General features: G+C 69.6%; 36 protein-coding genes and 3 pseudogenes. 15 read left to right on the forward strand and 24 right to left on the reverse strand.

Annotation, left to right across the window (positions count from 1 at the left end):
* The first annotated feature begins 201 nt into the window (after window positions 1-201).
* On the forward strand, window positions 202-777 hold the full coding sequence (locus tag AB0B28_RS20095) for a DUF4245 family protein (protein WP_360123555.1): 576 nt from the start codon (window positions 202-204) through the stop codon (window positions 775-777).
* Window positions 778-880: 103 nt separating this feature from the next.
* On the opposite strand, the gene AB0B28_RS20100 is transcribed toward AB0B28_RS20095, so the two are convergent.
* Both AB0B28_RS20100 and xseA read right to left on the reverse strand, forming a co-directional pair.
* Window positions 881-1,084, reverse strand: a complete 204-nt coding sequence (locus tag AB0B28_RS20100) for an exodeoxyribonuclease VII small subunit (RefSeq protein ID WP_360123558.1) — start codon at window positions 1,082-1,084, stop codon at window positions 881-883.
* A complete protein-coding gene (xseA, locus tag AB0B28_RS20105) occupies window positions 1,081-2,286 on the reverse strand; it encodes an exodeoxyribonuclease VII large subunit (protein WP_360123658.1) in 1,206 nt (401 codons plus the stop codon). The genes AB0B28_RS20100 and xseA overlap by 4 nt, the downstream gene beginning before the upstream one ends.
* A 158-nt stretch (window positions 2,287-2,444) precedes the next feature.
* On the opposite strand from xseA, the gene AB0B28_RS20110 reads away from it, so the two are divergent.
* A complete protein-coding gene (locus tag AB0B28_RS20110; RefSeq protein WP_360123561.1) occupies window positions 2,445-3,407 on the forward strand; it encodes a 4-hydroxy-3-methylbut-2-enyl diphosphate reductase in 963 nt (320 codons plus the stop codon).
* 128 nt (window positions 3,408-3,535) lie between these two features.
* Here the strand turns inward: AB0B28_RS20110 and AB0B28_RS20115 are convergent, their stop codons facing one another.
* Window positions 3,536-4,675, reverse strand: a complete 1,140-nt coding sequence (locus AB0B28_RS20115; RefSeq protein ID WP_360123564.1) for a DNA recombination protein RmuC — start codon at window positions 4,673-4,675, stop codon at window positions 3,536-3,538.
* Between the two features lie 41 nt (window positions 4,676-4,716).
* Between AB0B28_RS20115 and AB0B28_RS20120 the strand changes: the two genes are divergently transcribed.
* Entirely contained in the window at window positions 4,717-5,475 is a 759-nt protein-coding gene (locus AB0B28_RS20120) for a hypothetical protein (RefSeq protein ID WP_360123567.1), read from the forward strand.
* Between the two features lie 503 nt (window positions 5,476-5,978).
* Complete coding sequence (locus AB0B28_RS20125; protein ID WP_360123570.1) at window positions 5,979-9,314, forward strand: S8 family serine peptidase; 3,336 nt, start codon at window positions 5,979-5,981, stop codon at window positions 9,312-9,314.
* 48 nt (window positions 9,315-9,362) lie between these two features.
* Here the strand turns inward: AB0B28_RS20125 and AB0B28_RS20130 are convergent, their stop codons facing one another.
* The gene (locus AB0B28_RS20130; RefSeq protein WP_360123573.1) at window positions 9,363-10,466 is read right to left on the reverse strand and encodes an alkene reductase; all 1,104 of its coding nucleotides are present in this window, start codon (window positions 10,464-10,466) and stop codon (window positions 9,363-9,365) included.
* A 56-nt stretch (window positions 10,467-10,522) separates the two neighbouring features.
* Here AB0B28_RS20130 and AB0B28_RS20135 point away from each other — a divergent pair, with 56 nt between their 5' ends.
* On the forward strand, window positions 10,523-10,891 hold the full coding sequence (locus tag AB0B28_RS20135) for a MerR family transcriptional regulator (RefSeq protein WP_360123576.1): 369 nt from the start codon (window positions 10,523-10,525) through the stop codon (window positions 10,889-10,891).
* Between the two features lie 5 nt (window positions 10,892-10,896).
* On the opposite strand, the gene dgoD is transcribed toward AB0B28_RS20135, so the two are convergent.
* The 4 genes from dgoD to AB0B28_RS20155 form a co-directional block, all read right to left on the reverse strand.
* Window positions 10,897-12,093 carry a galactonate dehydratase gene (dgoD, locus tag AB0B28_RS20140; RefSeq protein WP_360123661.1) on the reverse strand — a complete coding sequence of 399 codons (1,197 nt, stop codon included), beginning with the start codon at window positions 12,091-12,093 and terminating at the stop codon, window positions 10,897-10,899.
* A complete protein-coding gene (locus AB0B28_RS20145) occupies window positions 12,075-12,809 on the reverse strand; it encodes an SDR family oxidoreductase (protein ID WP_360123579.1) in 735 nt (244 codons plus the stop codon). The genes dgoD and AB0B28_RS20145 overlap by 19 nt, the downstream gene beginning before the upstream one ends.
* A gap of 207 nt (window positions 12,810-13,016) precedes the next feature.
* A complete protein-coding gene (locus AB0B28_RS20150; protein ID WP_360123664.1) occupies window positions 13,017-14,585 on the reverse strand; it encodes a D-aminoacylase in 1,569 nt (522 codons plus the stop codon).
* A gap of 36 nt (window positions 14,586-14,621) precedes the next feature.
* Window positions 14,622-15,056 carry a Rid family hydrolase gene (locus tag AB0B28_RS20155; protein WP_360123581.1) on the reverse strand — a complete coding sequence of 145 codons (435 nt, stop codon included), beginning with the start codon at window positions 15,054-15,056 and terminating at the stop codon, window positions 14,622-14,624.
* A gap of 37 nt (window positions 15,057-15,093) precedes the next feature.
* On the opposite strand from AB0B28_RS20155, the gene AB0B28_RS20160 reads away from it, so the two are divergent.
* A complete protein-coding gene (locus AB0B28_RS20160; RefSeq protein WP_360123584.1) occupies window positions 15,094-16,284 on the forward strand; it encodes an alanine racemase in 1,191 nt (396 codons plus the stop codon).
* Here AB0B28_RS20160 and AB0B28_RS20165 read toward each other — a convergent pair.
* Window positions 16,281-16,679 carry a (deoxy)nucleoside triphosphate pyrophosphohydrolase gene (locus AB0B28_RS20165; RefSeq protein ID WP_360123587.1) on the reverse strand — a complete coding sequence of 133 codons (399 nt, stop codon included), beginning with the start codon at window positions 16,677-16,679 and terminating at the stop codon, window positions 16,281-16,283. The two genes, AB0B28_RS20160 and AB0B28_RS20165, sit on opposite strands and share 4 nt — an antisense overlap.
* A gap of 420 nt (window positions 16,680-17,099) precedes the next feature.
* Here AB0B28_RS20165 and AB0B28_RS20170 point away from each other — a divergent pair, with 420 nt between their 5' ends.
* A complete protein-coding gene (locus AB0B28_RS20170) occupies window positions 17,100-17,456 on the forward strand; it encodes a pterin dehydratase (protein ID WP_360123590.1) in 357 nt (118 codons plus the stop codon).
* Between the two features lie 256 nt (window positions 17,457-17,712).
* Here AB0B28_RS20170 and AB0B28_RS20175 read toward each other — a convergent pair whose 3' ends face one another.
* On the reverse strand, window positions 17,713-18,405 hold the full coding sequence (locus AB0B28_RS20175; RefSeq protein WP_360123593.1) for a hypothetical protein: 693 nt from the start codon (window positions 18,403-18,405) through the stop codon (window positions 17,713-17,715).
* Window positions 18,406-18,504: 99 nt separating this feature from the next.
* Complete coding sequence (gene pip / locus AB0B28_RS20180) at window positions 18,505-19,443, reverse strand: prolyl aminopeptidase (protein WP_360123596.1); 939 nt, start codon at window positions 19,441-19,443, stop codon at window positions 18,505-18,507.
* 125 nt (window positions 19,444-19,568) lie between these two features.
* On the opposite strand from pip, the gene AB0B28_RS20185 reads away from it, so the two are divergent.
* A complete protein-coding gene (locus AB0B28_RS20185) occupies window positions 19,569-21,302 on the forward strand; it encodes an N-6 DNA methylase (protein ID WP_360123599.1) in 1,734 nt (577 codons plus the stop codon).
* On the opposite strand, the gene AB0B28_RS20190 is transcribed toward AB0B28_RS20185, so the two are convergent.
* The 3 genes from AB0B28_RS20190 to AB0B28_RS20200 all read right to left on the reverse strand — a co-directional run bounded on the left by AB0B28_RS20190 (window position 21,299) and on the right by AB0B28_RS20200 (window position 24,239).
* Window positions 21,299-22,345 carry a hypothetical protein gene (locus AB0B28_RS20190; protein WP_360123602.1) on the reverse strand — a complete coding sequence of 349 codons (1,047 nt, stop codon included), beginning with the start codon at window positions 22,343-22,345 and terminating at the stop codon, window positions 21,299-21,301. The genes AB0B28_RS20185 and AB0B28_RS20190 overlap by 4 nt on opposite strands.
* Complete coding sequence (gene ychF / locus AB0B28_RS20195; RefSeq protein WP_360123605.1) at window positions 22,342-23,439, reverse strand: redox-regulated ATPase YchF; 1,098 nt, start codon at window positions 23,437-23,439, stop codon at window positions 22,342-22,344. Before ychF ends, AB0B28_RS20190 begins: the two co-directional genes overlap by 4 nt.
* Before the next feature lie 377 nt (window positions 23,440-23,816).
* Complete coding sequence (locus tag AB0B28_RS20200; protein ID WP_360123608.1) at window positions 23,817-24,239, reverse strand: hypothetical protein; 423 nt, start codon at window positions 24,237-24,239, stop codon at window positions 23,817-23,819.
* Between the two features lie 104 nt (window positions 24,240-24,343).
* Between AB0B28_RS20200 and AB0B28_RS20205 the strand changes: the two are divergent.
* Window positions 24,344-24,901: pseudogene (locus AB0B28_RS20205) on the forward strand (TetR/AcrR family transcriptional regulator); the annotation flags it as partial.
* A 21-nt stretch (window positions 24,902-24,922) separates the two neighbouring features.
* Here the strand turns inward: AB0B28_RS20205 and AB0B28_RS20210 are convergent.
* Both AB0B28_RS20210 and AB0B28_RS20215 read right to left on the reverse strand, forming a co-directional pair.
* Window positions 24,923-25,492: a hypothetical protein gene (locus tag AB0B28_RS20210; protein WP_360123666.1), complete on the reverse strand. Its 570-nt coding sequence runs from the start codon at window positions 25,490-25,492 to the stop codon at window positions 24,923-24,925.
* Complete coding sequence (locus AB0B28_RS20215; RefSeq protein ID WP_360123611.1) at window positions 25,492-25,662, reverse strand: hypothetical protein; 171 nt, start codon at window positions 25,660-25,662, stop codon at window positions 25,492-25,494. The genes AB0B28_RS20210 and AB0B28_RS20215 overlap by 1 nt, the downstream gene beginning before the upstream one ends.
* Before the next feature lie 277 nt (window positions 25,663-25,939).
* Here AB0B28_RS20215 and AB0B28_RS20220 point away from each other — a divergent pair.
* Both AB0B28_RS20220 and AB0B28_RS20225 read left to right on the forward strand, forming a co-directional pair.
* Window positions 25,940-26,053: pseudogene (locus AB0B28_RS20220) on the forward strand (MarR family transcriptional regulator); the annotation flags it as partial.
* Between the two features lie 217 nt (window positions 26,054-26,270).
* Entirely contained in the window at window positions 26,271-26,699 is a 429-nt protein-coding gene (locus AB0B28_RS20225) for an organic hydroperoxide resistance protein (protein WP_360123614.1), read from the forward strand.
* Between the two features lie 248 nt (window positions 26,700-26,947).
* On the opposite strand, the pseudogene AB0B28_RS20230 reads toward AB0B28_RS20225, so the two are convergent.
* The 3 genes and pseudogenes from AB0B28_RS20230 to AB0B28_RS20240 form a co-directional block, all read right to left on the reverse strand.
* Window positions 26,948-27,697: pseudogene (locus AB0B28_RS20230) on the reverse strand (succinate dehydrogenase/fumarate reductase iron-sulfur subunit); the annotation flags it as partial.
* Window positions 27,694-29,601: a fumarate reductase/succinate dehydrogenase flavoprotein subunit gene (locus AB0B28_RS20235; protein ID WP_360123617.1), complete on the reverse strand. Its 1,908-nt coding sequence runs from the start codon at window positions 29,599-29,601 to the stop codon at window positions 27,694-27,696. The gene AB0B28_RS20235 and the pseudogene AB0B28_RS20230, both read right to left, overlap by 4 nt.
* A 25-nt stretch (window positions 29,602-29,626) precedes the next feature.
* Complete coding sequence (locus AB0B28_RS20240) at window positions 29,627-30,433, reverse strand: hypothetical protein (RefSeq protein ID WP_360123620.1); 807 nt, start codon at window positions 30,431-30,433, stop codon at window positions 29,627-29,629.
* A 167-nt stretch (window positions 30,434-30,600) separates the two neighbouring features.
* Here AB0B28_RS20240 and mshB point away from each other — a divergent pair, with 167 nt between their 5' ends.
* Window positions 30,601-31,476, forward strand: coding sequence for an N-acetyl-1-D-myo-inositol-2-amino-2-deoxy-alpha-D-glucopyranoside deacetylase (mshB, locus tag AB0B28_RS20245; protein WP_360123623.1), 876 nt, complete (start codon window positions 30,601-30,603; stop codon window positions 31,474-31,476).
* Between the two features lie 219 nt (window positions 31,477-31,695).
* Window positions 31,696-32,634 carry an endo-beta-N-acetylglucosaminidase H gene (locus tag AB0B28_RS20250; RefSeq protein ID WP_360123625.1) on the forward strand — a complete coding sequence of 313 codons (939 nt, stop codon included), beginning with the start codon at window positions 31,696-31,698 and terminating at the stop codon, window positions 32,632-32,634.
* A 39-nt stretch (window positions 32,635-32,673) separates the two neighbouring features.
* Here the strand turns inward: AB0B28_RS20250 and AB0B28_RS20255 are convergent, their stop codons facing one another.
* From AB0B28_RS20255 to AB0B28_RS20275, 5 genes are all read right to left on the reverse strand, one after another.
* On the reverse strand, window positions 32,674-35,799 hold the full coding sequence (locus AB0B28_RS20255) for a glycoside hydrolase domain-containing protein (protein ID WP_360123628.1): 3,126 nt from the start codon (window positions 35,797-35,799) through the stop codon (window positions 32,674-32,676).
* A complete protein-coding gene (locus tag AB0B28_RS20260) occupies window positions 35,796-36,707 on the reverse strand; it encodes a carbohydrate ABC transporter permease (protein ID WP_360123631.1) in 912 nt (303 codons plus the stop codon). Before AB0B28_RS20260 ends, AB0B28_RS20255 begins: the two co-directional genes overlap by 4 nt.
* A complete protein-coding gene (locus tag AB0B28_RS20265) occupies window positions 36,704-37,591 on the reverse strand; it encodes a sugar ABC transporter permease (RefSeq protein WP_360123634.1) in 888 nt (295 codons plus the stop codon). Before AB0B28_RS20265 ends, AB0B28_RS20260 begins: the two co-directional genes overlap by 4 nt.
* Window positions 37,592-37,668: 77 nt before the next feature.
* Window positions 37,669-38,970 (reverse strand): extracellular solute-binding protein, encoded by a 1,302-nt coding sequence (locus AB0B28_RS20270; protein ID WP_360123637.1) that lies wholly within the window; start codon window positions 38,968-38,970, stop codon window positions 37,669-37,671.
* Between the two features lie 115 nt (window positions 38,971-39,085).
* On the reverse strand, window positions 39,086-40,135 hold the full coding sequence (locus AB0B28_RS20275) for a LacI family DNA-binding transcriptional regulator (protein ID WP_360123640.1): 1,050 nt from the start codon (window positions 40,133-40,135) through the stop codon (window positions 39,086-39,088).
* Window positions 40,136-40,285: 150 nt separating this feature from the next.
* Between AB0B28_RS20275 and AB0B28_RS20280 the strand changes: the two genes are divergently transcribed.
* Window positions 40,286-41,500, forward strand: a complete 1,215-nt coding sequence (locus AB0B28_RS20280) for a glycosyl hydrolase (protein WP_360123643.1) — start codon at window positions 40,286-40,288, stop codon at window positions 41,498-41,500.
* Window positions 41,493-44,528, forward strand: coding sequence for a glycoside hydrolase family 38 C-terminal domain-containing protein (locus AB0B28_RS20285; protein ID WP_360123646.1), 3,036 nt, complete (start codon window positions 41,493-41,495; stop codon window positions 44,526-44,528). The genes AB0B28_RS20280 and AB0B28_RS20285 overlap by 8 nt, the downstream gene beginning before the upstream one ends.
* Window positions 44,529-44,920: the final 392 nt, after the last annotated feature.

A 44,920-nucleotide genomic window follows, 5' to 3' on the forward strand; every position in this document is an offset into this window, starting at 1 on the left:
CACCGCCACCGCCACCGCCACCGCCACCGCCACCGCCACCGCCACCGCCACCGCCACCGCCACCGCCACCGCCACCGCCACCGCCACCGCCACCGCCACCGCGAACCCTATATCATATATCCTATAGGATTTGCGGCCTGATGGGCCACGACCGGGCGGGGCGGTGGGGCCGGCCGGTTCGGGGTCGGCCACCATGAATGCATGTCCACCGATGAGGTCAAGGTCGAAGCCGCGGCGGATGCCGAATCGCAGGGCGAGGCCCCGGCGCCGACGCGTCCGAAGCCGCGGCGCATGCGCGACATGGCGCTGTCCATGGCGGTGCTGCTGGTGCCGATCGGGCTGTTCTACTGGGGCTGGAGCTGGATCGCCTCGGACCGCCAGGTCAGCGAGGTCGACACGACCGAAAACGCGGCCACGGCCGCGAGCCTGGGGCTGGAGGTGATCGAGCCGGAGCTCTCCGAGGACTGGAAGCCGATCTCGACCCACCTGGCCGTCGGCGAGGACACGGTGACCCTGCGGACCGGCTGGTACTCGCCCGACGGCGACGGCCTCCAACTGGTCCAGACCAACGGCCCGGCAGAGGACGCCAACGACGCGATCGACGGCCCCGGCGAACCGCTCGAAGCCGCCGGAATCTCCTGGGCCGCTTACGAATTCGCCGGAGGCGAAGCCTGGGTCGCCGACATCGGCACGACCACGGTCATCCTCACCGCCGACAACGACGGCCTGGACCAACTCGAAGGCCTGGCCGAGGGAGTCGCGGCAGCGACCGGTTGACGCCCGCAACCGCCACGGCGGCTCCGCCGCCACGCGGCGGACCCGCCCTCGCCGGGCCGGTCGTGCTCCGCGAGCGCGAGGCTCCCCGCCCGGCCGCCGAGCCCTACTCCTCGTCGTCCGGTTCGATCCTGGCCTGCAAGCGTTCCCGTGCGCCTTCGAGGTGGGCCTGGCACTTGTCGGCGAGCGCTTCTCCGCGCTCCCACAGCTTGAGGGACTCCTCCAAGGTCGCACCACCTGCTTCCAGGCGTTCGACCGTGGCCACCAGTTCGGCGCGGGCCTCTTCGTAGGTCAACTGCTCGTCGCTCACAGCTCTTCCTTCCTCGTGTGTACGACCGCCGCCCGCAGCGAGCCCGCTGCGAGCCGCACGTCGACGGCTTCCCCCGCATCGGCCGCGTCGCGCAGGACCGCTCCCGAGTCGACATCGGTGACGATCGCATACCCGCGGTCGAGCGTCGACTGCGGTGACAGCGCCCGCAGCCGGGCCCGCAGGTGCTCCAAGTCGTCCGTGGACCGCTCCAGGCGCGAGCCGACCCGCGCCCGCATCCGGTGCGTCAGGTGGTCCACCGCCTCGCTCCGGGCCTCCAGCATCGACTCGGGCCGAGCGAGCACCGGGCGCGCCCGCATCGCCGCCAGAGCGTCGGACTCTCTGGTGAGCATCGAATTCAGCGCCTGCCGCAGCCGGGTGCGGCTGATGTTGAGCCCGCGCTGCTCCTCGGCGAGGTCGGGGACGACCTTCTTCCCCGCCTCGGTGGGCGTCGAGGCCCGCCAGTCGGCCACGTAGTCGAGGATCGGCGTGTCCGGCTCGTGCCCGATCGCCGACACCACCGGCGTGACGGCCTCGGCGACGGCCCGGCACAGCGTCTCGTCGGAGAACGGCAGCAGGTCCTCCATCGAACCGCCGCCGCGGGCGATGACGATGACCTCGACGTCAGGGTCGCGGTCGAGCTCGGCGAGCGCCGCGCACACCTCGGTGACTGCGCGCGGCCCCTGCACCGCGACCTCGCGGACCTCGAAGTCCGCTGAAGGCAGGCGGGCCTTGGCGTTCTTGAGCACGTCGCGCATCGCGTCCGAGGCGCGGCCGGTGATGAGCCCGATCCGATACGGCAGGAACGGGAGCGGTTTCTTGCGCTCGGCCGCGAACAGCCCTTCGGCGGCGAGGAGCTTCTTGAGCCGTTCGAGGCGCGCGAGCAGCTCCCCGAGGCCGACCTGGCGGATCTCGCGCACATGCAGCGAGAGCGACCCGTTCTTGTCCCACCACTGGGCCTGCGCGCGGATCACGACCTGCGCGCCGTCCCGCAGTGGCGGCTCGCACGCGGCGACCGCGCCGGTGAAGTCCACGACCCGCATCGACACCTCGGCCGACGGGTCCCGCAGGGTCAGGTACACGGTGCGCCCGCGGTGCGAGATCTCGGTGATCTGCCCCTCGGTCCACACCTCGCCCAGGCGCGCGAGCCAGTCGCCGATCTTCTTCGACACCACCCGCAGCGGCCACGGATTCTCAGCGCTCATGGGCGCGCCCGGGCCGGTGGCGGGCGACTCGGCCGCGCGGCCTTCGCCGGGCCGTGCGGGGGGCCCGGTCCGGTCGGGGGCGCTGCGCGGTGCGTCGGTCATGTGGTCACACTAACTGTCGGGTGTGACGAAACCGGGCGGCCGGATACCATCGAGGCGTGGCAGACCCGAAGCGAGTGTTGTTGGCCAAGCCGCGCGGGTACTGCGCGGGCGTGGACCGAGCCGTGGAGACCGTCGAGAAGGCGCTGGAGCTCTACGGGGCTCCCGTCTACGTGCGCAAGGAGATCGTCCACAACCGGCACGTGGTGGACACCCTCGCCGAGAAGGGCGCGATCTTCGTCGAGGAGAACGAGGAGGTCCCGCCGGGCTCGGTGGTGGTCTTCTCCGCGCACGGCGTGGCGCCTGAGGTCCACGACCAGGCCGCCGAGCGCGGTCTCAAGGCGATCGACGCGACCTGCCCGCTGGTGACGAAGGTCCACAAGGAGGCCCGCCGGTTCGCCGAGGAGGACTACGACATCCTGCTCATCGGCCACGAGGGCCACGAGGAGGTCATCGGCACCTCCGGCGAGGCCCCGGCGCACATCCAGCTCGTGGACGGCCCCGACGCGGTCGACCAGGTCCAGATCCGCGACCCCGAGAAGGTCGTGTGGCTGTCGCAGACGACCCTGTCGGTGGACGAGACCATGACCACGGTCGACCGCCTCAAGAAGCGCCTCCCGATGCTCCAGAACCCGCCCAGCGACGACATCTGCTACGCCACCCAGAACCGCCAGCAGGTCGTCAAGGACATCGCCGCCGAATGCGACGTGATGCTCGTGGTCGGCTCCACGAACTCATCGAACTCGGTGCGCCTCGTGGAGGTCGCGATCCAGCACGGCGCGACCGCCGGTCACCTCATCGACTTCGCCCACGAGATCCAGGAGGACTGGCTCGCGGGCGCGTCCACGGTCGGCCTCTCCTCGGGAGCCTCGGTCCCCGACAACCTCGTCCAAGACGTCCTCGCCCACCTCGCCGAGCGCGGCTTCACCAGCGTCGAGGAATTCGAACCGGTCACCGAGAAGCTCACCTTCTCCCTGCCGCGCGAACTCGTCCAAGACCTCAAGGCCGCAGGCCGCGCCTGACACGTTCGGGTGACACCTGCGCGCTGAGGGCCGGTTTTTGTCGTACCCGAGCGGAATGATCGGTGCCGTAGTCCCCTCTGGGTGGGTGGGGGTTTGGGATGGCTATACGGGCTTGAGCACTCGTGCGCCTAAGGGCGCTCGGCTCGCTCGTCTTCCCAAGTCGGCCTGCGGGTCGGGGTGATCACCGGGGCCGGGGTCTCGGGGGTTTCCCCTGCGACTTCCAGTTCGGTGAAGCGGCGGGCCGTGACCAGGAGGCGGGATTCGACGCTGGCCACGGCCGCGTTGTAGGAGCCGACCGCCGCTTCCAGGGACGAGCCGAGGCGGGTGAAGTGGCCCGCTACCGAGCCGAGGCGTTCGTGGAGCTCTCTGCCGAGTTTGTGGACTTCCTTCGCGTGCTCCGCTAGGGCTTCCTGCCGCCACGTGTGCGCGACTGTCCGCAGGAGCGCCATCAGCGTCGCGGGCGAGGCGATCACCACCCCGCGCGCGAACGCGTCCTCCAACAGCGCAGGGTCCCCGCGCAGGGCCGCGTCCAGGAACGCGTCGGCCGGGACGAACAGCACCACCATCTCCGGGGTGTCCTCGAACGCCCGCCAGTACTCCTTGCCCGCCAACGCCTCCGCGTGCCGCCGCAGGTGCTTGGCGTGCTGGCGCAGCAACTGGTCGCGCCCGGCCTCGTCCTCGGATTCGAGCGCGTCGAGGTACGCCTGGAGCGGCGCCTTCGCGTCCACCACCAGAGTGCGCCCGCCCGAAAGGCGCACTACCAGGTCAGGGCGCACGCCGCGCCCGTCGACCGCACCCGTGAACTGCTCCGAGAAGTCGCAGTGCTCGACCATCCCCGCGACCTCGACGATCCGCCGCAACTGCACCTCGCCCCACTGCCCGCGCACCTGCGGCGACCGCAGCGCACCGAGCAAGCGCCCGGTCTGCTCGCGCAAATCCTCGGAGATGTCGGCGACCCCCGAGAGCTGGATCCGCAACTGCGCGTAGGCGTCCACCCGCGCCCGCTCAACGTCCCCCAGACGAGACTCGTAGCGCGCCAACGTGTCCGCGATCGGCGCGAGCACCTGCCCCACGGCCTCCCGCGAATGGTCCGTGGCCTCGTAGGCCACCGCCTTCAACGTGGCCTCCAGCCGGTGCTCGTTCTCCGCGGCCGCCTCCAGGCGGGCCGTGGCCGCCGCCAGCTCCGCCGACTGGCGCGACCGCCCCGCGTACCAACCGCCCACACCGCCCGCCGCCAGGCACACCAACGCCAATAGGACCAAGGTCATACGGGCCAGTCTAGGCTCGCCGACCCGGGTAGGCTCGGAACATGGAGCTGTGGTTGACCCTGCTGGTGGTCGCGATCGTGGTCATCGCGTTCGTGGTCCGGTCCAACAAGAAGCGCGCCGAACTCGAACTCGACGACGCGCAGGCCGAAGCCCGCCGTCTGCACGAGCGCCTCGGCGGCCAGACGATGAACCTCGTCGCCCCAGGCGACAACATCCCCGCAGGCCAGGCCCTCGCCGACGCGGGCGAGCGCTACACGGCCACCGGTTCCCAGATCGAACAGGCCGCCACGATCAACCAGTACCGGCTCGCCGCCGAGACCGCGATCGAAGGCCTGCACTACGTCCGGGCCGCCAGGACCGCCATGGACCTCGACCCCGGGCCCGAAGTGCCCCGCCTCCGCGGCCAGCGCCGCACCGGCGCGCTCACCGAACCGGTCAGCGCCGAGGTCGAGGGCCGCCGCTACACCGGCTCCCCGAACCCCAGCGACGACAACCGCCACTACTACCCCGGCGGCACTGTGGACGGACGTCCGGTGCCTTCGGGCTGGTACAACACGCCTTGGTGGCAGCCGGCGCTGGCGAGCGCGGGCGGGGTGTTCGTGGGCATGATGGTCTTCAACGCGATGCTGGCCCCGGCCTACGCCGGGGGCATGGTCGAGGGCGGCGACTACGGTTCGGGCGGCGACGCCGGGGGCGATGCCGGCGGCGACTACGGGGACTCCGGTGGAGACTTTGGCGGCGGCGATTCGGGCGGCGACTTCGGCGGCGGTGATTTCGGGGGCGGCGACTTCGGCTTCTGAACGCCGCGTAAGGGTCGCATTCGGACATTCGCAAAGGCCTCCGTCGCAAGGCGGGGGCCTTTCTCGTCGTGCTTCGCAAATGGGGTAATGCCGCCATTGCCGGTCTCGAATCCCAAGCGCCACAAAGGGTGCGTGCCGACTTCGTAGTGATCTTAGTCACACAATAACTTCTACGGACTGTTTCCGAACGGTTGACGAAGCGTTACATCACGCGCCGCCCGAGTCCGGTATCCGCGCCCTGCGCGGGAATCTCCCGAGTTCAGGGCATCCGCCGGACCCGTCCGAGGCGGCCCCTTTGTTCACTTTGGAGCCTTCGGGCCCCGTGCGAGTTTCGCGGGGCCTGCGCCCTATCCGTGCAAAGTGGGGTCTTGTGCGTTCGTTTGTGGACTGGCACCGTGGCTTGGTCGGCGCCCCGCGCATCCACGCGAGGCGACCGCGCGACAACAGATGATGCTCCGGCGACGGGAACCCCGCCCCTGGAGCCCAACAGAACAGGAGCCGTCGTGCACAAGCCGCAACGACGATTGGCGAGAGTCCTCGCGGCCTCGGCAGCGGGCATATTGGTATCGGCGCTGCCCGGTACCGCCGCGTTCGCCGAGGACGAGACCGACGCACTACTGGAGCAGAAGGTCGCCGCCGATCTGCTCGCCTCCATCGAGGCCGAAGGCGAGGCCGAACTCTGGGTGCGTTTCGAAGGAGCCCCCGACTACAGCCCCGCCTTCGCCGCAGACACCAAGACCGACAAGGGAGCCCAGGCCGTTGCAGCGGCCAAGGACTTCGCCGAGACCACCCAGCGGGAGGTGGTCGACTTCCTGGACGAGTCCGGTGCCGACTACGAATCCTACTGGGGCTCCAACACCGTCCGCGTCGTCGGCGACGAGGACCTCCTGGCCGACCTGGCCGCGCTCGACAGCGTCGACGCGATCGTCCAGGCCCCCGAGTACGCGCTGATCGCACCCGAACCGGCCGAGGTCGTCCCCGACGCCGCCGAATGGGGCCTCGACAACATCAACGCCCCCGACGTGTGGGACCTGGGCTACGACGGCACCGGCGTCGTGGTCGCCTCGATCGACACCGGCGTCGACTACCTCCACCCCGCCCTCAACGAGCAGTACCGCGGGAACAACGGCGACGGCACCTACACCCACGACTACAACTTCTTCGACGTGCAGAACGCCTGCCCCGGCGACGCGCCCTGCGACACCGACGACCACGGCACCCACACCATGGGCACCATGGTCGGCGACGACGGCGGGGACAACCAGATCGGCGTCGCCCCCGGCGCCGAGTGGATCGCCGTCAACGGCTGCTGCCCCAGCGCCGAGGCGCTCATCGAGTCCGGGCAGTGGATCGCCGCGCCGACCAAGGCCGACGGCTCCGACCCCGACCCCTCCAAGGCCCCCGACGTGGTCAACAACTCCTGGGGCACCACCGCCTCGGTCGACGACCCGTTCTACGAGGACGTGGTCGAGCTCTGGCACGCCTCCGGGATCATCCCGGTCACGTCCCTGGGCAACAACGGCCGCAACGGCTGCAACACCGCAGGCTCACCCGGCCTGTACCCCAACGTGATCGGCGTCGGCGCCTACTCCGTCACCAACACGATCGCCGACTTCTCCGCCCGCGGCCCCGGCCGCGACGGCCAGATCAAACCCGACCTCGCCGCCCCCGGCGTCGCGGTCCGCTCCTCGCTCCCCGGCGGCGGTTACGGCGCCTACAACGGCACCTCGATGGCCGCTCCGCACGTGGTCGGCGCGGTCGCGCTGATCCTCTCGGCCGCTCCGGCGCTCGACGGCGACTACGACGGCGTCTACGAGGCCCTGACCGGCTCGGCCGTCCCCACCGCCGACGATCAGTGCGGCGGCACCGACGACTTCAACAACGTCTGGGGCCACGGCCGACTCGACGCGCTGGCGGCCGTCCAGGCCTCCCCGATCGGCGACACCGGCGGCATCACCGGCACCGTCACCGACGACGCGGGGGACCCGATCCCCTCGGCGAAGGTGGTCTTCACCGGTGAGTTCAACCGCACCGCCACCACCGACGCCGAGGGCGTCTACTCGCTTCCGGTCGTGCCCGTAGGCGACTACGCGGTGACCATCACCAAGTTCGGGCACGAGACCCACGAGGGCGCGGTCACCGTCGCGGTCGACGAGACCACCACGTATGACGCCGTGCTCGCGGCCGTGGCCTCGGGCGACGTGGCGGGCACCGTGGTCGACGGCTCCGGTCACGGCTGGCCGCTCGCGGCCACCGTCTCCACCGCCGGCGGCGAGGTCTCGACCACCACCGATCCGCTCACCGGCGAGTTCTCCCTGACGCTGCCGGTCGGCGAATGGGAACTGGTCGTCTCGCCCGACGTCCCGGGCTACCAGGACGTCACCGTGGGCGTCGTGTCCACCAACGACCTCGTGATCGAGGTGCCGGTGGCCGAGAGCTGCACCGCGGCCGGGTACGGCTACGAGCCGCTGGGCTCGCGCTTCGAAGGCGGGCTCACCCCCGCGGGCTGGACCGTGGTCGACCGCGGCACCGACCCGTGGACGTTCGACGACCCGGGCGGGCGCGGCAACCAGACCCCCGGCTCCGGCGGGTTCGCGGTCGCCGACTCCGACGAGCAGGGCTCGGGCAACCAGCTCCTCGACTCCGACCTCGTCTCCCCGGTGTTCGACCTCTCCGCGGCCGACGCACCGGTCCTGAGCTTCGCCACCGACTACTACAAGGGCTCCTACAACACCAGCGCCGAGGTGCTGTTCAGCCCCGACGCGGGCGCGTCGTGGGAGACCCTGTGGGCACCGACCGCCAACGCGCGCAACCAGACCGTGGAACTCGACCTCTCCGAGTGGGCCGATTCGACTGCGGCGCAGGTCAAGTTCCGCTACAACGACAACCTGACCTGGGCCTGGTGGTGGCAGATCGACGACGTGTTCGTCGGCGACTCCCGCGACTGCAACCCGATCGAGGGCGGCCTGGTGCGCGGCACCGTCACCGACCTCGACACGGGCGAGGGCATCGAAGGCGCCGTGGTCACCCACACCGCCTCCGGCTACGCGGCCACCACGGACGCCGAGGGCTCGTACTGGACCTTCGCGCCCGGCTCGGGCCCGTCCGAGTTCCAGGCGGTCGTGGAAGGCCACGGTTCATCCACCAAGGACGTCACGATCGTTCCCGACCAGATCGTCTCGGCGGACTTCGCGATCGGCACCGCCGACATCAGCGTCGACAAGACCTCGCTGAACTCGGTGGTGCAGCAGGGCGGCACCTGGACGCACCGGCTGACGCTCACCAACTCCGGCAGCGGCGACGGCGAGGTCAGCTTCGACGTCTCCAACGGCGGCTTCACGATCCTCGGCTACGGTCAGCCCGGCGACACGTCCTGGCTCACCACCGAGACCGACACGGTCGTCGTCCCCGCGGGCGAGTCCGTGACCGTCACGGTCAAGACCAGCGCCACCGCCGCCGGAGGCGTCGACCAGCCCGGGACCTACACGGCCACACTGACGTTGTCGGTGGTCAGCCCCAACCCCTCGCCCACGGTCGAGGTGTCGATGCTGGTCGCCCCCACGCTCGCCCAAGGCAAGCTCACGGGCACCGTGGCCGCCGACACCTGCTCTGGCACGACCGCTCCGGTCGCCGACGTGCAGGTGCAGGTGCGCAAGTCCAATGGCGACGTGTTCCACTTCTGGACCGACGAGACCGGTGCTTACAGCTACTGGTTCGAAGAGGGCTCGTACACGATCATCGCCTCGAAGGACGGCTACGCGGCCGACTTCGCCACGGTGGACGTGGCGGCCGGCGACACCGCCGACCTGAGCTTCACCTTGGCCCAGTTGGGCTGCTAGTCAACAGATGACGAAGGCCCCCTGCCGCTTCGGCGGCAGGGGGCCTTTTCAGTCGAGCGCGGGGTAGTCGGTGTACGCCTCCCGGTCGCCGCCGTACAGCGGCCGGTCCGTGCGCACAGGGTTCAGCGCCGAGCCGGTGCGCAGCCGTCTGGGCAGATCCGGGTTGGCCAGGAACGCCCGCCCGAACGCGATGAGGTCCGCCCCCGCGTCGAGCAGCGCCAGGCCCTTCGACAGCCCACCGTCGGCCGGGACCGGCTGTTCTTCTCCCAGTGAGGGATTCGCGATGAGCGTCCCGGTCCACTGTGCCCGGATAGCCTTGAACAGTGCCGTCTCCGGATCGGCGTAGGCCACGTGCAGGTACGCCAGTCCCAAGGGCGCCAACGCCTCCAGGAACGCCGCGAACAGCTCCTGCGAGTCGGGCATGTCGACCCCGTTCTGCACCACACCGGGAGAGATCCGCAGGCCGGTGCGCTCGGCGCCGATCTCGGCCACGACCGCCTCCACGACCGCCACGGGGAAACGGACGCGGTTGGCGACCGACCCGCCGTACGCGTCCTCGCGCCGGTTCGCGGTCGTGGACAGGAACTGGTTGAGCAGATACCCGTTGGCCGCGTGGACCTCCACGCCGTGCGCCCCGGCGTCGACCGCGTTCCGCGCCGCCTTCACGAAGTCCTCTATAGTGGACTTCAGGTCCGCGTCGGTCATCTCCAGCGGCACCGGGGCCTCCTGATGCCCTGTGGGCGTGTGCAACCCGCCTGGCAGGCGCACCGCCGAAGGGGCGATCGGGACCAGTCCGTCAGGATTGTTGTCCGGGTGGCCGATCCGGCCGCCGTGCTCGATCTGGAGGAAGATCCGGCCTCCGGCCGCGGTGACGGCGTCGATCACATCGCGCCAACCCGCGACCTGCTCCGCGGCGTATAGACCGGGGATCTCCGGGTAGGTGAAGCCCACCGGGCTCGGCGTGCTCGCCTCGCCCACGATGAGCCCGGCCGAGGCCCGCTGCGCGTAGTACTCGGCCATGATGTCGCGCGGCACGCCGTCGAACGTGGCGCGGTTGCGGCTCATCGGGGCCATCACCAGGCGGTTGGGGAGGTCCGCGCCGCCCAGGCGGGCCGGGGCGAAGAGTTGCTCGAGTGTCGATTCGTGCGTCATGCGGGTAGCGTAGAACTTGACATTGATGTCAGATTCAACTGATTGTGAGGTACGTCATGCGAATCGGCGAACTGGCGCGCAGGACCGGGGTCAGTCCGCGCTCGCTGCGCTACTACGAGGAGCGCGGCCTCCTCGAACCCGAGCGCACGCTCGGCGGGCACCGCGAGTACCCCGAGCGCGCCGTCGACCGCGTGATCCGCATCCAGGTGCTCTTCGCGGCCGGGCTCGACAGCACGATGGTGGGCTCGGTCCTGCCGTGCATGCACGACCACGACGGCGGCCCCAACGAGCGCGCCACCAGCACCCTCGCCGAAGACCTCCTCGCCGAGCGGGACCGCATCGACCGCGCCATCGCCGACCTCAGGCGCACCAGGTCCATCCTGGATGAAGTGATCGAGACGGCCTCGCTCCCCGACTCCCTATGAGCGCCTTACCATTCGGCGAACGAGCCGTCCCGGTGCCGCCACACCTCGTTGCGCCAGCGGTGCGGGTCCTCGGCGGCCTTGCGCACGGCCGCCTCGTCGATCTCGATCCCCAGGCCCGGCCCGGTGGGGCGCTCGACGTACCCGTCGGTGAACGCGAACACCGAGGGGTCCACGAGATAGTCCAGCAGGTCGTTGCCCTGGTTGTAGTGGATGCCCAGGCTCTGCTCCTGGATCAGGAAGTTCGGGGTGGCGAAGTCGACCTGGAGGCTCGCGGCCAGCGCGATCGGCCCCAGTGGACAGTGCGGGGCGAGCGCCACGTCATGCGCTTCGGCCATCGCGGCGATGCGGCGGACCTCGGAGATCCCGCCCGCGTGGGAGAGGTCGGGCTGCGCCACGGCGATCCCGGCGGGCAGCACTTCCCTGAAGTCCCAACGGGAGTAGAGCCGTTCTCCGGTCGCGATCGGGATCGAGGTGCCCGCGGTGAGGGCCGCGAGGTCACGCGAGAACTCGGGGAGCACGGGCTCTTCCACGAACAGCGGGAGCAGCGGTTCGAGGAGCGGGAGCACCCTGCGGGACATGGCCGTCGAGAGCCTGCCGTGGAAGTCGATCGCGAAGTCGAAATCCTCGCCCACGGCCTCGCGCAGCTCGGTGAAGCGCTCGGCGATGCGGCGCACGGAGGCGGGGGAGTCGACGGGTGTGTGCTGGGCGCCGACGTTGCACTTGACGGCGTCGAACCCGTTCTCTTTGGCGCGCAACGCGCTCTCGGCGAGCGCTTCGACGCTGTCGCCGCCGATCCAGGTGTAGACGCGGGCCCGGTCGCGCACCGCGCCGCCGAGCAGTTCGTGCACGGGGACGCCGAGGGCCTTGCCCTTGAGGTCCCACAGGGCCTGGTCGACCCCGGCCACGGCGCTGGAGAGGACCGGGCCGCCGCGGTAGAACCCGCCCTTGGTCATGGTCTGCCAGTGGTCCTCGATGCGGGAGGCGTCGGCCCCGATGAGTCGCTCGGCGAGCGCGTCGACGACCGAGGCGACCGCTTCGGCGCGGCCCTCCACGATCGGCTCGCCCCACCCGACGAGGCCGTCCTCGGTCTCGATGCGCAGGAACAGCCAGCGGGGCGTGACGGTGAAAGTCTCGATTCTGGCGATCTTCAAGGGAACCTCATTCTCTTGTGGACTTCCGGTTGTCAGCGCGCGACGAGCCAGCCGCCGTCGACGCGCAGCTCCGCGCCGGTGACGAACGAGGCCTCGTCGGAGGCCAGGAACGCGACGGCGGCGGCCACTTCGTCGGGGCGGCCGGTGCGACCCAGGGCGGTGCGGGCGATCTCGCCCGCGACCTCCTCGGGGGACGTGTCCCTCCATGCGGGCGTGACGATCGGCCCGGGGGCGATGGCGTTGACGCGCACTCGGGGCGCGTACTCGACCGCGAGCTGGCGCACGAGGGCGCTGAGTCCGCCTTTGGCGGCGGTGTAGGCGGCGTACCCGGGGTAGGTCGCGTGGGCGTGGACCGAGGAGATGGCGACCACGGAACCGTTTGCGGCCCTGAGGGGTTCGACCAGTGCGGCCACGCCGAGGTAGGTGGCCTTGAGGGTCACGTCCATGACGCGGTCCCAGTCGGGCTCGGCGAGCTCGTGGGCGGCGGCGGGCGCGGTGGCGAAGGCGTTGGAGACGAGGGTGTCGACGCGGCCGTGCTCGTCGAGGGCTCGTTCTGTGAGGGAGCGCCACCCGGCCGAGTCGGCCACGTCGAGGTGGACGAAGTGGACGGTTCCCTCGGTGTCGGCGGCGTGGCTTTGGCCCGCTTCGCGATCGAGGTCGGCGAGGTACACGACCGCGCCCTCACTCGCGAGCCGGGTGACGGCGGCGGCCCCGATTCCCATCGCCCCGCCGGTGACGACGGCGACTTTGCCTTCGAAACGGTTCATGCGGCGACACTATCCGCCGCGCTCCGCTCGCGCCAGGGTCGACGGACGACGAATCGGAATCCGCTTGCCGAGCCCGAGGCCAGCGGGCGGAGTGGGAGCGAGGGTAGCGGGGCGAAGGCCGGGAGGCGGGTCGTTGCGGGGAGCGAGCGCCCGAACAACGCGAGTGACTCGGTGTGGCGGGGGAGCGGGTCCGCCGGTTCGCGGCGCTCAGCCGGTGCGGCGGACCGACCTTCCCGTTCTCGCTTCCGTCCGGCGCCCCTCTTCGATCGCCAAGGCCCCGTTGACGAACACGTACGGCACGCCCGCCGCCTGCCGTCTCGGCTCCTCGAACGTCGAGCGGGCGTCGACCGTCTCGGGGTCGAACAGCACCAGGTCGGCAGCGTAGCCGTCGCGCACCAGGCCTCGATCGCTCAACCCCAGCACGGCCGCCGGGCGGCCGCTCAGGTGCGCCACGCATTCCTCCACAGTGAACAGACCGAGTTCCCGCGTGTAGTGCCCGAGGTAGCGCGCGAACGAACCCCATGCGCGCGGGTGGATCTTCTCCCCGGTGAGCACTCCGTCCGTGGACCCGGTGTGCACGCCGTGGCCCATGATCGCGCGCACGTTCTCTTCGTTGCCCACGTGCATGAGGCACCCGGTGGCGAACCCGTCGCGGACCAGCAGATCCAGGTAGAACTCCGAAGCGCCTTGCGCCCCAGCGGCTTCCGAGATCCGCTTGCCGACCAGTCCCCGCAGCTCGGGGTTCGCGACCCCGGCGATCTCGATCTGCGACCAGTCCATCGGGACGCCGTTCGCGCCGTCGGTCCCGACCTCGTCGAGCTCGTGCACGATCCGGGCCCGAGTCCCGCTGTCGCGCAACCGCTCCGCGAGCGCGCCGTACCCGCCCTCGACCGACCAGCTCGGCAGCAGTGCCGCGAGCATCGTCATCCCCGGCAGGTACGGGTACGTGTCGAGGCTGACCGGCAGGCCCTCGTCGAGCGCCTCGTCCACGAGCCCCAGCAGCTCACCGGCGCGGCCCCGGTTGACCCCGTAGTTCATGGTGGCGTGCGTCAGGTGCACCGCGCACCAGGACTCGCGCCCGATCGCGACCATCTCCGCGTAGCCCTCGATCGCGCCCGCGCCGTAGCTGCGCTGGTGCGGCCCGAAATACCCGCCGTACCGGGCCACCACCCGGCACAGCTCCACGAGCTCGGCGGTGTCCGCGTACATCCCCGGCGGGTAGGAGAGTCCGGCCGAGAGCCCGAACGCGCCCTCCTCCATCCCCTGTGCCACAGCCGCCTTCATGATGTCCATTTCGGACTTGGTGGGCTGCCGGTTCTCCCAGCCCATCGCCAGCATCCGCACGGTGCCGTGCGGCACCAGGTACGCCACGTTGGTGGGCGTGCCCCGGTCGACGCGGTCGAGGTAGCCGCCCACCGAGCGCCAGTCGTACTCGACCTCGGGCGATCCGTTCCACCCGGCGATGGCCTCCAGCATCCGCGGCGCGGTCGCCTCGTCGACCGGCGCGTACGAGAGGCCGTCCTGGCCGAGCACTTCGAGCGTGCAGCCCTGCCCGAGCTTGGCGAGGTGGTCGTGGTCGGCGAGGACGGCGAGCTCGGAATGCGCGTGCATGTCGATGAACCCGGGCGCGAGGACCAGGCCGTCCGCGTCGATCGCGCGGGCGCCGTCGAGGTCGTCGGCGAGGACGATGCGGCCGTCCTTGATCCCCACGTCGGCCCGACGCAGCGGCGCGCCGGTCCCGTCGGCGACCCGGGCCCCGCGGACCACGAAGTCCAATGCGGTCACGGCCGCCTCCTCACCTGGAACGTCGCGTCAGTCTACGTACGCGATGGCGTCGACCTCGACCAGCATCTCGGCCCGAGGGAGGGTGCAGATGACGGTGGTGCGGGTCGGGAACGGCACGCCCGCGGGGACCTTCTCGTTGAGGAACTCCTCGTAGACCTCGTTCATCGCGCCGAAGTCGGCGCGGTCGGCGAGGAACACGCGCAGCGTCATCACGTCGGCGACGCCCGCGCCGCCCGCTTCGAGGATCGCGGCCACGTTGTCGAGCGTGCGCCGCGTCTGGGCCTTGACGTCACCGAGGTAGAGGTACTCGCCGGTGGCGGGGTCGACCGGGCCCTGCCCGGAGACGGTCAGGAGCGGGCCCTTGCGCACTCCCTGCGGGAACGCGTGCGCGGGGGCGGGGGCGTTCTCGGTGCGGATCGCGGTCTTGGCGGAGGGCGCTGCGGCGGCTGGTGACTCAGTCATATAGTAAAGATACATTCCTATTGGTGGCGGTGAAGCGATGGACGAGACGCGGCTGACGGCCCTCTACGACGACGTCCTGGACTGGCGGAACAAGTCCCTCCCGGCCGCCTCGCGCGGACGCAGCCTCGCCTCCTGGCTCGCCACGCGCCCCGCCGCGGCCGACCTGGAGACCCCGGCGGTCATCATCGACGCGGCCGCTCTGGCGCACAACACGACCGCGATGGCCCGGTGGTGCTCCGATCGCGGCCTGGCCCTCGCGCCCCACGGCAAGGCCACGATGGCCCCGCAGCTGTGGCGCCGCCAGCTCGACGCCGGAGCCGTGGGCATCACCGTCGCCAACGCGTTCCAGGCGGGCGTGGCCCGCGACTTCGGGGTCCCGCGCATCATCGTCGCCAACGAGGTCGCCGACCCCGCCGCGATCGCGCGCCTGAGTGAATGGCCCGGCAGGCCCGTGGCGGTCTTCGCCGACTCGGTCGCCGCGGTCGACCTCCTCGCCGCCGCCGCCCGCGGCCCCCTCGACGTGCTCGTCGAACTCGGGGCCCCCGGCGGCCGCGCCGGAGCCCGCACGGTCGCCGAGGCCGCCGACGTGGCCGAACGCGTCGGCCTCGCGCCGAACCTGCGCCTCGCGGGCGTGGCCGGTTACGAAGGGGCCGTGGCCTCCGGGACCGACGCCGAGTCGATAGCCACTGTGGACGACTACCTCGGCTCCCTCGCGAAGCTCTACGCGGCCTTGGACTTCGAGACCGACCGGCCCGTGGTCACCGCGGGCGGCAGCGCCTACTTCGACCGCGTCGCCGCCGTCCTCGGGCACCTCGCTGCCGACGCCGAGGTGGTCCTGCGCTCGGGTTCCTACCTCGTGCACGACCACGGCGCGTACGCCCGCTGGACCCCGCCCGCGCGCGGCGGCGACGGCCCCGAGCTGCGCCCGGTGCTCACCGCGCACGCCCGCGTCCTCTCCCGGCCCGAACCGGGACTGGCGATCCTCGACGCAGGCCGCCGCGACGTGCCCTTCGACCAGGACCTCCCGATCCCGCTCGCTCTCGAAGGCGCCGCCTGCACCCAGATCAGCGACCAGCACCTGTACCTGACCGGCGCGCCCGAGTCCCTGAAGGTCGGCGACGTGGTCGAACTGGGCCTGTCGCACCCGTGCACGAGCTTCGACAAGTGGCGCCTGATCCCGGTGGTGGAGAACGGCATCGTGGTCGACGCGATCCGCACCTTCTTCTAGCGCAGGACCTCTCGCAAGGCCTCGACCGCCGGGCGGTTGCCCGGGAGCCACGGCACCGAGTCCAGCGCGTCCGCCTCCAGCCAGCGCAGCTCGGCGTGCTCGGTCGGCTTCGGCTCGCCGCTGACGATGCTCGCGAGGTAGACCCGCAGCAGGTACCGGCCGTTCATCGTGGGCAGGTCCCCGCCGACGCGCTCGCCGACCTCGATCTCGACGCCCAGCTCCTCGCGGCATTCGCGGCGCAGGGCCACTTCCTCGGTCTCGTCGGGCTCGACCTTGCCGCCGGGGAACTCCCACAGGCCCGCCAGCTCGGGCGGATAGGCGCGGGTGGCGGCGAGGACCGCGCGGCCGTCCAGGATCGCGGCGCCGACGACGACGCGGGGTGCGGGTTCGGGCATGCGGGGGATTCTAACGATCGCCACATGAGCCACAACCAGTGCGTTTCGTTATCTTTCGCGCGACAGCTCACGAAACGTGAGCATCACTGAGCTCATTGTTGCTCATACGTTCGGCTGATGCGCCCTCGTCCTAGCGGTCAGGAATCCCAACCTGCGGCACAGAACCAGACAAGAATCGCCCCGGTTAATCCGGTATGCCTGATTAATCCCATTTGCCACCCTGGACATTGGCTGAGCGACGCGGAAGACTCGGTTCAGAAATGGTAAAGATCCGGCGACAATTCAGACACGAACGCCCCCCGTGTCCGTCGGAGCCGAATCAGACCAACCTTACTGATCGGCCACCGCCCTGCTCCGGCAGGGCATCGCAGCGTCGAACCCGACGCGCGATCCGGCCAGGACGAATGGCGACGGTGCCATATGGGGAGAACGGAGCAAGACGACAACGTGCTGCTGGACGCACTGAGGGAGCTCAACGGCTGGGTCGAGGACGACGGCCGCCTGTCGCGGTCGCTGCCGCTCGACGACTCCCAGCACGCCGAGCTCGCCGAGCAGATCAAGATCTTCTCGGACACGCTCGGCGTCAGACCGGCCGTGTCGCGCACGGACGAGGCCACGCTCATCGTGCTCGCCCGTGAAGGCGGATTCAGTCTCACCGACGTGACCTTCGCCGGCCGCGTCGAGACCGCCTACATCACCATCGCCGGCGACCTCGCGGCCGAAGAGGAATCGCACCTCGCGAAGGGCCGCTTCCGCTGGCTCAGGCGGACCGAATAACTTAGGGCCTGGCCTGTGGGCCAGACCGGTCGTTATCCGGCCCATTCGCCCGCTCGCTTCGTTGTCGGCCCTCCGAATACAACACCGGTATTCGAAGGGCCTTCCGCCTCCCGAGCGAACGAATGGACTCGGATACCGCCTCGCCCTGACCCACAGGCCAGGCCCTAGGCGGCTCGCCGGGACCCCACCTCTCGGCGAACCGCCTCTCCTTCCCGCAGGGCCGGACGCGGTTCGGCCTGCTCTCCCGCGAGCCGTCTCACCGGCCCGGAACGTAATTCGAGCGGCCCTCCCAGTTCCCGTGCTCCGACAAGGGCCGGAACCGCAGGGTCGTGAACTCGTGGTGGAAGTCCCGCCGTTCGCGCTCGGCCATCGCCGCCTTGTGCCGCTGAGCCGAGTCGCCCTCGCCGCGCCCGAACACCATGCCGGTCATCGCGCGCGCACTCGTCCAGATCGAGAACGTCGACACCGACCTGGGCGGGCGCACCGCCGCGAGCGCGAGCGTCGTCTCGGGATGGTCCCGCACCTGCCGCTCGACGGGCCTGCCCCAGTGGATGAACCGCGGCAGCTCCGGCAGCCGCATCCGCGCCAGCGTCACCGCCACCACCGGCTCGGCCGGGTCGCTCTTCTCCGTGATCTCCGGCAGGTGTGCCAGCTCCCGCACCGAGCCCCAGCGGCGCAGGAACGCCAGCCGCACATGCCACCCCGCGTCGAGCGCCCGCCCGAAGCGGTGCTCGGCGAGGAACGCCTCCAGCGCCGCCTCGTCGGCCCATTCGGCGAACACCGCGAGCCGCCGCACCTGCATCCGGTGCGGGGACACCACGGGCGCGCCCAGCCGCATCCCGGCCAGCACCTCGACATGACGCAGGCCCGCCGCCTCCGGTGGCCGCAGCAGCCCTCTGGAGGCCGCGCGCAGCGGCACCTGGGCGAGGTGGAACGAGTGGATGCTCATGCCCCGATCCAACCCGAGATCGCCTCGGAAAGCGAGCCGGCAACGCGACCGGCCCTGTCGCAGGACGAAGCGCTCCACGTCGGCCCTGCTCGGGCGCCTTCAGCCCGCGAGTCGGGAGATCGCCTGGGAGGACAGCTCCATCTCCTCGGTGCCGCCGTGCCCCTCGGTCTCCACGATGAACAGCTCGCTGCCCGGCCACGAGCGGTGCAGCAGCCACGGCGTGATCGCCGGGCCGCTCACGTCGTGGCGCCCGTGGACGAGCACGCCCGGGACGCCTTCGAGCTCACCGATCCGCTCGCGCACGGCCTCCGCGCCGGTGAGGAAGCAGTCGTTGGCCCAGTAGTGCGTCACCAGCAGCGCGAAGTTCTCGCGCTCCTTCGCATCCTCGAACATCGAGCCCGGCTCCCAGTTCGGGTCCAGCGAGACGTGCGTGGACTCCCACTCGTCCCACGCCAGCGCCGCTTCGGCGCGCACCTGGGGGTCCGGGTCGCGCAGCAGCCGCGCGTACGCCTCGACGACGCGCTCGCCCGGCTGCGCGACCTTGCTGAACTCGTCCCAGGCCTCGGGGAACACGATCCCGATGCCCTCGGTGATCCAGTCGAGCTCCGCGCGGCTGCCCGAGGTCACGGCCGTCAGGACGATGCCGCTGACCCGGTCGCGGTGCGCGAGCGCGTAGGCCAGCGCGAGCGTCGAGCCCCACGAGACGCCGTGGAGCAGCCATTGCCCGAGGCCCAAGTGCTCGCGCAGCGCCTCGATGTCGGCGATGAGCGCCTGGGTCGTGTTCGCGTCCAGGGTCTCGTGGCTCTCGCACGCCAGCGGCGTGCTGCGGCCGCAGCCGCGCTGGTCGAGGCCGATGATCCGGTACTTCTCGGGGTCGAACCTGCGGCGGTACCCGCCGCGCCCGAGCCCGCCGCCGGGCCCGCCGTGCAGGTACAGCGCGGCCTGGCCCTCCGGGTTTCCCGAGGCCTCCCAGTAGATCTCGGCTCCGTCGGGTCGCGTCAGGCGCCCGTGTTCGTAGGGCTCGATCGGCTCATGCATCGCCCAAGCCTAAACCCGGCCCGCGCCAAGGGATCTCACACGTTGAAGCGGAACTCCACCACATGGCGGCGGTTCGTTACTCCCTGAGTGGCGAAGCACCGTACCCTTGAGGCGGAGGGCTTCGCGTGGCCATCCATCCGACGAAGACGACCGCAGAGGCCTCACGATCCATGACCAGAACCAAGGCAATCTCAGACGAAAAGCGTCACGGCCAGCACTACACGCCTACCGAGCTCGCCCAGTTCCTGGCGACGCAGTCGATCGCCCATCTTCCGGACCACGACGGAGAGTTCGTCATCGTAGATCCCGCCTGCGGCGATGCGGAGCTGCTCCTCGCTGCGGCCGAGGCACTTCGCGCCGGCGGAAAAGTTAATGCGATCCGGCTGATCGGCTATGACATCGACGCGGAAGCTGTCGAGATCGCACGCGAGCGACTCGGCGCGGCGGGCCTCGAAGCTGACCTCATCCACGGCGACTTCCTGATCGCACAGAGAACGATGCCGTCCCACTCCGTCGACTTGATCATCACCAACCCGCCGTACGTGCGCACGCAGCACCTCGGACAGGACGCCGCACAGCTCCTGGCCGCCGAGTTTGGACTGTCGGGTCGCGTGGACTTGACCCACCCCTTCGTGACAACGGCTTCGAGGTTGCTCAGGACAGACGGCGTCCTCGGCCTGCTCTGCTCGAACCGTGTGCTCACTACTCTGTCAGGGGAGAACGTGCGCCGCACGCTCCTGAACGACGGGCTACAGGTGCGCGAACTGTACGATCTGGGCGACACGAAGCTGTTCAAGGCGGCGGTGCTGCCTGCGATCATCATCGCGAGCCGACGCCAGCCGACGGGTGAGATGGCGCGGTTCGTCAGCGCCTACCAGGTTCCCTCCGATAATGCGGCGCAGGCCAAGCCGCTCTTCGACGCTCTCGTGGACTCCGCGTCCAGTACGGCCCTGCTCAACGGCAAGCAGTACGAGGTGAAGGTCGGGGCTCTGGTCCCTCCGAACGACGCGAAGACGCCATGGAGGCTGTCTGACGCTTCGTCGGACGAGTGGCTCGAGTCGGTGGAAGCAGGCACCTGGAAGACCTTCGGCGACATCGCAAAGATCCGCGTGGGCATAAAGACGACTGCTGACAAGGTCTTCCTCGGCGACGCCTGGGACCGCACCGCTCCCGATGTCGAGGACGAACTACTCCTACCCTTGATCACTCAGAGCAACGTCACGCCCTGGAGCATCGACTCACAACTCGGGATGAAGGTGTTGTACCCCTACGACCGGGGCTCGGAGAAGCGCCGGGCGCTAAACATCGACGCCTGGCCAGGGGCACGGGACTACCTGCTGAGTCACGAGGAGCAGCTGCGCGGCCGAAAGTACGTCATCGAGGGCGGCCGTGAGTGGTGGGAGATCTGGGTTCCACAGCGCCCGGCGCTTTGGGCGACTCCGAAGATTGTATTCCCCGACATCAGCGAGCTACCCCGGTTCGCGCTGGACACGACCGGAGCTGTGGTCAACGGCAACTGTTATTGGATCTCCCTGAACGACATCGGGGACGAAGATCTCGCCTACCTCATGCTGGCGGTCGCGAACTCTGCCCTCGGCGTGCGATTCTACGATGAAGTCTGCGGCAACAAGCTCTACTCGGGCAAGCGCCGCTGGATCACGCAGTACGTGAAGCGGCTGCCCCTACCTGACCCCACAACCGCCGAGGCTAGGCAGGTGATTCTAGACGCCCGGGCGCTCGTGGAGTCGAACCCGCCCGACTCCGGCTCAGTCGCGAGCCTGAACGCCGCCGTGGAGGCCGCGTTCGCGGCGTCGAAGAAGGGGCCTCAGGACGACGCGTCCGCGATGTTCCTCTTTTAGATCTCGAACCAGGCGTTCGGGAGCCTCAGCTGCAACTTCGCGTTTGAAGTGAGCCCTCCGAACTGCCGGTACTCGTCGAAGAAATCAGCGCCGGTCGTCAGCACAAGGCTCGTGATGGTGAAACTGCTGTCGTGGCGGTCCGCGTAGAAGATCGCGTAGCGGACATCTCGTACGTCGAGGACACCATTCGCAGAAGCGAGCGGCGTGTCCGAGCTCGGGAGCTCGAGACCAAGGTCGACCGTGCGAGCGAGCTGGAGCTTGACCTCGACGAGCTGGGACAGAATGTCCGGGAACTGGCCATTGTCAGCGAAGGTCCCAGTCCCAAGCCGCTCGCAGGCCTCACGGTGGACGACCGTCCCCCGGTTGCGCTCTTGAACGATGCCCGGATCGACATACGTCTGACCGACCATCCGCAGGAGGCGCTCGTACACTTCTCCGACTGCCAGTACGCCACCCGGCTCGGGCTGAGCAACCGGTGAGTTCGGCGAGGCATGAGTCGAAGGGGCCAAGCGCGCGATGAAGTTGTCGGTGTCACACTCCGACACCAGCACCGAGCCGGCCGAGTCGTCGATCCGGGCCGCCTGGAACTTCGTCGTCAGCTTGCCAGTCTTGTCGAATTGGGCGAGGTCCGCGCCAGCAACAACGCGCACGTCGATGATCTCGCGCTCACTCAGGATCAGGATGACGTACCGCCGCTCGGCATCGACCTCTTGGTTCCAGATCTGCAAGTTGTTCGACTGCTGGGCGTAAACGTCGATGGCCGGGTGTGGCAGCCGTGGGCTCACGCGCTTGAACGACTTCGGCGCGTCATACCCCAGTGCCGCGCAGACGAGGGTTTTGGCAACGTTGCCGCGGGTCTTCACCGGCAGGCCGGCGAGGTCGCTCCTGCCGACCAGCTCAGCCTTCAGGAGCATCTCGAGTTCGTCAGGTGTGTAGAAGTAGCCGGAGTCCGCGGTAGCGGGCTCGTTGTAGAGATCTATTCCATGGCGGAAGATTTCGTCGCGAACCTGCCGGGCATGAGCGAGCACCACCGGCGCGCTCACTTCTTACCCTGGCTTGCAGACGTTATTCCGTGCCGGAACTCCACCACGTCGCCGTCGGCCATGACGTACTCCTTGCCCTCCATGCGGACCTTGCCCGCGGCCTTGGCCGCCTGCATGGTGCCGGATTCGACGAGGTCGTCGAAGGACACGATCTCGGCCTTGATGAAGCCGCGCTGGAAGTCGGTGTGGATCTCCCCGGCGGCCTCGGGGGCGGTCGCGCCGCGCTTGATGGTCCAGGCGCGGGTCTCCTTGGGGCCGGCCGTCAGGTAGGTCTGGAGGCCGAGGGTGTCGAAGCCGACGCTGGCGAGGCGGTCGAGGCCGGGTTCGGCCTGGCCGGTGGACTCCAGGAGCTCGCGGGCCTCTTCGTCGTCGAGGTCGATGAGCTCGGACTCGAACTTGGCGTCGAGGACCACGGCCTGGGCCGGGGCCACGAGGGCGCGGAGCTTGGCGGCGAGGTCCTCGTCGGCGACCTGGTCCTCGTCCACGTTGAACACGTAGATGAACGGCTTGGCGGTGAGCAGGTGCAGGTCGTACAGCAGCTCGGTGTCGAGCCCGGCGGCGAAGATCGTCTTGCCCGAGTCGAGGACCTCGTGGGCGGTCTTGACGGCGTCGAGCTTGGCGCGGGCGTCCTTGTTCATGCGCGCTTCGCGTTCGAGGCGCTTGAGGGCGTTCTCGACGGTCTGGAGGTCGGCGAGGATCAGCTCGGTGTTGATGGTCTCGATGTCGTCTACCGGTGAGACCTTGCCGTCGACGTGGGTCACGTTGCCGTCCTCGAAGACCCGCACGACCTGGGCGATCGCGGAGGTCTCGCGGATGTTGGAGAGGAACTGGTTGCCCTTGCCGGCGCCTTCGGAGGCGCCCTTGACCAGGCCCGCGATGTCGACGAACGTGACGGTGGCCGGGAGGACCTTCTCCGAGGAGTAGATCTCGGCGAGCTTCGGGAGCCGGTCGTCGGGGACGGCGACCACGCCGACGTTGGGCTCGATGGTCGCGAACGGGTAGTTCGCCGCGAGGATCTCCGAGCGGGTCAGCGCGTTGAACAGCGTGCTCTTGCCGACGTTGGGCAGGCCGACGATACCGATGCTGAGTTTCACGAGAGACAAGTCTAGGCGCCCGTTCGCGGAGGCCACACGCCGCGACCTCGCAAGGAGTGCCCGCCCACCCGGAGGCCGTGGGGTCGGGTCGGTCGCGTGGCTTCGGCCTCGAACCGGACCCGGGCGGCCGGTACGCGGCGAACGCCGTCCCGATGCGGCTGCCAGCGCGCTCGTACGGCGGGAGTAGGCGCCCGCTCCGAACCGGGGTGTCCGGCGGCTGGGTCGGGGGCGGGCGCCCACGTTCGGGGTCGGCCAGGCGGTGTTTACGAACTCACGGCGAGTCGGTATCCGAGTCCGTTCGTTCGCTCGGGAGGCCGACAACGAAGCGAGCGGGCGAAAGGGCCGGATAGCGGCCGGTGGGGGTTCGCAAACACCGCCTAAGCGGCGAGGAGGCCGATGCCGAGCGTCAGCGTTCCGGCGGCGAGGCTCAGGCCGCCGAGGTAGACCAGGGCGATCGCCCCGTTCGGCGAGGTGCGGTCCTTGCCCGCCATCGCGGCGAAGAACCCGCCGGACATGAGGATCGCGGCCGTCGGGATCGCGGCGCGGGCGGTCCAGCCCCAGAACCCTTCGAGGCCGCTCGCGTCCGCCAGCACGAGCGCGACGAGGCTGAGGATCACCAGCACGCCCGCGTGGGCGTGCCCGGCGCGCGCGAACGACTTCTGGAACTCGGTGAACGGCACCTTCCCGCCCGCGACCCGCAGCAGGAACGTCCCGCCGAACTCGATCGTGACGACGGTGATCAGGGCGATCCCGGCGATGACGCGCGAGGCGTCGCTGAGTGCGATGGCCGATTCGAACATGAGGGTTTCCAATCTCAAGTGGGTGCGACTTCAACGTACGCACACGTCTTGACAATGTCAAGTTGCTCGCTATAGCGTGCCTCGTGACCTTTGACACTGTCAAGATGCACGCTATAGTCGACGTCGTGACCGACCGCTATCACCACGGCGACCTCCGCCGCGCGCTCATCGACGCCGCCGTCGCCTCGATCGAGGAGTCAGGCCCGAGCGCGCTGAGCCTCCGCGCCGTCGCCAAACGCGCCGGGGTCTCCCACGCCGCCCCCGCGCACCACTTCGGCGACAAGGCCGGGCTCCTCACGGCCGTCGCCGCCGAGGGCTTCGACCGCTTCGCCGACGCGCTCGAACTCGCCTGGAAGACAGGGGACTTCCTCGACGTGGGCGCCGCCTACGTCCGCTTCGCCATCGACCACCGGGCCCACTTCGAAGTCATGTTCCGACCCGAACTCGTCCACTCGGACGACCCCGACCTCACCCGCGCCGAGACCCGCTCCCGAGCCGCCCTCCACCGCGGCTCCGGCCAACCCGACCCCCCCGCCGACTACAACCCCACCGCCCTCGCCGCCTGGTCCCTCGCCCACGGCTTCGCCGAACTCCTCCTCGCCGGCAACTTCCCCCCACCAGTCCTCGCCAACCCCGAAGCAGCCTTCCGAGCAATAGCAAAGACAACCCACCTCGGCCGCGACTTACGACGCCCAGAACCGCTCGGTCGCTTCGCGTTGTCGCTCCTCAGCGGCGATGCGCTCCTCGATCTCCTCGTCGGTGAAGAACCGGTGCCGGGTCACGGGCCCGGATCCCTGGCGTTTGGCGTACCCGGTCCTGGCGTTGGTCTTGGCGGTGAAAGTCGCGCCTGCGTGCATCAGCAGCGGCAGCCCGAGAACGGCTGCCAGCGACTCGTGCAACGGCCGCCCGCCCTCGTCGATCGCGATCACGAAGAAGTCGCCGAAGGCGATGAGCGTGATGAGGATGAAGTGGAACCGCAGCATCCGCAACCACGATCGATCGTTTCGGAACGGAAAGAACGAGACGCGGCCCAGCCAGACCTTCAGTCGGTAGTGGGTGTGGCGCAGTGCCGCGACCCCTTCGAGCGGGTATCCCTCCTCGTTCACCACCGGCACGATCCGACTGGTGATGAACAGGGCTGCCCAATACGAACCCGTGACGATCGTCAGGATGATCGCCGCCAGGGTCATTGCGGCGGCGATGCTGACCACCCATTGCGCGGCCATGATGACGGCGGGGTGCTGCGTCCACATCAGTGAGGCTCCGTGCTCGACTCCGCGGCGTGGACTCGCGGCAGCCGTCGGACTCGGACGACCGCGAGCAGGACGGCCCCGGCGACGAGCAGGGCGCCGAAACCGAGACTGGCCGCGACCACGCCGGTCACGAGATCGAGGAACTCGTCGACTTGCTCAGGCCCGATCATCGTCGCCTCGACTCGTCACGTGAGTGTCTTGGGATCGGTTGCTTCCGAACGATTTTGATGCATTCAGGGGCATAGCCGCACATGGTAACGGAGGGTTGCCGTTCGTAATTAAGTTGTTCACAACTAAGTTGTGCGCTACTGTTTTGGCATGGACGTGACGCCGAGGCTTGGTGAGCAGGCTTGTTTTGCGCTTTATGCGGCTTCGAGGGCTGTCGTCGGGTTGTATCGGCCGATGCTCGATCAGTTGGGGTTGACGTATCCGCAGTTCTTGGTGCTCATGGCGTTGTGGGAGCGGGACGGGCGCAGTGTGGGGGACCTCGGGGGTGCGTTGCAGCTCGATTCGGGGACGTTGTCGCCGCTGCTCAAGCGGTTGGAGGCGGCCGGGTTCGTCGAGCGGCGGCGTGATGTCGCGGACGAGCGGCGCGTCACGGTGCACCTCACCGCTTCCGGCGCGGAGCTGGAGCGGCGCGGCTGCGAGATCACCCAGGTCGTCGGGTCCGCCTCGGGGATGCCGTACGAGGAGCTGGTCGCGTTGCGCGACAAGCTCCACGAGTTCACCGAAGCCGTTCGCCGGCACGAATCAACCAGTGAATTAGAGGGGAAACACCATGGAACCGCTGTATGTCGCACACGCCGTCTCTTCGGGCGAGGGTCGCAATGGCCGCGTCGCCACCGACGACGGGCAGATCGATCTCGAACTGGCCATCCAGAAGGAGCTCGGCGGCCCCGGCGGCAAGACCAACCCCGAGCAGCTCTTCGCCGCCGGGTACGCCGCGTGCTTCCACTCGGCGCTCCAGGCCGTGGCCCGCGCCGCGAAGGTCGACCTCGGCGCTTCCACTGTGGAGGCCAGCGTGGGGATCGGCAAGGAGGGCGAGGGCTTCGGCCTGAACGCGATTCTCGAGGTCGCGACGCCTGGCGCTGAGCGCGAGGTCGCCGAGGGCCTGGTCGCCAAGGCGCACCAGGTGTGCCCGTACTCGAACGCCACGAGGGGCAACATCGTGGTCGAGATCGACCTGGTCCAGGCCGCGGGCGAGTAGTGGGACGAGTTTCGGGGGGCCGTCGCATCGCGACGGCCCCCCGGAACATGAATACGGCGGTTCCCGGCGTCAGCCTTCAAAACGGACATTCGCAAGCGCCCCCGATGCAATACTCCCGCCCGGGTACGACATCGCAACCCGGCGAGGCCGCCGAGCGCCGCTTCGCCGCGAGCTCCGTGCCTTCGGCTCTGGGCGACGCGGTCACGTCCGCTGCGCCCCGCCCGTCAGTCGGCTTTGGCCTCGGCCTTCTTTCCCTTGCGGAAGATCTTGCGGCCCAGCCACACCAGAGGGTCGTAGCGGTCGCCCGCGACGCGTTCCTTCATGGGGATGATCGCGTTGTCGGTGATGCGGATGTGCTCGGGGCAGACCTCGGTGCAGCATTTGGTGATGTTGCAGTAGCCCATGCCCTGGTCGTCCTGGGCGTGCTCGCGGCGGTCGTCCCTCGCGTCGAGCGGGTGCATGTCGAGTTCGGCCGCGCGGATGAACAGGCGCGGGCCCGAGAACGGCGGTTTGTTGTCCTCGTGGTCGCGGACCACGTGGCAGGTGTTCTGGCACAGGAAGCACTCGATGCACTTGCGGAACTCCTGGCTGCGTTCCACGTCGACCTGCTGCATCCGGTACTCGCCGGGGGCCACGCCCTCCGGCGGGGCGAACGCGGGCATCTCGCGGGCCTTCTCGTAGTTGAAGCTCACGTCGGTGACCAGGTCGCGGACCACCGGGAACGTGCGCAGCGGGGTGATCGTGACCGTCTGGCCGTCCTCGAAGAGGTTCATCCGCGTCATGCACATCAGCCGCGGCATCCCGTTGACCTCCGCCGAGCACGAACCGCACTTGCCGGCCTTGCAGTTCCACCGCACCGCGAGGTCGGGCGCCTGCTCGGCCTGGATGCGGTGCACCACGTCGAGGATCACCTCGCCCTCGTTGACCTGGACGTCGAACTCCTCGAAGTCCCCGCCCTCGTCGTCGCCGCGCCACACCCGGAAGGTTCTCGTGCTCATCGGGTCTCCTCCGCTCCGCTGGTCGAGGATTCGCCGTACTCCTCGGGGGTCATGTACTTGGCCAGTTCGGCGGTGTCGAAGAGCCCCAGCAGTTCCGGGGTCATCGTGGGGACCGGCTGACGCAGCAGCCGCACCTCGCCGCCGTCGAGGGTGATCACCAGGTTCGTCTTGCGCCACTCCGGGTTCATGCCCGGAGCGTCCTCTCGCGTGTGTCCGCCGCGCGACTCGCCGCGCTCCAGCGCCGCCAGCGCCGTCGACACCGAGCACAGGTACATGTTCCGCAGGTCCAGCGCCAGGTGCCAGCCGGGGTTGTACGCCCGGCCGCCCACCGCGGTGACGTTGTCGATGCGCGGCTCCAGCGCCGTCAGCTCCGTCAGCGCCTCCTCCAATTCGCCCGCGCGGCGGATGATCCCGACCAGGCGGCCGTTGATCGCCTGGAGCGCGTTCTGGAGCTCGTACGGGTTCTCGCCGTCGTTCCCGAAGGGCCGCAACGCCTCTTCGGCCGCGGCCTCGATCTCGGCCTCGTTCAGCTTCGCGACCTGCGACGCCTCGGCGTGCGCCGCCGCGTGCTCCCCGGCCCGCTTCCCGAAGACCAGGAGGTCCGAAAGGGAGTTCCCGCCCAGGCGGTTCGAGCCGTGCATCCCGCCCGAGACCTCACCGGCCGCGAACAGGCCCGGGACCGCCGAGGCCGCCGTGTCGGCGTCGACCTCGATGCCGCCCATGATGTAGTGGCAGGTCGGGCCCACCTCCATCGGCTCGGCGGTGATGTCGACGTCGGCGAGTTCCTTGAACTGGTGGTACATCGAAGGCAGCCCGCGCCGGATCGTCTCGGCGTCGCGCCGGGACGCGATGTCGAGGTACACCCCGCCGTGCTCGGAACCCCTGCCCGCCTTGACCTCCGAGTTGATGGCCCGCGCGACCTCGTCGCGCGGCAGGAGCTCGGGCGGCCTGCGGTTGTGGTCGGGGTCGGTGTACCAGCGGTCGGCCTCCTCGGGGTTGTCGGCGTACTGCGCCTTGAACACCTCGGGGATGTAGTCGAACATGAACCGCTTGCCCTCGGAGTTCTTGAGCACCCCGCCGTCCCCGCGCACCGACTCGGTGACCAGGATGCCGCGAACCGAAGGGGGCCAGACCATCCCGGTGGGATGGAACTGGATGAACTCCATGTTGATCAGACGAGCTCCGGCCCGCAGCGCCAGCGCGTGACCGTCCCCTGTGTACTCCCACGAGTTCGAGGTGACCTTGAACGACCGCCCGATCCCGCCCGTGGCCAGCACGACCGCGGGCGCCGAGATCGCCAGGAACCGCCCGGTCCCCCTCCGGTACCCGAACGCGCCCTTGATGACACCGCCCTCGGTGAACAGCTCCGTGATCGTGGTCTCGTCGATCACCTGGAGCTGGTCCGGGCCCTCCCCGGCCGCCTCGTCGTCCTGCTGGAGCGAGACGAGCTTCTGCTGGAGGGTGCGGATCAGTTCGAGGCCGGTGCGGTCGCCCACGTGAGCCAGCCGCGGGTACTCGTGACCGCCGAAGTTGCGCTGGCTGATCTTCCCGTCCGCGGTGCGGTCGAACAGGGCCCCATAGGTCTCCAGTTCCCAGATCCGCTCGGGCGCCTCCTTGGCGTGGAGCTCGGCCATCCGGTAGTTGTTGAGGAACTTGCCTCCGCGCAGCGTGTCGCGGAAGTGGACCTGCCAGTTGTCGTTCGAGTTGACGTTCCCCATCGCGGCGGCCGCGCCCCCCTCGGCCATGACCGTGTGGGCCTTGCCGAACAGGGACTTGGAGATGACGATGACGCTCTTGCCCGCGAGCCGCGCCTCGACGGCGGCCCGCAGGCCCGCGCCGCCCGCCCCGATGACGAGGACGTCGCACGCGAGGTGCTCGACGTCGTTGATGTCGTTGTCGCTCATAGTGTCTGCCCTACCCAACGCTGCGTTAGTTGACGAACCGGAGGTCGGTGATCCAGCCCGCGGCCACGGACATGACGTAGAAGTCGGTGAGCGCCAGGGACGCCAGCGTGATCCAGGCCCACATCATGTGGCGGGCGTTGAGCGCGCTGGAGATCGTCCAGAAGCGGTACCGGATCGGGTGTTTCGAGAAGTGCTTGAGCCGCCCGCCCATGACGTGGCGGCACGAGTGGCAGCCGAGCGTGTAGCACCACAGGAGCACCACGTTGGCTGTCAGGACGAGGTTCCCCATCCCGAAGCCGAACCCGTCGGGGGAGTGGAACGCGAGCACCGCGTCCCAGGTGTTGATGAGCGAGATCGCCACGGCCGCATAGAAGAAGTACCGGTGGAGGTTCTGCCCGATGAGCGGGAAGCGGGTCTCGCCGGTGTACTTGGCGTGCCCGTCGGGGACGGCGCACGCCGGGGGCGAGAGCCAGAACGACCGGTAGTAGGCCTTGCGGTAGTAGTAGCAGGTGAGGCGGAACGCCAGCAGGAACGGCAGACTCAAGGCCGCGTAGGGGATGAGCGGACTGTCCGGGATGAACCGTCCGAAGTGGGCGGACTCGGGGACGCATCCGGTGGAGACGCACGGGGAGTAGAACGGCGTCAGGTAGTGGTAGTCGGCGACCCAGTAGTCGCCTTGGTAGAAGACCCGGAAGGTCGCGTACGCGACCCAGGCGGTGATGCCGAGAACCGTCAGGATCGGGCCCCGCCTCCAGTTGTCGATCCGCAGGTTCCGCGCCTTGATGGCGGCCCTCGGCGGCGACGAGACGGCAGTGTCTTCGGTCGTGGTCATCAGCGCAGGATAGCCCCAATAGTGCGACCGAAGCGCATGGGGTGCATCACAATTACGAGCTTTTCTCTTACTGGGACTGTAGATTGCAAAGTTTCATCTGCGCCCTCAAGGTGACTGACGGGACCTGAGTGGCGCGTGTCCACCCGGCCGCTGGCTAGGCTTGCCCCATGAGCGCACGCGGCATCCTGTTCGTCCACGCCCACCCCGACGACGAGACCGTCGGCACCGGGGCGACCCTCGCCCACTACGCCGCCCGGCCCGAAGTCCACCTGACCGTGGTCACCTGCACCCTCGGCGAGGAGGGCGAGATCCGCGTCCCGGCCCTCGAAGGGCTCGCCGCCGATCGCGCCGACCAGCTCGGCGGCTACCGCTACTGGGAGTACCGCCGCGCCACCGCCGCGCTCGGGGTCGCCGACACCTGCTTCCTCGGCGGCGTGGGCCGCTGGCGAGACTCGGGGATGATGGGCACCCCCGCCAACCGCCACCCGCGCGCGTTCTGGGGCGCCGACGTGGACGAGGCCGCCGCCGACCTGGTCGCCGTGATCCGCGACCGCCGTCCCGAAGTGCTCGTCACCTACGACCCCGACGGGTTCTACGGCCACCCCGACCACATCCAGGCCCACCGGGTGGCGATGCGCGCCGCCGAACTCGCCGCCGACCACGAGTTCCGCCCCGACCTCGGCACCGCCCACGACATCGCCAAGATCTACTGGACCACCATGCCGCGCAGTGCGATCGAGGCTCAGTTCGGGGCCTTCGCCAACGCGCCGGACAACCCGTTCGCGGGCGTGGCCGCAGTCGAGGACCTGCCTTTCGGGGTCCCCGACGACGAGATCGACGCCGCGATCACCGCGAGTGCCGAGGCCACCGCCCGCAAGCGTGAGGCCATGACCGAGTACGCGACTCAGATCGCCCCCGGCGACTGGCTCGACATGCTCGGCGACAAACTCGGCGACGCCTTCGCCGTGGAGCACTACCGCCTCGTCAAGGGCCCGAGGGGCCCCCTCGACGACCACGGCTGGGAGACCGACCTCCTCTCCTGAACCGATCGCAAGTCCACAGTCGACCGTCATCGCGACGGTCGGCCCTTTGGCGTGCGCCCGGAACTGATGCGAATTGCCCCGATCATGCGCTTGAGTCAAACGCTTGCTTGTACAAGAAGACCAGTCGCTGACCCTATCGCCATGCGTACTTAAGCGCTATAGTCAAGCTCAGCCACGGAGACGTGGTCACCATGCAACGACGCAGAAGGGTGACTCCTCATGACCGAACCCATCGACCGCCGCAGTGTGCTGCGGCGCACCGCCTCCGCCTCGATCGGCGCGCTCGCGCTGACCGCCGGAGGCCTCTCGGTGGCCTCCGCCGCCTCGGCCGCCCCCACGACCCGCCAAGCCGCGGAGGCGAAGCGCATCGTCTACGTCGAGGTCAACGACAACGACATGGCCAACGCCGCCGACTACACCCTCCAAGGCACGAACCGGCCCGCGTTCGACATCGCGATCATCTTCGCCGCGAACATCAACTACGACAGCGGATCGGGCTCGGCCTACCTCCACCTCAACGAGCGCGTGACCGAGACGCTCAGCGACGCCGCCAACCAGATCCGCCCGCTCCAGCAGCGCGGCATCAAGGTCCTGCTGTCCATTCTGGGCAACCACCAACCCGCGGGCATCGCGAACTTCCCGTCCCGCGAGACCGCGGCCGCGTTCGCCGACGAACTCGCCGCCGTGGTCAGCGACTACGGCCTCGACGGCATCGACTTCGACGACGAGTACTCCAACTACAACGGCGGCGGCAACGGGCCGGCCAACGCCAGCTCCTTCGTGTACCTGGTGGACGAGCTGCGCGACCGGCTCGGCCCGGACAAGCTGATCACGTTCTACAAGATCGGCCCGGCCGCCGGAGCCACCGAATACGGCGGCATCCGCGCGGGCGACATCCTCGACTACTCCTGGAACCCCTGGTACGGCCAGTGGAGCGTGCCCTCGGTGACCGGCATGGACGACTCCCAGCTCGCCCCCGGCGCGATCGACCTCACCCAGACCTCCTCGGGCACGGCAGCGAACTTCGCGAACCGTACCGTCAACGAGGGCTACGGCGCGATCATCACCTACAACCTCGTAGCCGGCAACCACGCCAGTTACATCTCGGGAATCACCAAGCCGCTCACCGGACTCGACACGGTCCACGACCCGCACTAACAGACCTTCGGGGGCGGCGCGAAACCGCACCGCCCCCGTTCAGTCCAGGTTGAACAGTTCGAGCTGGCGCAGGCTCAGGGCCGAGACGGCTCGCACGCGGAGCATTCTTGCTTCGACCGGTTCGGCGAATGTGAACGGTGTGGTGCGATCGGCATGCAGCGCTTCGGTGTGCGTGGTCGTGAGCGGGCGCCACCGGGTGCCGTCGTCGCTGGCCTCCCACACGAACTCGCCATCGCTCTCGGCGGTGACCGTCACGTCCGTGACGCGTACGCTCCGCTCGAAATCCCAGCCGGCCCAATCGTCTGGGGCCAGGGACACCGAGGCGCCCGATTGGCCGTCGTCGAACACGATCGCCGAATCCGAAATGGACCCGACCGCGCCGCCTTCGGTCCCGGTGAGGTCCGGTCGCCACGGCTCGACCGTCGACTTCCCTTGCCACAACGGGCTTCGCGAGGCCTCGGCCGCGTCGTCGGTGAACCGCAGTTCCAACTCCACATCACCGGCGAACGCGGCCACGTCGAGCACCGGGCGATCCAGCGCCACTCCATTCACGCGCGCCTCGACCAAGTAGGCGGCCTCCGGAGTCGAACGGCGCGAACGGATTCGCAGCCGCCCGCCGCCGGTCCGCACCGATACGTCGTCATACAGGGGGCTGCCGATCCGCAGCTCACCCGAAGCGAGCAGCAGCGGGTACAGCCCCAAGGCCGACCACAGCCACCACATGCTCATCTCGCCGTTGTCCTCGTCGCCGGGGAACCCCTGGCCGATCACGGCCCCGGCGAACAGCCGCCGGGCCAGGCCCGCCGCGATTTCGCCCGCGCGCCAAGGCTCGTCGCCGAACACGTGCATCCACGGGATGTGGTGCGCGGGCTGGTTCGAGATCGCGCACATGCCCGAGCGCTGCGCCCGCGCCTCGCGCTGCTCGTGGATGACCGTGCCGTACGTGCCCCCGAACGCCTCGTCGGCGGTCTCGGGCTCGGCGAACAGGCGGTCCAGGTGCGTGCGCAGCCCGGCCGGGCCGCCGTACGACTCCGCGAGCCCGGGTCCATCATGGACCGCACTCACCGACATGCCCCACGCGTTCGTCTCGACGTTGTCGCCGCCCCACACACGCGGGTCGAACGGCTCGGCCGCGAACTCGCCGTCATCACCACGGCCCCTGAAGAAACCAGCCTCGGCGTCGAACAGCACCCGGTACGACCGCGACCGGTTCGCGAAGTACCGCGCGAACGCCCGGTACCGCGCCGCGTCCCCGGCTTCGGCCAGCTGCGACGCGAACCGCGCGATCCCGTCATCGCTGACCGCGTTCTCCAGGCTCCAGCTCATGCCCTCGGGCACCGCGCTCGAGACGTACCCGGTGAACCGGGCCCGGTCGATCCTCTTGCGGCCCTGGCGAGGATCGGCCGCGGGCTCGCACGCGTTGCGCCACGCGCTCGCGAAGGCGTCTTCGCGAGCGAACGGCACGCCCCAGCGTGCGGCGTCGGCGAAGATCTGATCTGACGACGTGCCCACCATGCAGTCGACATACCCCGGCCCACTCCAGCGCGCCATGTACCCGCCGCGCCGCCACTGCTCCAGCAGCCCGTCGAGCATCGCGCCCGTGGCGGCCGGATCGAGCAGCGCGAACGCGGTCCAGGTGGTGCGGTAAGTGTCCCAGTAGCCGTTGTTGACGAACAGTGAGCCCTCGACGGCCGCAGGGCCGCCGGGCCCGGCCGGGACCATCGGGTCCGCGAACGTCCACTGTGGCTCATCGGTGGTGCCGGTGTTCTCGGCCGCGCGATTGGGGTACAGGTGCAGCCGGTAGAGCGCGCTCGCCGCGCGGGCCCGGTGCTCTTCGTCGGCGAGCGAACGGAACTCACGGTCATCCGGTTCAAGCTCAGGCAGCTCGACCGCGTCGAGCAGCCCGTCCCACTCCGCTTGCAACGCCGAGCGGAGGTCTTCGAACGAGTGCTCCTCGCCCAGTTCCTGCTCCAGCGAACGCCGCGCCTGCTCGACCGAGAGGAACGACTGCGCCACGCGCACTTCGAGTTCCCCACTGCCCGCGATGAAGCCCGCCGTGCGCGGTCTGCCGTCGTCGTCGAGCATCCCGGTCGCCGTCACCGCCGAGGAAGCGCGCCCGGCGAAGTACGTGCGCGGCGCGTTGCCCCAATCGGCCGAGCCCTCGGGGATCCACCCGTGGAACGAACCGTCGGCGGCGACATGCAGCTCCCCGGCATCGGTCAGCTGGTCGACCACGAAACCGACGGCCCCTTCGGCGCGGGCCCGGAACGCGCCGCCGTGATCGGTCGCGGTCACTTCCAGATCGAGGCAGCCGAGGTCCGCGCGGTAGACGTGCGGCCTGGCGACCTCCGACCCGGGTTCGATCCAACGCCTGCGTCCCGAACGCGACGAGACCGCCTCCCCGGTGAACGGCATCAGTTGCAGCACACCGCGATCGTCGATCCACGGGCTCGGCTGGTGCGAGAACTGCACCGCTTCGAGCCTGCGGCCCTGCGGGTCGTCGTGCACCGACCACCGGTAGGGCCACGCCGAATTCGCGGCGTCGGTCGCCGGGGTCAGGAAGCAGAAGCCGTGGGGCCGTGCGGTGATCGGGATGGTGTTCCCGCGCGAGAACCGCGACCCGGAATGACTGCCGCGCCGCGTGTCGACCCGCTCGGCGGGGGACAGGTCGCTTGTCTCGCGGGTGGAGACGACGACTTCAACGAATCCCGAAGCCTCGGTGCCCTCCAGAGTGGACGTACCGAGCACGACCTCGACGGCCCCCTCGCGTCCCGCCCACGCCCCGAGTGCGACGGCATCGGCGTTCCACTGCTCGGGCATCGACCACGCGGCCGCGAACTGCGCCTCGGGGTCGATCGCCACGTCGTAGCGGTCCCGAACGCGCGCTTCGTCACTCAGGCGCGACCCGTCCGCGAACGCGACGTCGATCGTGACCGCGAGCGCGGCGTGCGGCGCGTGCACCGCGTCGGGGCCGTCGGCGTAGAACGCCCACTCGACGACCGTGTCCGGCCTGATCCGCACCGATTCGAGGCCCGGGACCGCGACGCGCTGCGCGCCTTCGCCCGGGTCGAACCGGTAGGCGAACACCTGCCCGCCGAGCACACCGGCGTGGGGCCTGGACGAGGGCGGGTCGGCCGGGCCGTCGGCCTCGATCAGTTCGCTCAACCTTTGACCGCGCCTTCCTGAACGCCTTTGAAGAAGTACCGCTGGAGGATCGAGAAGACCACGATGATCGGCACGAGCGCCACCATAGTCCCCGCCGCGATCAAGCGCGGGTCGGGTGAGAAGTTCGAGTTGAGGTACGCCATGCCCACCGTCAGCGTGTATTTCGACGGCTCGGTCAGGACCATGAGCGGCCACAGGTAGTCGTCCCACGCCCCGATGAAGGTGAAGATCGCGACCACGCTGGCCATGCCGCGCACGTTGGGCCACACCACGTGTCGGATGCGCTGCCAGGTGGTCGCGCCGTCCACCACGGCCGCGTCGAGCACGTCTTTCGGAATCATGCGGCAGGCGGTGGCGATGAGCAGCACGTTCATGGCCGCGATCGCGCCGGGCAGGAACACGCCCCACAGGGAGTTCCCGAGGCCGAGTCCGTTGACGGTCAACAGGTTCGAGGTGATCGTGACCTCGGCGGGCAGCAGCATCGTGGAGAGCAGGACGCCCAGGACGATGAATTTGCCGCGGAACCGCATGCACGCCAGTGCGTAGCCGCCGAGCACGGCCAGCACCACGTTCGTCAGCACCGACCCGGTCGCGACGAGCAGCGAGTGGAACGCGTAGCGGTAGACGGGCACGACCTCGGCGACCGTGCCGTAGTTCTGGAAGGTCGGCTCCTGCGGGATCAGGCTGGGCGGGAACGAGTAGAGGTCTTCGCCGGGGCCTTTGAACGAGGTCGAGAGCTGCCACAGCAGCGGGCCGATCACGATGGCGAACACGAGGAGGAGCAGCGCGTAGCGCAGGATCAGGCCGGCCATCGTGGGCTTGGTCGGGTCGCCCGCGCCGCGGCCGCGCCGGGTGGTGCGGGCCCGCTTCGCCCGCCGGGCCTCGGGGCGTTCGGTCGCAGCGGTCATGCGGGCACCTTCGTCTTCTTCTCGCGGTTCATGAATGCGATGCCGAGCAGCGGCAGGAGCGTCAGCAGGAACAGGACCACGCTGATGGCGGCCGCGTAGCCGAGGTTGCCGGACAGGCCGGACCCGACCTGGCGGATGAGCATGACGATCGACATGTCGTAGCCCCCTGGGCCGCCGGTGCCGTTGGAGAGGATGTCGAGTTCGGTGAACACGCGCATGGCCGAGACGGCGACCAGCGCGGACACGAGCATCATCGCGCCCCGCACACCCGGGATGGTGACGTTGAGGAAGCGGCGGAACGGCCCGGCGCCGTCCATCATGGCCGCTTCGTGGAGTTCCTTGCCCACGTTGCCGAGGGCCGCGAGGTACACGACCATGTAGTAGCCGAGTCCCTTCCAGACGGTCAGCAGGATCGCGCACGCCAGCAGCCACCACCGGTCGACCAGGAACGCGATCGGCTTGTCCACCAGGCCCATCCATTCGAGGGCCTGGTTGAGGACGCCGCGGCTGTCGAAGATCCAGCTCCAGATGAGCGCCACGACCACGGCCGAGGCGACCACGGGGAAGTAGAAGGTGGTGCGGAAGATCGCGATGCCGGGGATCTGCTTCTCCACCAGGAGCGCCAAGAGCAGCGGCAGGATCGTCAACAGCGGCACGCACACCACCACGAACACCAGGCACGTGATGAGCGCGTACCCGAACTGCTCGTCTGAGAGGAGCCGCTCGTACTGCGCGAACCCGACCGGCTGGGCCGGGCGCAGCGGCCGGGCGTCGGTGAAGCTCAAGATGACCGTGTTGACGAACGGCCACAGGGAGAAGACCAGCACCCAGATGAGGGCGGGACCGGCCAGAAGCCAAGGGGTGAACCATTTGTGGGATCTCAAGGGTCTGCTTTCCTCTGGGTGCCTGGCGCTTCGGGTCGAGCGGTGGCCGCGCCGGAGGGTCGGCGCGGCCGCACTCGCTACTGGTCGATGCGGTTCTCGTTGGCGTAGGCCACGATCGCGTCGAGCGCCTCCTGGGCGGTGGTGTCGCCGCGCACCGCGAGGGCGAGCTGCTGCGTGGCGTAGTCGGTCATCGAGCCGGTCCACTGGAACGGCATCGCGCGCCCGCCTTCGAGGGCGGTGAACATGACGTTGAGGGCGTCGGCCTGGGCCGGGGTCATGTCCTGCGTGACCGTGGCGGCGACCTCTTCGGCCCCTTCGGCGGTGCCGGGCGCGAACCCGGCGGCCAGGGTGGTGAACTCGACCTGGTTCTGCTGGTTGGTCACGTACTCGGCGAACGCGAGCGCGGTGGCCGGGTTCTCCGAGGTCGAGGCCACGTTGATGCCCTGCACGTACAGCGGCGGGATGCCCTGGCGCGGGGTCGCGACGGTGCTCTCCAGGAGCGAGGGGGCCTTGGTCTCCAGGTCGCCGGCGAAGCCGGGGCCGCCGGTGGTGAAGGCGACCTTGCCCTGGAGGAACATCTCGGCGTTGCCCGCGTAGGAGCCGGTCAGCGCCTCGGGCGGCATGGCCCCGGCGGCGTACGCGTCGGCGTAGCCCTGGACCAGCGCGGCGGCCTCGGGCGTGTTGAAGATGAACGTGCCGTCCTCGTCCATCAGCTCGATGCCGTTGGCGATGAACACGTCGACGGTCGGCATGGACGAGATGAGCATGACGTCGCCGTCGGATTCGGCCGCGACCCGTTCGCCGAGGGCCAGCCACTCGTCGACCGTGGCGGGCAGGTTCTCCTGGGTCACGCCGTACGGTTCGAGCTTGGCGAGGTCCCACCAGGACACGTCGCTGCCGAGGTACCAGGGGAGGCCGTAGGTGCCCTCGACGCCGGTGAACTCGCTGTAGGCCTGCCAGCCGCCCGCGTTGTACTTGGCTTCGAGCTCGGGGTCGGCCTCGGCGAGGTTGAGCAGCTGCCCGGCCTGGACCAGCGGGAACGCGATGTCCGGGGGCAGGTTGAGCACGTCGGGCAGGGTGCCGGAGGAGGCCTGGCTGAGGATCTTGTCCTGGTAGCCCTCGCCGGGCTGGTCGATCCACTCGACCGTGACGTCGGGGTGCTCGGCCTCGAAGTCGGCGATGAGCCCCTCGAAGTAGGGCGTGAAGGTCTCGTTCTGGAGCGACCAGGTCTGGAACTTGATGGTGCCGGAGAGTTCCCCGGAGGTGTCGATGGGGCCGCTGGTGCCGGTGTCGGCGCCGCCGCCGGTGCACCCGGAGAGGACGAGGGATCCTGCCGCGGCGACCGCCGCCAGCTTGCCCAGGCGTGTGAACAGCTTCATTTCTCGCTTCTTCCTTGAACCGAAAAGGGGTGACGCGTATCCGAATCGGTTCGGATACTACAGCGCTTTAGTTGCATCCAAACACTGCGATGCTCCGCTTGTCAAGCCGACCCCCTCACGCGCGCGGCGCGCCGGTCGACTCGCGGTGCACCACCCGGGTCGCCACGGCCTCCTGCTCGACCGCCTCACCGGCGATGAGCTGGAGGATCTCGGCCGCCGCGGTGCGACCCAGCGCCACCGCGTCCCGGCTGAGCGCGGTGATCGTCGGATGCAGGACCTGACAGGTCGTGGAGTCCTCCCACGACAGGACCGACACGTCCCCGGGCACCGCCAGCCCCAGCGACGCGAGCGTGCTCATCCCCGCGATCGCCATGACCTCGGAGTCGTACACGATCGCCGTGGGCGGCCGCGGGGCCCCGGCCAGGCGCGCCGTGGCCTCCCGCGCCCGCTCGGGGTCGAAGTTCCCGGCCAGCGACTGGCCCCACACGCCCTGGTCGACGCAGAACTCCGAGAACGCGTCCATGCGCTCGGAGATGTGCCGGAAGGCCTGATCGCCGGTCACGTAGGCGACGCGGTCGTGCCCGAGCCCGTGCAGGTGGTCCATGATCAGCCGCATCGCCCCGGCGTTGTCGACCTCGAGGGACCGGATCGACTTCTCGTTCGTGTGCCCGCCCACCACGATCGTGGGGTGGTCCAGGCTCGCCAGCGCCTCGATGCGCGGGTCGTCGATGCGCGGGTCGAGCACCAGGATGCCGTCGACCCGGCCGTCGAGGATCCACGCCTGGTGGATCGCGCTCTCGGCCGCGGTGTCCTCGGCCATCTGGAGCATCAGCGAGAAGCCGCGCCCGCTCAACGTGGCCTGCACGCCCGCGATGAACTTCGAGAAGAAGATCTCCTCCCCGATCACCTCCGCGGGCCTGGCGAGCACCAGGCCCACCGCCTCGGAGTTCTTCCCCATGAGCGTCTGCGCCGCGTGGCTGGGCCGCCAGCGCAGCTCCCTGGCCACGTCCAGGATGCGGGCCCGGGTCGCGTCCGAGACGCCCGGTTTCCCGTTGACCGCCAACGACACCGCGCCGCTGGTGACCCCGGCCCTCTCGGCGATGTCGGCGATCGTCACGCGTCGGCGCTTGCGCGGTGGATCGGCGGGGGTGGTTTCGTCGACCATGCCGGACTCCCTCTGCTCAACTGCTTGATCGTCGACAGTATCCGAGGGGCCGGAGCGAGCGCGGGCGGCGCTTGACTAAAGCGCTACAGTAACGGTGACAACGACCGAGCCCCGCGGGGCGCACCGACGGTGAGCGAAGAGAGGTAGCACATGAGGTTCGGCGTCAACTACACGCCGCGCGTCGGGTGGTTCCACCACTGGATCGATTTCGACGCGGGCGAAGTCGCCCGCGACTTCGACGCGATACGCGAGCTCGGGGCCGACCACGTGCGCGTGTTCCCGCTCTGGCCGATCTTCCAGCCCAACCCCACCGCGATCAGCGCGGCCGCGCTGGGCCATCTCGACCGGGTCATCGAACTCGCCGACGAACGCGGCCTCGACGTCGCGGTCGACGGCCTCCAAGGGCACCTGTCGAGCTTCGACTTCCTGCCGTCCTGGCTGGTCTCCTGGCACGACCGCAACATGTTCACCGACGAGCACGCGGTGGCCGCCACCGCCCGCTACCTGGAGGCGCTCTCGCGTACCGCGGCGGCGCACCCGAACGCGTTCGCCGTGACCGTGGGCAACGAGGTCAACCAGTTCACCGGCACGGTCCACCCGCAGCCGCATCCGGCCACGACCCCCGAGATCTCGGCCTGGCTCGACCGCATGATCGGCGCGATCCGCACCGGCGCGCCCGGACTGCTGGCGCTGCACGCCTGCTACGACGCGAGCTGGTACGACGACACGCAGCCGTTCACCCTCGAACACGTTGCGCGCCAAGGCGACTTGAGCGTGGCGCACTCGTGGGTCTTCAACGGCACCGCGCAGCGGTTCGGACCCGACGCGTTCGAGACCCGCGCGCACGCGCGCTACATGGTCGAGGTCGCCAGGGCGTTCCAGACCGATCCGGGCCGCGGTATCTGGGCCCAGGAACTCGGCGCGCCGCGCAACGTGCTGCCCGCCGAATCCATTCAGGGGTTCATCGACGGCACCGTCGAGCAACTCGCTGAGGCCCCAGGCCTGTTCGGCATCACCTGGTGGTGCTCGCACGACGTGAGCCGATCCCTCGGGGACTTCCCCGAACTCGAATACGACCTCGGCCTGATCGACGAGCACGGCCGGATCAAACCCGAGGGCCGCCTCGTCAGAGAAGCGGTCGCGCGCGCCAAAGAGCAGACCCCCCAAGCGAACCCGTCCGTGATCGACCTGGACCTCGCCGCCGTCGGCGGCCGGGCCGCGCTCGCCCCCGGCGGAGATTTCTGGACCGCCTACATGGACCAGGCCCGAGACGGTGGTCATCCCCGGATTCGCCTGGTTGAATCGAACGCCGTCCGCGCGCACGACGAGGTGCCCGCGAAGGAAGGAAGTACCGCAGATGCATGACAACCAGACCATCACCCTGGGTCGAGTCACGCGGGTGCTGACCGAGCGCCTGCGTCCGGCCGTCTACTCCCAGCCCCAGCCCCTCGACATCGCCGCGCACGCGGTCGACGGCGAGCCCATTCCTTCAGCGCAGGGCCTGAGCTCCGAGTACGCCCCGATCAAGGTCGGCGACCGGTGGGGTCGCGCGTGGGGCACCACCTGGCTGCGCCTGACCGGCGAAGTCCCCGAGTCCTTCGCGGGCCGCCGCGTCGAGATCCTCGCCGACCTCGGCTTCGACCCGAACATGCCCGGCTTCCAGGCCGAAGGCCTGGTCTACACCGCAGACGGCGAGGCCGTGCGCTCGCTCAACCCGCGCGCGCAGTGGATCCCCGTCTCGCCCCAGGCGAGGGGTGGCGAGCGGATCGAGTACTACGTCGAGGCCGCCTCGAACCCCGTCCTGCTCGACTACCACCCCTTCCTGCCCACCGAGGAAGGCGACGTCCTCACCTCCAGCGACGAGGAGCTGTACCGGATCCGCCGCGTCGACGTGTGCGTGTTCGAAGAGGAGGTCTACGAACTCGTCCACGACGTCGAGGTCCTCCACCAGCTCGCCGTCGAACTCCCCGAGGAGTCCGCGCGCCGCGCCCGCATCCTCCGCTCCCTCAACGCCGCGCTCGACCGCGTCGACCTCCAGGACATCCCCGGCACGGCCGCCGCCGCGCGCGAGGAGCTGCGCGAGGTCCTCGCCAGCCCGGCCGAGCCGAGCGCGCACCGCCTCTCGGCGGTCGGCCACGCGCACATCGACTCCGCGTGGCTGTGGCCGCTGCGCGAGACCGTCCGCAAGGTCTCGCGCACCTCCAGTTCGATGGTCACGCTCTTGGACGAGGACTCCGACTTCGTCTACGCGATGTCGAGCGCCCAGCAGTTCGCGTGGATGAAGCAGGACCGCCCCGAGGTCTTCGCCCGCGTCAAGAAGGCCGTCGAGGACGGGCGCTTCGTGCCCATCGGCGGCATGTGGATCGAGCCCGACGCGGTCCTGCCCTCCGGCGAGAGCTTCATCCGCCAGATCAGTCAGGGCCAGCGGTTCTTCCGCGAGGAGTTCGGGATCGAATGCCGTGGCGCGTGGCTGCCGGACAGCTTCGGGTACTCCGGGGCGCTCCCGCAGATCCTCGTCGGCTCCGGGTTCGACTGGTTCCTCACCCAGAAGATCTCCTGGAACCAGGTCAACCGCTTCCCCCACCACACGTTCCTGTGGGAGGGCAACGACGGCTCCCGGATCTTCACCCACTTCCCGCCGATGGACACCTACAACGCCCAGCTCTCGGGCGAGGAGGTCCAGCGCGCGGCGAAGCAGTTCAAGGAGAAGTCCGTGGCGCGGCACTCCCTGGCCCCCACCGGGTGGGGCGACGGCGGCGGCGGCACCACCCGCGAGATGCTCGCGCGCGCCAAGCGCATGGCCGACCTCGAAGGCAGCCCGCGGGTCGTGTTCGAGTCGCCCAACGAGTTCTTCGACAAGGCCATGGCCGAACTGCCCGACCCCGGCGTGTGGCGCGGCGAGCTGTACCTCGAACTCCACCGCGGCACGTTCACCACCCAGCACCGCACCAAGCAGGGCAACCGCACCAGCGAGCGGCTCCTGGCCGAGGCCGAGCTGTGGGCCGCCACGGCCGCGGCCCGCACCGGGCACGCCTACCCGTACGACGAGTTCGATGCCCTGTGGCAGGAGGTCCTGCTCCTCCAGTTCCACGACATCCTCCCCGGGACCTCGATCGCGTGGGTCCACCGCGAGGCCGAGGAACGCTACGCCCGCGTCGCGGCCTCGCTGCGCCGCATCATCGAAGAGGCCCTCGCCGCGCTCGGCGTCAGCGCCGGTCCCGACGGCCTCGACGCGGCCCCCGTGGGCGCCGAACTCGCGCTCAACGCCGCCCCGGTCGCCCGCCGCGGCGTCCCGGCCGCCGCCGTGGCCGTGGCCGACCCCGCGGCGCCGGTCTCGGCACGCGCGGAAGGGAACTCGTTCGTCCTGGAGTCGGCGTCGGTGCGCGTCGAGATCGACGACCGCGGCCTGGTCCAGAGCCTGGTCGACCGCGCCACCGGCCGCGAGGCCATCGCCCCCGGCCGGGCCGGGAACGCGTTGCAGCTGCACCAGGACTTCCCGAACATGTGGGACGCCTGGGATGTCGACGAGCACTACTTCGCGATGCGCGAGGACCTCGACGGCCCCGCCGAGGTCGCGCTCGACGGCGAGGCCGTGGTGGTCCGCCGCTCCTTCGGCGACTCCTCGATCGAGCAGCGGCTCTCGCTGTCCGACGACGGCCGCGTCCTGGTCGTCGACTGCGACATCGACTGGCAGGAGGAGGAGAAGTTCCTCAAGCTCGCCTTCCCCGTCGAGGTGTTCACCGACGAGGTCGTGGCCGAGACCCAGTTCGGCCACCACCGCCGCTCCAACCACACCAACACCTCGTGGGAGGCCGCGCGGTTCGAGACCCACGCGCAGCGCTGGTTCCTGGTGCGCGAACCCGACTTCGGGGTCGCGTTCCTCAACGAGTCCAGCCACGGCTTCGACGTCGCCCGCGAGAGCGAGGGCCGCGACGTGGTCCAAAACGCCCGGTTCTCGCTCCTGCGGGCCCCCAAGTTCCCCGACCCCCGCGCCGACCGCGGCCGCCACCGGATGCGCTTCGGCGTCATGGTCGGCGCCACCCCGGCCTCGGCCACCGAGGCGGGCTGGGCCCTCCAGTCCCCGCTGCGGGCGGCTTCGGGCGCGGCCCCGCGAGCGCTGGCGACCTCGCAGGACGCGGCGGTGATCGTCAGCGCGGTCAAGCTGGCCGACGACCGTTCTGGGGATGTCGTGGTGCGCGTCTACGAGTCGACGGGCTCGCGCGTGTCGACCTCGATCGAACTCGCCGACGTCCCGGTCGGCGCGGTCATCGGTACGGACCTGATCGAACGCCCCGGCGACGCGATCGAGACCGTGCGCATGCCTGACGGCACGACTCATGTGCCGGTCACGCTGCGCCCGTTCGAAGTGAAGACGATCCGCGTCAAGCGGTAAATGCGACGGCGGTGGCCGGTCCGGAGCGAAGCTCCGGACCGGCCACCGCCGTATAAGTGCCGGAAGTGCGAAGGGAAACGGCGCGGCCGCGACCCCCGCGCTCGGGCGTGTCGCGACGCAAACGCCCCCGGTTCAAATGATCCCGCGAGACACCGACACTCCCTCGCCCGCGAATGTCGCTCGAGTTGCGCCGCCTCGAACGGGAAGTCCGCAAGGACACGTTCTCGCCCGCGAGTGTCGCTCGTTGGCCACACTGCCTGCCCTGCACCGCTGGCCGATACGCCCTCGCCCGCGAGAGTCGCTCGCTTCTCGGCGATGTCGTACCTTCGCGCGATCATTGCAACCGGGGGCAGTCGAGTTAGGACACGCCCGACCGCAGGGGTCGACACACG

It is taken from the genome of Glycomyces sp. NPDC046736 (genome assembly GCF_040645615.1).
Taxonomy (GTDB): domain Bacteria; phylum Actinomycetota; class Actinomycetes; order Mycobacteriales; family Micromonosporaceae; genus Glycomyces.

What these genes read in the sequence shown, in the direction of transcription:
- AB0B28_RS20095 (WP_360123555.1), top strand. Translation starts at nt 202, where the DNA reads ATGTCCACCGATGAGGTCAAGGTCGAAGCCGCGGCGGATGCCGAATCG.
- xseA (WP_360123658.1), bottom strand. Translation starts at nt 2,286, where the DNA reads ATGAGCGCTGAGAATCCGTGGCCGCTGCGGGTGGTGTCGAAGAAGATC.
- AB0B28_RS20115 (WP_360123564.1), bottom strand. Translation starts at nt 4,675, where the DNA reads ATGACCTTGGTCCTATTGGCGTTGGTGTGCCTGGCGGCGGGCGGTGTG.
- AB0B28_RS20120 (WP_360123567.1), top strand. Translation starts at nt 4,717, where the DNA reads ATGGAGCTGTGGTTGACCCTGCTGGTGGTCGCGATCGTGGTCATCGCG.
- AB0B28_RS20130 (WP_360123573.1), bottom strand. Translation starts at nt 10,466, where the DNA reads ATGACGCACGAATCGACACTCGAGCAACTCTTCGCCCCGGCCCGCCTG.
- AB0B28_RS20135 (WP_360123576.1), top strand. Translation starts at nt 10,523, where the DNA reads ATGCGAATCGGCGAACTGGCGCGCAGGACCGGGGTCAGTCCGCGCTCG.
- AB0B28_RS20145 (WP_360123579.1), bottom strand. Translation starts at nt 12,809, where the DNA reads ATGAACCGTTTCGAAGGCAAAGTCGCCGTCGTCACCGGCGGGGCGATG.
- AB0B28_RS20155 (WP_360123581.1), bottom strand. Translation starts at nt 15,056, where the DNA reads ATGACTGAGTCACCAGCCGCCGCAGCGCCCTCCGCCAAGACCGCGATC.
- AB0B28_RS20160 (WP_360123584.1), top strand. Translation starts at nt 15,094, where the DNA reads ATGGACGAGACGCGGCTGACGGCCCTCTACGACGACGTCCTGGACTGG.
- AB0B28_RS20165 (WP_360123587.1), bottom strand. Translation starts at nt 16,679, where the DNA reads ATGCCCGAACCCGCACCCCGCGTCGTCGTCGGCGCCGCGATCCTGGAC.
- AB0B28_RS20170 (WP_360123590.1), top strand. Translation starts at nt 17,100, where the DNA reads ATGGGGAGAACGGAGCAAGACGACAACGTGCTGCTGGACGCACTGAGG.
- AB0B28_RS20175 (WP_360123593.1), bottom strand. Translation starts at nt 18,405, where the DNA reads ATGAGCATCCACTCGTTCCACCTCGCCCAGGTGCCGCTGCGCGCGGCC.
- pip (WP_360123596.1), bottom strand. Translation starts at nt 19,443, where the DNA reads ATGCATGAGCCGATCGAGCCCTACGAACACGGGCGCCTGACGCGACCC.
- AB0B28_RS20200 (WP_360123608.1), bottom strand. Translation starts at nt 24,239, where the DNA reads ATGTTCGAATCGGCCATCGCACTCAGCGACGCCTCGCGCGTCATCGCC.
- AB0B28_RS20210 (WP_360123666.1), bottom strand. Translation starts at nt 25,492, where the DNA reads ATGTGGACGCAGCACCCCGCCGTCATCATGGCCGCGCAATGGGTGGTC.
- AB0B28_RS20215 (WP_360123611.1), bottom strand. Translation starts at nt 25,662, where the DNA reads ATGATCGGGCCTGAGCAAGTCGACGAGTTCCTCGATCTCGTGACCGGC.
- AB0B28_RS20225 (WP_360123614.1), top strand. Translation starts at nt 26,271, where the DNA reads ATGGAACCGCTGTATGTCGCACACGCCGTCTCTTCGGGCGAGGGTCGC.
- AB0B28_RS20235 (WP_360123617.1), bottom strand. Translation starts at nt 29,601, where the DNA reads ATGAGCGACAACGACATCAACGACGTCGAGCACCTCGCGTGCGACGTC.
- AB0B28_RS20240 (WP_360123620.1), bottom strand. Translation starts at nt 30,433, where the DNA reads ATGACCACGACCGAAGACACTGCCGTCTCGTCGCCGCCGAGGGCCGCC.
- mshB (WP_360123623.1), top strand. Translation starts at nt 30,601, where the DNA reads ATGAGCGCACGCGGCATCCTGTTCGTCCACGCCCACCCCGACGACGAG.
- AB0B28_RS20250 (WP_360123625.1), top strand. Translation starts at nt 31,696, where the DNA reads ATGACCGAACCCATCGACCGCCGCAGTGTGCTGCGGCGCACCGCCTCC.
- AB0B28_RS20260 (WP_360123631.1), bottom strand. Translation starts at nt 36,707, where the DNA reads ATGACCGCTGCGACCGAACGCCCCGAGGCCCGGCGGGCGAAGCGGGCC.
- AB0B28_RS20270 (WP_360123637.1), bottom strand. Translation starts at nt 38,970, where the DNA reads ATGAAGCTGTTCACACGCCTGGGCAAGCTGGCGGCGGTCGCCGCGGCA.
- AB0B28_RS20275 (WP_360123640.1), bottom strand. Translation starts at nt 40,135, where the DNA reads ATGGTCGACGAAACCACCCCCGCCGATCCACCGCGCAAGCGCCGACGC.
- AB0B28_RS20280 (WP_360123643.1), top strand. Translation starts at nt 40,286, where the DNA reads ATGAGGTTCGGCGTCAACTACACGCCGCGCGTCGGGTGGTTCCACCAC.
- AB0B28_RS20285 (WP_360123646.1), top strand. Translation starts at nt 41,493, where the DNA reads ATGCATGACAACCAGACCATCACCCTGGGTCGAGTCACGCGGGTGCTG.